We start from the raw sequence: 55,646 nt of genomic DNA on the forward strand, positions 1-55,646 counted from the left end.
GCTGACCGACCTCTACGCCTTCATCGCCACCGCCGTCGCCGGTGCGGTCGTACTGATCACCGGCTTCGCCCGGGCCGACGCGATCGCCTCGCTGATCGTCGTCGCCCTGATGCTCAAGGCCGGCATCGCGCTGGTCCGGGACTCCGGGCGGATCTTCCTGGAGGCCGCCCCGGCGGGGATCGACCCGGACGCGGTGGCCGACCGGATGGTCACCGAGCCGCTGGTCGAGGAGATCCACGACCTGCACATCTGGGAGATCACCTCCGGTCAGCCCGCCCTGTCCGCGCACATCCTGGTCACCCCCGGCGGCGACTGCCACGCGGTGCGGCGCTCCCTGCAGCGCCGGCTCTCGGAGGAGTACGGCATCACCCACTCCACCCTCCAGGTCGACCACGTCGGCGAGGACGAGGCGGGCGCGCTGCTGCAGATCACCACCCCGGCCGACTCCACCGTCGAGCACTGCGCCGACGCCCACGGCCCGGTCCACCGCGCCGGACCGCACGAGCACTGACAACACCCGCCCGTCACCGCGGTGCGGCATGATGCTGAGTCGTGACCGCACCGCGACTGATGCTGCTCGACTCCGCCAGCCTGTACTTCCGGGCCTACTTCGGCGTACCGGACACCCTGCGATCGCCGCAGGGTGAGCCGGTCAACGCCGTCCGTGGGCTGCTGGACTTCATCGCCAGGCTGGTCCACGACCACCGGCCCGACCAGTTGGTGGCCTGCATGGACGCCGACTGGCGCCCCCAGTGGCGGGTGGACCTCATCCCCTCCTACAAGACCCACCGGGTCGCCGAGGCGGCCGAGGACGGCGAGGAGGAGGTGCCCGACACGCTGGCCCCGCAGGTCCCGGTGATCGAGCAGGTGCTGGACGCGCTCGGCATCGCCCGGGTCGGCTCCCCCGACTACGAGGCGGACGACGTGATCGGCACCCTCACCGCCCGCGCCGCCGGGCCGGTGCAGATCGTCACCGGCGACCGCGACCTCTTCCAGCTGGTGGACGACGCCCGCGGGATCACGGTGCTCTACCCGGTCAAGGGCATGGGCAACCTCCAGGTCACCGACGACGCGCTGCTGCTGGAGAAGTACGGCGTGCGCGGCGCCCAGTACGCCGACATGGCCGCCCTGCGCGGCGACCCGTCGGACGGCCTGCCCGGCGTCAAGGGCATCGGCGAGAAGACCGCCGCCCAGCTGATCAACGAGTACGGCGACCTCGCGGCCATCCGCACCGCCGCCCTCGACCTCGGCTCCAGGCTCACCCCGGCCCGCCGCCGCAACATCGTCGAGGGCGCCGGCTACCTCGACGTCGCCCCCAAGGTCGTCCGCGTCGCCGACGACGCCCCCCTGCCGGCCTTCGACCCGGCCCTCCCCCGCGAGCCGCTCTACCCGATGACCCTGGAGGAGCTCTCCGCCCGCTGGGGCCTCGGCACCTCCCTGGACCGCGTCCTGGAGGCCCTCGCCACCCGCTGAGCCCGAATCCTCCCAGGGCCCGCACGTTCGCGTCGAACGTGCGGGCCCTCGGCGTTCCCGGGGCCTGCCGTCCCCAAGTGCCCTTGACGGCAGATCACTTTGCGATGCAAAGTTCATGGCACAGCAAAGCGATTGTGCGCGACAAGGGGTGGATCATGACGACAGAGCACCGGGCCGGGCCGGCCGAACTCCTCGCCGAGACGGAAGGGCTCCGGGCCCGGACCCGAACACGGCTGCGCGGCTCGGGGGTGCCACTGCTCGGGTTCGGCCTGCTCGCCCTGGCCGCCGCGCCGATCTCCGGCCAGGCCTACAACTTCGGCGCCAACGGGCGGTCCGTCACGTCCTATCCGCTCTTCGCGTACTCCGAGCTCATCGGCCTCTGCGTCCCGCACGCACCGGACGCCCCGTGCCTCGCCGGCGAGTTCGACGGAGCCGTCCTCCGCTTCCTGGCCTGGGGCGTCTGGTACGCGCTGCTCCCGCTCGCCTGGCTGGTGCTGTCCCGCTGGTACCGGCGGCGCGGCGAGGCCCGCGGGATCGTCCCGCGCCGTGTCGGCTGGCTCGGCACCGCGGTCGGCCTCGGCATCCTGGCCACCACCGTGCTGCTCGCCCTGCTGTTCGTGAACCGCGTGCCGTTCGCCCTGTCCCTGCTCGCGAACACCTACGCCTCGCCCTGGTACGTGGCCGGCATCGGCCTGATCGTCCTCGGGCTCGCCGAGCGCAGCCCCCTGGCGGCCTCCGCCGGACTCCTCCACACGGCACTGCTCACCGCCTACCTCGCGGCACCGTGGGAGAGCGGCTGGCTGCCGTGGCTCGACCGGGGCGACGGCGGCTGGGCCGACGGCCCGCAGCCGAAGGCCCTGCTCCTGGCGGCGGTCCTGCTCGCCGCCGGGCTGGCGCAGTGGACGGCGGCCCGCCGCACACCGGGGGCATCCCGTACGGTCACCTCATGAGCGTTGCCGACGAAGCCGGGGAGCAGCACCCGACCCTGGCCCTGGACGACACCGTCCACCAGCGGGTCCGGCTGGGCATCCTGACCATCGCCCGCGAGGCCGACCGGGTCGAGTTCGGCTTCCTCAAAGAGCAGTTGGGCGCCACCGACGGCAACCTGTCCCGCCACCTCAAGGTCCTGGAGGAGTCCGGCCTCGTCGCCGTCGCCAAGGGCTACGTCGGACGCCGCCCCCGCACCTGGGTCTCCCTCACCGCCCGCGGCGCCGAAGCCCTGGACCGCGAACTGCGCGCCCTGCGCGCCCTCGTCCGCCGCCTCGACGCCGCCGGGCCCGGACACCCCCGGGCGTAGGAAGTCGACCGGGCCGACTTCCTACGCCGCCGGGCCGGCGGCCTCGCTCGGGTCGAGCGAGGCCGCCAAGGCCCCACCAGCCAGGGCCCGCCACTCAGGCGGCAGCGCCGTACTCGCGCGTCAGCCTCCGGACCTCGGCATCCTTGAAGGCCTGCACCTCCTCCACGATCCCGCTCTTCGGCAGCTTGGCCAACGGAACGCAAAGGTCCATCCGCTGGATGCAGACGCCCACCATGTACTCCCCCTGCTCGGTGAGGTACAGGCGGATGCCGTAGTAGCCCTCCTCACAGTCCGTGTCGTTGTTGAACCGGCACGACGCGCAGGTGTCGGGGAGCCGCACGGGCAGCAGCCGCTTGACGTAGACCGCCCGGCTGCCGAGCGCCCGATAGAGGGTGCGCTCGTCGGAGGTGCCGGCGGTGAACGTCCGGAGCACCGGTTCCGCGCCGACCCGGGCCAGCACTTCGGAGATCGCCGCCACCGACTCCGGCCCGTGCTGGATGCTGGTGAGCATCCGCACGTCCGCGAACTGGCCGTACGACTCGACCAGGTTGACGACCCGGTCCACGTGCGCCATTCCGGGAACGACGATGTTCACGGACACCTTGACGCCGTCGGCAACGGCGGCCCGGACGGTCTGCTCCGCAGCGCGGATCTTCGTCCCGGCCAGACCCGCTGACCTGAACCGCTCGGACTGGACGGCCCCGAGTTCCTCGGCGGTCGTGCCGAACACCGAGACGTTGATCCGGTTGAGTCCGGCCGCCGAGGCCGACAGCGGGCCGAGCAATGCACCCTGATCACGGCGGAGGTCGCCCACCTTTCCGGTGACGTCCGCCTCAGCACACGGGATCGGACTCGGGCGGCCCTGTGGGTGGGAACCTCGCTCGACAAGCAGGGCGAGCACGAACAGGCCATCGGCATCGCCGAGTCGGCGATCCGGTGTTCGAGAACCTGGGTGAGGTGGAGGACTGGGCGACAGGGAACCAGAAGCTCGCGCTCGCGTACCGCGGTGTGGGGAATCTCGGCGAGGCAGTGCGGTTGATCGAGGTGGCGAGGACGAACACCAACGGTTCGGCGCCCATGCAGGACGTGCGGCTGACCACCGCGCACGGGCACATCCCGCTGACCGATCGCGCGACGGCCGGGGAAGGGTTCGCTCTGCTGGACAGGGCCGAGGTGATGGCGGACAAGTACGGTATGACCCACCAACGAAGGAGCATCCGAGGCATCCGATCTGAATTCCAGCGAGCACGGTGCCTTCAGTGAGTGGGAGAAGAACGTGGCGGACGCGCAGCAGCGCGAGATCACCGACTGGCAGTGGGCGGACGCCACGCTGATCTGGGAATACCACCGGATGGGGCACGAGCGGCGGCCGTGCGATGTGGCGATCGGCCTGGGCTGCCATGACCTTGGCGTGGCAGCCGAGACGGCGATGCTGTATCTGGACGGCCTGGTTCAGAAGGTCGTGTTCACCGGTGGGCCGAACCCGTCCCGGCCGGAGCTCTTCCCCCGCGGTGAGGCCGTGCACTTCACCGAGCACGCCATCGCCCTCGGGGTTCCCGAGCAGGCGATCCACCAGGAGCCCCGTGCCCGCAACACCGGCCAGAACATCCAGTTCTCCCGTGAGGTCCTGGAGGCCGCCGGCGTCGAGGCACGGTCGGTGCTGCTCGTGAGCATGCCCTACATGGAGCGCCGGGCATACGCGACATGCCGCAAGGTGTGGCCGGAGGCTGAGGCGGTATGCACCTCGACCCCGATGAACCTGAACGACTACGTGAAAAGCATCGGCGACGGCCAACTCGTGATCGACAGCCTCGTGGGCGACCTCCAGCGGGTGATCGAGTACCCGAGGCATGGGTTCGCCGTCGCCCACGATGTTCCGGAGACGGTCCTTGATGCGTACCAGCGGCTTCTGGCCGACGGATTCGACAGCAAGATCCTCAGCTGACGCGGCACCGCCCTCCGGGCTGGTGTGCGACGCAGCGTCCGCCGGGTGGAACACGTCCTTCGCGGACGTTACGGGGTCAGTCCCTTCTGGACTCGGTTGGCGGCGGACCCAACGGGGCTCCTGACGCTCTTCAGGAAAACCGACCGGATGGCGGAGATCGCCGAAGCATCCACCCTGCTACTGCTCCGTGTCCTCGGCTGGTCGGGCACGGCGTTCATGACCGAACGGATCGAGCTGCGGCAGTTCGCCGTACCGACCACCGGAGTGTGGGCCGGTGCCCGGCAGGTCAGCGCACTGCACAGCCTGATGGTTCATGGACCCGACGTCGTGAAGAGAGTCCTCGAAGCTCGGGCGTCAACCAACCAGCCGTTTCTGCGCAGGAAGTCGGCGGGGTGACTTCCTGCGCAACACCATGAAGGCGAAGCGGCGAGGCGAAGCCGAAGCCGGCGGGAGGGTGGGGGTGGGGAAGCACCACGGGGCAGGCCTGGTGCTTCCCCACCCCTTCATCCTCATCACTGGGAAGCGAAAGGGCCCGCGCGCTCGGGTGAGCGGGCGGGCCCCTTCGGGTGTCCGGCTAGCCCACGGAGGAGTAGGCGATGATGCCGCGGCGGAGGCCGTCGACGGCCTTGCGGGCGGTCCGGCGGAGTTCGACGTCCTCGCTGGCGGCGTCCTGGATCTGGCCCAGGACGTCGATCAGCTGCTTGGTCCAGCGGACGAAGTCGCCGGCCGGCATGTCGGCGTCGCGCAGGACCTGGTCGAGGTTGTGGCCGAGCGCCCAGCGGTAGGCGACCCAGGCGAAGCCGAGATCGGGCTCGCGCTGGCCGACGCCCTCCGCGGTGTTGATCCGGTGCTGCTCCTCCAGGGCGTCCAGGTGGCCCCAGATCCGGACCATCTTGCCGAGCGCCTCCTTGGCCGCGCCCTCCGGCACCCGGGGGGCGCCGGCGTCGTCGGACTGGCGGGCCTCGTACACCAGCGCCGAGGCGCAGGCGGCGAGTTCGGCGGCGGCCAGGCCGCTCCAGACGCCCTCGCGGATGCATTCGGAGGCGAGCAGGTCGAGCTCGCCGTACAGCCGGCCGAGCCGCTTGCCGTCGTCGGTGACGGTGTCGCCGTGCAGGTAGCCGAGGTCGGTGAGCAGTCCGCAGACCCGGTCGAAGGTGCGGGCGATGGTGTGGGTGCGCGAGCGCATCCGGCGTTCCAGCAGTTCGGTGTCGCGGTGCAGCCGGTGGTAGCGCTCGGCCCAGCGGGCGTGGTCCTCGCGGTCGGAGCAGCCGTGGCAGGGGTGCTGGCGCAGTTCGGTGCGCAGCCGGGTGATCTCCGGGTCGTCGGCGGCAGCCGCGCGGCCGCGCCGGAACCGCTCGGGCTCCAGGTGACCGGCCTTGGTGCGCAGGGCCGAGGCGAGGTCGCGCCGGGACTGCGGGCTGCGCGGGTTGAAGGACTTGGGGATGCGCAGCCGTTCGATCGCGACGACCGGGTGCGGGAAGTCGATCATGGCGAGCCGCTTGACCTGCCGCTCGGCGGTGAGCACCACCGGGCGGGGGCCGTCCTGGTAGTCGGGGTGGCGCGGGCCGCCCCGGCCGGAGCGGTTGACCGGCGGCAGGCCCGGGTCGAGGACCAGGGCGAGGCCGGCGAACTTGCCGGTGGGCACGTGGATGACGTCGCCCGGCTTGAGCTGCTCGATGGACTCGACGGCGGCCGCGCGGCGCTGGCTGCTGCCCTCGCGGGCCATCTCGTTCTCGCGGTCCTTGAGCCGGCGGCGCAGCTCCATGTACGCGTCGAAGTCGCCGAGGTGGCAGGTCATCGACTCGCGGTAGCCCTCCAGCCCCTCCTCGTTGCGCTGCACCTGGCGGGCGATGCCGACCACCGAGCGGTCCGCCTGGAACTGGGCGAAGGAGGTTTCCAGCAGCTCGCGCGAGCGGTGCCGGCCGAACTGGGAGACCAGGTTGACGGCCATGTTGTAGGAGGGCCGGAACGAGGACTTCAGCGGGTAGGTGCGGGTGCCGGCCAGGCCGGCCAGCGCCTCGGGGTCGAGGCCGCGCTGCCAGAGGACCACGGCGTGGCCCTCGATGTCGATGCCGCGCCGCCCGGCCCGGCCGGTGAGCTGGGTGTACTCGCCGGGGGTGATGTCGGCGTGGGTCTCGCCGTTCCACTTGACGAGCTTCTCCATGACCACCGAGCGGGCGGGCATGTTGATGCCGAGCGCCAGGGTCTCGGTCGCGAAGACGGCCTTGACCAGGCCCTTCACGAAGAGCTCCTCGACGACCTCCTTGAACCGGGGCAGCATCCCGGCGTGGTGGGCGGCGATGCCGCGCTCCAGCCCGTCCAGCCACTCGAAGTAGCCGAGGACGTGCAGGTCCTCGTCGGGGATGTCGGCGCAGCGCTCCTCGACGATCGCCCGGACCCGGGCGCGGTCCGCGTCCTTGTTGAGCCGCAGGCCGGAGCTGAGGCACTGCTGGACGGCGGCCTCGCAGCCGGCCCGGCTGAAGATGAAGGTGATCGCGGGCAGCAGGCCCTCGGCGTCGAGCCGGTCGATGACGTCCACGCGGCTCGGCGTCCAGACCCGGCCGGGCCGGCCGTTGGGCATCGAGCGGCCCCGGCCGCGGCCGAAGCGGTCGCGCGGGTTGCGGTCGAGCTCGGAGCGGGCGAGCCGGACCAGCTCGGGGTTGACGGCCTTGCCGGGGTTCTTCAGGTTGTGCTTGGGGCGGCCGTCGCGGTCGGGGTCGGCGAACAGGTCGTACATCCGGTTGCCGGCCATCACGTGCTGCCACAGCGGCACGGGGCGGGTCTCGGAGACGATCACCTTGGTGCCGCCGCGCACGGTGTCCAGCCAGTCGCCGAACTCCTCGGCGTTGGAGACGGTCGCGGAGAGCGAGACGAGGGTGACCGACTCGGGGAGGTGGATGATGACCTCCTCCCAGACGGCGCCGCGGAGGCGGTCGGCGAGGTAGTGCACCTCGTCCATCACGACGTAGCCGAGGCCGTCGAGGGTGCTGGAGCCCGCGTAGAGCATGTTGCGCAGCACCTCGGTGGTCATCACCACCACGGGTGCGTCGCCGTTGACGGTGTTGTCGCCGGTGAGCAGGCCGACCTTGGCGGCGCCGTAGCGCTTGACCAGGTCCCCGTACTTCTGGTTGGAGAGCGCCTTGATCGGCGTGGTGTAGAAGCACTTGCGGCCCGCGGCCAGGGCCAGGTGCACGGCGAACTCGCCGACGATGGTCTTCCCGGAGCCGGTGGGGGCGGCGACCAGGACGCCGGATCCGGCCTCCAGCGTCTCGCAGGCCTCCAGCTGGAAGTCGTCCAGCGGGAAGTCGTAGAGCTGCTGGAAGCCGTACAGGGCGGTGGCCTGCTCCTTGGCCCGGCGACGGCTGGCCGCGTACGCCTCGGCGGGGCTGAGCTCCTGGTCGTCCTGGGGCTCTGGATCGGGGGTGTTCATCGCCGTCCGGGTGTGGTTGGTGTGATCTCGCATCTCAGCGAGAGGTTACCCGGGAGGAGTGACATCGATAGCACCGTTTTTCCGTGACCTGGACGACCGGGACCACCGGGACCACCGACGGCCGGCCCCGGCCCCATCCCCGGCCCCGGCCCCGGGACTCAGCCCTTCAGCAGCTCCACCAGCCCGTCCGCCAGCCGCTCGTACTCCTCCGGCCGGTTGTACAGCTGCGCGCTGACCCGCAGCACCCCGCCGCCGGCCCACGGGCGGACGGCGATCCGGGTGCCGAGCCGGTGCCACACCTCGGCCATCAGCGCCTTCACCTGCGGCTCGGTCTCGCCGAACCCGTCCGGCAGCCGGACGGTGCTCATCCAGACCCCGGGGGTCGCGGGCAGCGGCGCCAGGCCGGCCCGCTCGGCCAGCACCCGGCGGCCGTACGCGGCGAGGGCCGTGTTGTGGGCGGCGACCTCCGCGTGGCCGAGGTCGCGCAGCAGTTCGAAGCCGGCCGGGGCGGCCAGCCAGGGGGTGTAGTCGCAGGTGCCGCGCCACTCCACGTTGCCCGGGAAGCCCTTGTCGTGCTCCCAGGACAGTGCCAGCGGGCGCACCCGGCCGGTCCACTCGGGGCGGACGGCGAGCACGCCGGTGGCGCGCGGGGCGAAGGCCCACTTGTGCAGGTTGCCGAACCAGAAGTCGGCGTTCGGATCGATCGGGGCGGGCAGCATGCCGGGGGCGTGGGCACCGTCGACCACGGTGGTCACGCCGCGGGCGCGCAGGTCGGCGAGCAGGGCCGGGCCGGCCACCAGGCGGGCGGTGGGCGAGGTCAGCTGGTCGAGGATCGCGACGGTGGTGCGTCCGTCCACGGCGGCGAGCACCGCCTCCCGGACGGCCTGCTCGTCCGGGGCGTCCAGCGGCACCTCGACGACCACCACGTCGGCGCCGGTCTCGGTGGCCTTGCGGACCGCGGCCCGGGTCACCGCGCCGTAGCCGTGGTCGGTGACCAGGATCCGGTCGCCGGGGGCGAACGGGATGCTGTCCAGGGCGATCGCGACCGCCTCGGTGACGTTGGCGACCAGGGCGAGCCGGTCCGGGTCGGTGTCCAGCTCGGCGGCGAGAAGGGCGCGGGCGGCGGCGATCCGGGCGGGGAGGTCGGCGAAGAAGCCGTCCGGGTCCCGCTCGTGCTCGGTGCGCAGCCGCTCCTGCGCCCGCTGCACCGGGACGGGAACGGCGCCGAACGAGCCGTGGTTCAGGTGCGCGGTCCGCGGGGACACGCTGAACAGCCGGTCGGCGGCGGGCAGGGGGGCCGGGGGTTCGGCGGTCCGCAGGTCCTCGGTCACGGTTTCCTCCGCTGGCCGGCGCACCGGTGGTCGGCGCGCCGGTGGCTCGACGTCTCGGCGGGCCGGTCGACACCGGCACGCTCACTGATGTGTGACATTTCACATGACAGACTACTGGTCGGGGCCCACACCTCGCGACCACCATCGGGCCGTGACCAACACCGACGCCTTCCTTGCCCTCAGCGCCCGTACCGGCCGGTTCGCCTTCGGCGCGCCGCGTGCGTACACCCTCGCCGAGGACGGTACCCGGCTGCTGCTGCTCCGCTCCACCGGTCCGGAGGATCCGGTCGACCGCCTCCACCTGCTCGACACCGCGACCGGCGAGGAGCGCCTGGTCGCCGACCCGGCCGCGCTGCTGCCCGGCCGCACCGGCCGCCGCGACGACCTGCCCGTCGTCGAGCGCCGGCTGCGCGAGCGCACCCGGCTGGTCGCCGCCGGCATCGGCACGTACGCCGCCACCGCCGACCTCGCCACCGCCGTCTTCACCCTGGACGGCCGGCTGTTCCGCACCGACACCACCGCCGGCACCAGCGACGAACTCCCCGTCGCCGGGCCCGCGTTCGACCCCCGGCCGGACGCCACCGGGCAGCGCGTCGCCTACGTCGCCGAGGACGCCCTGTACGTCACCCCGGCCCTCGAACCGTTCTCCCCCGCCGACGGCGCCCGCTGGGGCGTCGCCGAGTTCGCCGCCGCCGAGGAGCTCGGCCGCGCCCGCGGCCACTGGTGGCGCCCGGACGGCGGCGCGCTGCTGGCCGCCCGGGTGGACGAATCCGCCGTCCCCCGGCGCTACTTCGCCGACCCGGCGCACCCCGGCGAGGCACCCGAGGACTTCGCCTACCCGCAGGCCGGCGGCCCCAACGCGGACGTCCAGCTCTGGGTGCTCGGCCTCGACGGCACCCGGGTCCGACTGCGGTGGGACGCCGCGGAGTTCCCGTACGTCTGCGCCGCCTCCTGGGCCTCCACCGAGGAGGTGCTGCTCACCGTCGCCGACCGCCTCCAGCAGAACGTGCTGCTGCTGAGCGCCGACCCGGCCACCGGCACGAGCACCGAACTCTCCCGCACCACCGACGAGTTCTGGGTGGACGACCTGCCCGGCACCCCCGCCCGGCTGGCCGACGGCCGGCTGCTCACCGTCCACGACACCCCGCAGGCCCGCGGCCTCGCGCTGGAAGGCAAGCCCCTGGACACCACCGGCCTGCAGATCCGCCGGGTCGTCGGCCGGCTGAACGGCCGACTGCTCTGCGAGACCGGCGAGGGCGACCCCTTCGACCAGTACGTCCACCTGGTCGACCCGGACGGCGGCGCCCCCGAGCCGCTCGCCTCCGGCCCCGGCACCCACACGGCCCTCGCCACCGCCGACACCCTGCTGCTCACCTCGGCCGGCCCGGAGGGCGTGCGGCGCGTCGTCAGCCGCGACGGCCGCGAGCTGCCGCTCACCGACCACAGCGCCGCGCTGCCCCACCGGGTGGAGCCGCGACTCGCCCGGGTCACCGGGCGCGCCCTGCCCAGCGCCGTGGTCTACCCGCGCGACCACGTCCCGGGCCGGCGGCTGCCCGTCCTGCTGGACGTCTACGGCGGGCCCGGCTACCAGGCGGTGGCCAACGAGCCGCGCCGCTGGCAGCTCAAGCAGTGGTGGGCCGACCAGGGCTTCGCGGTGGTCACCGTCGACAACGGCGGCACCCCGTTCGTCTCCCCCGCGTTCACCCGCACCATCTTCCGCCGCTTCTCCCAGGTGGCGCTGGACGACCAGGTCGACGCCCTGCACGCGCTCGCCGAACAGCACCCGGACCTCGACCTCGGCCGGGTGGGCGTGCGCGGCTGGTCCTACGGCGGCTACTTCGCGGCGCTCGCCGTCCTGCGCCGCCCGGACGTCTTCCACGCCGCCTGCGCGGGCGCCCCGCCCACCGACTTCCGGCTCTACGACACCGCGTACACCGAGCGCTACCTCGGCCTGCCGCAGGACAACCCCGAGGGCTACGCCGACGACTGCCTGATCACCGACGCGCCCGGCCTGGCCAGGCCGCTGCTGCTGATCCACGGGCTGGCCGACGACAACGTCCACCCCTCGCACACCCTGCTGCTCTCCCAGGCGCTCACCAGGGCCGGCCGGCCGCACAGCGTGCTGCCGCTGCCCGGGGCCACCCACATGACCCCGGGCGGCCTGATGGAGCAGCTGGCCGAGGCCGAACTCGCCTTCCTGCGGGCGTCCCTGGGGTAGTCCTTTGCACCGCCCGGGCCGGGCTGCGACGCTCCGCACGATCGCCGCCCGGGCCGGGCGGGCCAGTACGACGGGGAGAACGCGGATGAGGATCGACCGACCCGGCCCGGTCGGGCGGCGGCAGTGGACGCCACTGACCGCGGGCAACGCCGGACTCGCCTCCGGGCTGGAGCTCGCCCTGCACGCCACCGGGCGGAGCACCCTCGCGCTGGTCCACGGCGCACTGGTGGTGGTCAGCGTGGCCCTGGAATACACCACCGGCTGACGGTCCGGCAGGCCAAGGGCGTCGTACCTCCTGGTGCGGCGCCCTTCCGCTTGCTCCACACCTCTTCCACGTGACCCGTCACATGTGAAATATTACCTGCGCTTCACCGACTGATGACCTGAAGGACCCCCATCCCCCCGAAAGGACCGGTCAGTTGCGCAGACTGTCCGCCGCCCTCGCCGCCGCGCTCACCACCGGCGCGATAGCGGCCACCCTGCTGGGCACCCCCGCCCAGGCCGCACCCCCGACCCCCGCCACCCTCGCCGCGGCCCAGGCCGACGCCGAACAGGGCGCCGAGGCCCCGCCCGCCCCGCTGGCCCCGCAGGAGCGCGAGCGCCAGGCGCTGCGCGGCAAGGCCCTGGAGCAGCTCAACAAGGGCTCCGTCGCCAAGAGCGCCGGCAAGCGGGCCCCGGCGAAGGTGAAGATCGGCAACGACTACGTCCAGCTCGCGCACCAGCGCACGGACAAGGTCTTCGTGATCCTCGCCCAGTTCGGCGACGAGGTGGACACCACCACCCAGTGGAACGGCCAGCCCCGCTACGGCGGCACCCCCGGCCCGGCCCACAACCTGATCCCCAAGCCGGGCAAGGACGACAACCACACCCTGTGGTCGCAGGACTTCAACCGCGACTACTACCAGAAGCTGTTCTTCGACGACTCGCCCGGCGCCGTGTCGATGCGCAACTACTACCGCACCCAGTCCTCCGGCCGGTACGACGTCGAGGGCACCGTCAGCGACTGGGTCACCCTCCCGTACAACGAGGCCCGCTACGGCAGCAACAAGGGCCCGCAGGGCTCCGGCGCCTGGACCCAGGGGCAGGAGTTCGTCCGGGACGCCGTCAAGGCCTGGTACGACGGCGAGATCGCCAAGGGCCGCTCCGCCACCGACATCAAGTCGCAGCTCGCCCAGTACGACGTCTACGACCGCTACGACCACGACAAGGACGGCGAGTTCGCCCAGCCGGACGGCTACCTGGACAACGTCGTCGTGGTGCACGCGGGCGTGGACGAGACCTGGGGCGGCGGCGCCCAGGGCGCCGACGCACTGTGGGCGCACCGCAGTTGGACCTTCCCGGACGCGACCGGGCAGACCGGCCCGGAGGGCAACAAGATCGGCGGCGCCCCCGTCGGCGACACCGGCCTGTACGTCTACGACTACGTCCAGGGGGGCGAGAACAGCGGCGTCGGCCTGTTCGCCCACGAGTACGGCCACAACCTCGGCCTGCCCGACCTCTACCCCACCAACGGCGGTGACAACAGCGTCAACTTCTGGTCGCTGATGTCCTCCGGCTCGTACCTGGGCAAGGGCCCGAACACCACCGGCGGCTACCCCGGCGACCTCGACGCCTGGAGCAAGCTGCAGTTCGGCTGGCTCGACTACGACGAGGCACAGGCCGCCACCCGCTCCACCCACGCCCTCGGCGTGAGCAGCTACAACACCGACCAGGCCCAGGCCGTCCTGGTCCACCTGCCGGACGGCACCACCCGCACCGACCTCGCCGACCCGTACGAGGGCGCCAGGCAGTGGTGGAGCGACACCGGCGACAACCAGGACAACTCCCTGACCCGGGACGTCGACCTGCGCACCGCCGCCGGTCCGGCCGCCCTGGACGCGGCGGTCTGGTACGACACCGAGCAGGACTACGACTTCCTGACCGTCGAGGCCTCCACCGACGAGGGCAAGCACTGGACCGCCCTCGGCGGCACCGTGGACGGCGCCCCGATCGGCAACACCAGCGCCAACACCCCCGGCCTGAGCGGCGCGTCCGGCGCCTACAAGCAGCTGCACATCCCGCTGGACGGCTACCTCGGCCGGCAGGTCCGGCTGCGCTTCCACGTCACCTCGGACAGCAACACCCACGGCCGGGGCGTCCTGGTGGACGCCGTCAAGGCCACCGCCGGCGGCGCCGAGCTGTTCACCGACGGCGCCGAGAACGGCGCGAACGGCTGGACCGCCAACGGCTTCACCGCCATCGACGGCCGCACCGCCGTCAAGCAGCACCCGCGCGCGTACCTCGCCGAGAACCGCCGCTACACCGGCTACGGGGCGTTCCTGAAGACCGGCCCGTACAACTTCGGCTACAGCGGCGTCGCGGGCAAGGCCAACGTGGTGGACAACTACCCGTACCAGGAGGGCGTCCTGATCTGGCTGTGGGACACCTCGTACGGTGACAACAACACCAAGGACCACCCCGGCGGCGGGCTGATCCTGCCGATCGACGCCCGCCCGGCGCCGATCCGCTTCGCCGACGGGACGCTGGTCAACGGGCGGGCGCAGACCTACGACGCGACCTTCTCGCTCAAGCCGACCACGCCGTTCACCCTGCACAAGGGCGGCGTCGCGGTGCGCATCCCGTCGAAGCCGGCCGTCCCGGTCTTCAACGACCGCACCGGGGTCTACGGCGATCCGGCCACGCCGCAGCTGACGGTGAAGGTGCCGGACACCAACACGAAGATCGAGGTCGTCCGGGAGTCCCAGGGCGGGAAGATCACCACCGTCCGGGTGGGCCCGGCCTCCTGAGCCGGGAAGCCCCGTGGAAGCGGCCCCGGATCCCCCCGACGACAAGGGATCCGGGGCCTGCTCGTACCCGCCGCGGCGGGGCCCGCTCGTGCCCCGCTCGTGCCCGCCACGAGGCCCGCTCGTACCCGCCGCGGCTCAGCGCCCGAGGCTGCGGGCGGTGCGCGCGGCGGTGGCCACCCCGAGGGCGGTGATCGCGGCGATCCCCAGGGTCATGTACCGGGCCGAGTCGACCGGGGTGTCCCCGCCCAGGTTGACCAGGGTGCCGGCCAGCGCCGAGGTCACCGAGAAGGCGATCAGCTGGGTGGTGTTGATCGCCGCGGCCGCCTTGCCGCCCTCCGCCGGGTCGCCGCTGCTGCGCATCGCGGCCACGCTCAGGTGCGGGAAGGCCAGGCCTATCCCGGTGCCGGCGCCGAACAGCGCCACCGCCCACAGCAGCACCCGGGGCCCGGAGGCGTGCCCGGTCTGCGTCAGCCCGTAGACCAGCAGCCCGCCGACCAGCACCAGCGGTGCGACGCGGATCGCCAGGGCCCGGCCGCGGGCCGTCCCGATCCCGACGCTGAACAGCTGGGCGGTGGTCCAGCCGGCCGAGGTCGTGGCCCCGAGGAACCCGGCCACCAGCGGGGAGAGGCCGCCCAGCTGCTGGCCGAACAGCGGGATGAAGTTCTCCGTCACCACGCCCGCGCAGAGCACCGCGACGGTCAGGTAGAGCCACTTCAGCGGGTTGCCGGCCCGGTAGGTCTGCTGCGGCAGCACCGTGGCCGCCCCGCGCCGCTCGGCCGCCACGAAGCCCACCAGCAGCGCCAGTCCGGCGAGCAGGCACAGGGCCGTCGGCCAGCCGCTCGGCACCGTCGAGCTGATGCTGAAGGCGGCGGCCGCCAGGGTGAGCAGCAGCAGCGAGGGCAGCGGCACCGGGCCGCTGCCGTGCCCCGCGCCGGGGCGCCCGGGCAGCACCCGGCGGGCCAGGACCGCCAGCACCAGCGCGGCGGCCACCAGCAGGACGTACGCCCCGCGCCAGGCGCCGAGCTGGGCGAAGAGCCCTCCCAGCGACGGTCCGACCAGGGTTCCGACGCCCCACATCGCGGAGACCAGCCCGGCCGCGCGGGTCCACAGCCGCTCCGGCAGGGCGCTGCGGATCACGGCGTAGCCGAGCCCGGCCACCAGCCCGCCGCCGAGGCCCTGCACCACCCGGCCGAGGATCAGCACCGCCATCGACGGGCTGAGCGCGTTGACCACCGCGCCGGCGCCGAAGACCAGGAAGCCCAGCACGTAGGCCCGGGCGGCGCCGAGGCGGTCCAGCAGTCGGCTGACCAGCATCGAGGCGATGACGGCGGCCATCAGGAAGCCGGTGGCCACCCACGCGTAGTACCGCTCGCCGCCGATGTCGGCGACGATCGAGGGCATCAGGGCGGCGGTGAAGTAGAGGTTCATCGCGTACAGCGCGACGCCGCCGGCCAGGATCGAGGCGGAGGCGGCGTAGCGGCGGGAGAAGAGTTCGCGCCACCCGCCGGGGGCTCCCGCGGACGGCGACTCCGACGGGTAACTATCCAGCTCGGCGGTGGTGGTGTCGTTGTCGACGGCAGCTGATTCGGTCACGTCCGGTACGCTAGGACTTCAAGAGAACTTGAAGTCAAGGAGCGCCATGACCACCGCGCCGGTCGATCTGCTGAGCGTCGGCGAGGTGGCCCGGCGGGCCGGGATCGCGACCTCGGCGGTGCGCTTCTACGAGGACCAGGGGCTGATCTCCTCCGAGCGCACGACGGGCAACCAGCGGCGCTACCGGCGGCACGTGCTGCGCCGGATCTCGCTCATCCTGGTCGCCAAGCGGCTCGGCATCCCGCTCTCCGAGGTCGCCGAGGTGTTCACCGGCCTGCCCGAGGACCGGATGCCCGGCAAGCACGACTGGGAGCGGATCTCCCGGCGCTGGGCCGAGCAGCTGCGCGCCCGCCGGGCCGAGCTGGAGCGGCTGGAGGACGAACTGACCGGCTGCATCGGCTGCGGCTGCGTGTCGCTGCGCCGCTGCCGGGTGCTCAACCCGGGGGACGAGCTGGCCGCCGAGGGGCCCGGCCCGCGGCGACTGCTGCCGGAGGAGGGCCTGCTGCCCGCCGAGGAGTGAGCGGGCAGCAGGAGCGGGCGCGGGAAAGTGGGCGGGGAAAGGGTGGAACCCGGCCGGACGCGGCCCTCGCAGGGTTCCCCGCCGCGTCCGACCGGGGGCTTGTGCGGCCTCAGGCCTCCGGGAAGTGGCAGGCGGCCTGCCGCTCGCCGGGCCCGGCGATCCTCAGCAGCGGCCGCTCGGTCCGGCAGATGTCCTGGGCCTTGGGGCAGCGCGGGTGGAAGGTGCAGCCGGGCGGCGGGTCGGCCGGGCTCGGCGGGTCGCCGAGCAGCACGATCCGCTCCCGGTTGCGCTCCGCCTCCGGGTCGGGCAGCGGGACGGCGGACAGCAGCGCCCTGGTGTACGGGTGCGCGGGAGCGCCGTACACCTCGGCCTTGTCGCCGATCTCCACGATCCGGCCCAGGTACATCACCGCGACCCGGTCGCAGACCCGCTTGACCACCGAGAGGTCGTGCGCGATGAACACGTACGCCAGCCCCAGCTCCTTCTGGAGCCGCTCCATCAGATTGACCACCTGGGCCTGGATGGAGACGTCCAGCGCGGAGACCGGCTCGTCGGCGATCACCAGCCGCGGCGAGGTGGCCAGCGAGCGGGCGATGCCGATGCGCTGGGCCTGGCCGCCGGAGAACTCGTGCGGGTAGCGGTCCAGGTGCTCGGGGATCAGCCCGACCAGCTCCATCAGCTCGCCGGCCCGCTTGCGCGCGTCCGCCGCGCTCCCGCCCTGGACCAGCAGCGGCTCGGAGATGATCCGGGCCACCGTCTGGCGGGGGTTGAGCGAGGAGTACGGGTCCTGGAAGACCATCTGGAGGTCGCGCCGGTGCGGGCGCAGCCGGGCCTGGGAGAGCCCGCCGATCTCGGTGCCGTCGAAGGTGACGGTGCCCGAGGTCGGGTCGAGCAGCCGGACGATCATCCGCCCGGTGGTGGACTTGCCGCAGCCGGACTCGCCGACCAGGCCGAGCGTCTCGCCCGCGCCGACGTCGAAGCTCACCCCGTCCACCGCCCGGATCGGCGCCCCGGGCCGGCCGGTGCGGCCGCGCCGGCCGGGGAAGGTCTTCACCAGGTCCCGGACGGACAGCAGCGGCGCGGTCGCGCCCTTGGTCGACGGTGTGGTCATCACAGCACCCCTTCCGGCACCAGCGGCAGGTGGCAGGCGGCCTGGTGGCCGGGGGCGAGCCGGTCGAGCACGGGGCGCTCGGCCAGGCAGCGGGTGTGCTCCTCGGCGGACGCCGCGGTGGTGCGGGCGCAGCGCGGGGCGAAGGAGCAGCCGGGGGCGGGGGCGATCAGCGACGGCGGGCTGCCGGGGATGGCCCGCAGCGGGGCGTCGTCGGCGTCGTCCAGGCGCGGCAGCGAGTCCAGCAGGCCGCGCGTGTACGGGTGCGCGGGCTGCGCGAACAGCCGGTCCACCGGGGCCTGTTCGGCGGCCCGGCCGCCGTACATGACCAGCACCTCGTGGGCGACCCGGGCGACCACGCCGAGGTCGTGGGTGATCATCACGACGCCGAGGCCGCGCTCCTGCTGGATCCGGGCGATCAGGTCGAGGATCTGCGCCTGGACGGTGACGTCGAGGGCCGTGGTGGGCTCGTCGGCGATCAGCAGCTCGGGCTCGCAGGCGAGCGCCATGGCGATCATGACGCGCTGGCGCATGCCGCCGGAGAACTGGTGCGGGTACTCGTCGACCCGGCGGGCCGGCTCCGGGATGCCGACCTCGGCCAGCATCTCCACCGCCTTGGCCCGCCCGGCCTTGCGGTTGGCCTTGAAGTGCACCCGGTAGTGCTCGGCGATCTGCTCCCCGACGGTGTAGAAGGGGTGCAGGCTGGACAGCGGGTCCTGGAAGATCATCGCGATCCGGCGGCCCCGGACGGTGCCCAGCTCCCGCTCCCCGAGCCCGTTCAGCTCCTGCCCGTTCAGCCGGATCGAGCCGGTGACGGCGGCGCCGCGGTGCAGGCCCATGACGGCGAGCGAGGTGACGGACTTTCCGCTGCCCGACTCGCCGACCAGCCCGAGGGTGCGCCCGGCCTCGACGGCGAAGGAGATCCCGTCCACCGCGCGGACGGTGCCGCGCGGGGTGTCGAAGGCGACCTTGAGGTCCTCGACCTCCAACAGCCTGGTCATCAGTACCTCACTCTCGGGTCGACGAACGCGTAGAGCAGGTCGACCAGCAGGTTCGCCGCGACGATGAAGAAGGCCGCGAGCAGGGTGACCCCGAGGATGACGGGCTGGTCGGAACGGGCCAGGCCGTCGTAGAACAGCCGGCCGACGCCGGGCAGGCCGAAGATCGACTCGGTGATGACCGCGCCGGCCAGCAGGCCGCCGAGGTCCATGCCGAAGATGGTCAGGATCGGCGTCATCCCGGCGCGCAGCCCGTGCTTGACGGTCACCGTCCGCGGCGGCAGGCCCTTGGCCCGGGCGGTGCGGATGTACGGCTCGGCCATCGCCTCGATCATCGAGTTGCGACTCTGCCGGGCGTACATGGCCGCGTACAGCAGGGCCAGCGCGATCCACGGCAGCAGCAGGTTGGAGCCCCACTCGAAGGGGTTCTCGGTGAACTTGTGGTACGAGGGGTAGGGCAGCAGCCCGACCGTCCTGACGACGCCCCAGATCAGCATGATCGAGGTGAAGTAGACCGGCAGCGAGGCGGCGCCGACGGACAGCACCATCAGCGTCTTGTCGACCGGTCGGCCCTTGCGCAGCGCCGAGGTGACGCCCGCGCCGAGGCCGAGGAGCAGCCAGAGCACGGCCGCGCCGAGGGCCAGCGAGACGGAGACCGGCAGCCGGTCGGTGAGCAGGTCCCAGACCGGCAGCCCGTACTCGTAGGAGTAGCCGAGGCAGGGGAAGCCGCAGTGCACCGCGCTGGGGCCGGAGCCGTAGTCGCGGCCGGCGAAGATGCCGCCGAGGTAGGCCAGGAACTGCTCCCAGACCGGCTTGTCCAGGCCCATCGCCGCCTTGACGTCGGCGAGCCGCTCGGGGCTGCAGGTCTTGCCGCAGGCGGCCGCGGCCGGGTCGTTGGGCAGCAGGTAGAAGATGGTGAAGGTGATGGCGCAGATGGCGAGCAGGATGCCCGCCACACCGAGCAGGCGGCGGCCGAGGTAGAGGATCACGACCGGCCTCCCCGGGGGTCGAGGATGTCCCGCAGCGCGTCCCCGAGCAGGGTGAAGGCGAGCACGGCGACGAACAGGAAGGCGGTCGGGATCAGGAAGTAGGTCGGGTCGGTCTCGTAGTGCACGATGCTCTCGGCGATCATCTGGCCCCAGGACGCGGTCGGCGGGCGGACGCCCACGCCGAGGTAGCTGAGCGCGGCCTCGGTGGCGATCATGCCGGGGATGAGCAGGGTGGTGTAGGCGATGATCGGGCCGGAGACGTTCGGCAGGATCTCGCGGGTGAGGATCCGCCAGGAGCGCGCCCCGCCGACCTTGGCGGCCTCGACGTACTCGCGGTGCTTGAGCGAGAGGGTCTGGCCGCGCACCACCCGGGCGATGCCGGGCCAGGTGAACAGCCCGATCACCAGGGTGATCAGCAGGATCCGGTTGACGTCCTTGGCCACCGACATCATCGCGATCATGAAGATCAGCGAGGGGAAGGACATCGTGAGGTCCATCAGCCGGGACAGCAGGGTGTCGACGCGGCCGCCGAAGTAGCCCGCCGCGATGCCGGCCAGGGTGCCGGTGATCACGACGACGGCGGTCGCGGTGAAGGCGATCAGCAGGGAGACCTGCCCGCCGTGCAGCACCCGGGCGAACAGGTCGCGGCCGCTGCCCGGCTCGACGCCCAGCCAGTGCCGGGCGCTGATGCCGCCGAAGTCGCCCCTGGGCACGCCGCCCAGGTACGGGTCGATGGCGCGCTTGTCGAACTCCTCGGGGGTCCAGCCGCCGAGCGCGCTGAGCGGCCCGGCCAGCGCGGTGACCAGGACCAGCACGCCGACGGTGATCAGCCCGAACCGGGCCGGGCCCTTGGCCCACAGCTGGTCCCAGACCAGCCGCCAGGGCCCGCGCCCGGCACTCTTCTTGGCGCCCCCCGCCGCGGCGTCGGCCACGGCGGAGGGCTCAGTGGTGGTACTCATCGCTGCCGGCCCCTCACTTGCCCTTGGCGGGGTCCTTGAGGCCGATGGCACCCAGGTCGAGCATCCCGGCGAAGCCCGAGTTGCCGAACGCGCCGGCCACGTTGGTGCCGACCAGCAGGGGGCGGCGCTGCCAGATCAGCGGGACGGCCGGGGCCTTCGTCGCCAGGTCCTGGTCCAGCTGCTGCCAGGCCTTGTTGGCCTCGTTGACGTCCGTCATGGCCGCGATCTGGTCCATCCGGTCCATCGTGGCCTGGTCCTTGAACTGGCTCAGGTTGCCCTGGTTGCCCTTCTCCTTGATGGTGCGGCCGTCGAACTGGAACGGCAGGAAGGTCGCACCGGAGGGGTAGTCCGGACACCAGCCGCTGATGGTCAGGTCAGGGGCGTTCTTGGTGTCGCCGACGGTGTCCTGGTAGGCGGACGGGTCGGTGGTGTTGATGGTGACCTGGACGCCGGCCTTGGCCAGCGACTGCTGGATCGCCTCGGCCCGGCTCTTGTCACCGAGCGAGACGGTGAGCGAGACCTTGAGGTCGGTCTTGCCGGCCTCCTGGAGCAGCTTCTTGGCCTTCTCCTGGTCGCCGGCCGCCGGGATCTTCAGCGGGTCGGACTTGACGCCGGCGGTCAGCGAGGGCGGCAGGTAGGAGGTCGCCACGTCGGCCATCGCCGGGCCGCCGAAGGCCGTGACCTGCGCCTCGCGGTCGACCGCCCACATCATCGCCTCGCGCACCTTCGGGTCGTCGAAGGGGGCCTTGGCGGTGTTCAGGTACAACATGTCGGTGCAGCCGGTGACCTCGGCGGCCATCCGGGCCTTGACGTCCGGCTTGGGCAGCACCTTGGCGACGGTCTCGTGCGCCATCCAGGGCATGTTGATCGCGTTGGCGTCGGCGCCGTCGCTGGCGATGATCCGGTCGTCGGCCTGGCCGCCCTTGATGCCCTCGGTGACCACGACCTTGTCCGGGTAGGCCTTGCGGACGGTGTCGGTGGCCGGGTCCCAGTTGGTGTTGCGGACCAGCACCAGCTGCTTGCCGCGGTCGTAGGTCTCGATCTTGTACGGGCCGGAGGAGAACGGCCGGGCGTCGTACTGGGTGCCCTTCTCCTGGGACTGCGGCACCGGGGAGAAGGTCGGCAGCGAGACGGTGGAGGAGAACTCGGCGACCGGGCGCTTCAGGTGGAAGACGATCGTCCTGTCGTCCGGGGTCTCGATGCTCGCCAGGTGCTCGCCGTTCAGCGGGCCCTTGTAGTTCTCGCCGCCGGCCAGGTACTGGATCGCGTAGTCGGGGCCACCGGTGAGGTCCGGGGAGTAGGACCGCTCGACGTTGTACTTGATGTCGGCGGACTTGATCGGCGTGCCGTCCTCGTACTTGAGGCCGTCCTTGAGGGTGAAGGTCCACACCTTGCCGCCCTCGGAGGACTTGCCCAGGTCGGTGGCGAGGTCCGGGACGATCTCGCTGCCGGTGGCACCGGGCTCGGACTTGAAGGTGGTCAGGGTCCGGTAGAGCAGCCGGGTGCCGAAGTCCATGTGCGGCACCACCCAGTTGCGGGCCGGGTCGAGGTGCGCGAAGTCCTGGTTGGTCAGGACGGTGAGGGTCCCGCCCTTGACGGGGGTGCCGCCGATGATCGAGCCGGACGCGGCGCCCGGGCCCTTGCTGTCGGAGGGGGCGGCGTCGCTGCCGCTGTCACTCTTGTCGTTGGAGCAGGCCCCGAGGCCGAGGGTGAGGGTCGCCGCGAGGGCCGCCGCGAGGGCGGCGTGGGTGCGCCTGGTCATGTGCAACTCCGCTGTGGGGGGCCCGATCCGCCGGATCTGGCCGCTGCGCTGTGTGACCCGTAACATAGTAATGTGAAATTGCACTGCACAAGAGGTGACGGCTCCCGTTACCGAGCTGTGTCCGTGCCAGGCATCTCCCCAGCCCCACCAAGGAGTTCACCGGTGACCCTTCCCCCGACCGGCCTCAACACCGGGAGCCACGACCTCCCGGTCTCCCCCGCCCTCGCCTCGTTCATGGGCACCCGGTGGGCCGCCACCCCCATTCCCGCCGACCTGCGCGTCCCCGGCCACGACCGCTTCCCCGGCCGCCGCGCCCGGCTCTCCGCCGCCTTCCCCGGCGAGCGGCTGATCGTCCCGGCCGGCCGGCTCAAGGTCCGCTGCAACGACCTCGACTACCGCTTCCGCCCGCACAGCGCGTACGTCTGGCTCACCGGCCTCACCGGGGAGGACCAGGCCGACCACGTCCTCGTCCTCGAACCGGCCGGCCCCGAGGGCCACGAGCCGGTGCTCTACCTGCGCCCGCGCTCCCCGCGCGACGGCGGCGAGTTCTACCGCGACCGCCGCTACGGCGAGTTCTGGGTCGGCGCCCGGCCCGACCTCGCCGAGGCGGCACAGCTCACCGGGGTGCGCACCGAACACCTCGACGACCTCGGCAAACTGCTCACCGGCCCCCAGCCGCCCACCCGGGTACTGGCCGGCACCGACCCGCTGGTCGACGAGGCCACCGGGCGCCCGAACGGCGCCCACCGGGACAGCGAACTGGCCGCCGTCCTCTCCGAATTGCGCCTGGTCAAGGACGAATGGGAGATCGGACAGCTGCAACTGGCCGTCGACCACACCACCACCGGCTTCGAGGACGTCGTCCGCGCCCTGCCCACCGCACTGCGCCACCACCGCGGCGAGCGCTGGATCGAGGGCGTCTTCGACCTGCGCGCCCGCGCCGAGGGCAACGGCACCTCCTACACCACCATCGCCGCCTCCGGCGCCCACGCCTGCGTGCTGCACTGGATCCGCAACGACGGCGCCCTCGACCCGAACACCCTGCTCCTCCTGGACGCCGGCGTCGAGACCGACACCCTCTACGCCGCCGACATCACCCGCACCCTCCCGCTCAGCGGCACCTTCACCCCGGTCCAGCGCCAGGCCTACGACCTCGTCCTCGCCGCCCAGAGCGCCGGCATCGCCACACTGCGCCCGGGGGCCCGGTTCCGCGACTTCCACCGCGCCGCCATGCGGGTCATCGCCGAAGGCCTCGCCGACTGGGGCGTCCTGCCCGTCTCCGCCGAGGAGGCCCTCGCCGAGGACAACGGCCTCTACCGCCGCTACACCCTCTGCGGCAGCGGCCACATGCTCGGCCTCGACTACCACGACTGCGCCAAGTCCCGCGCCGACCGCTACCTCGACGGCACCCTGGAGGAGGGCATGGTCCTCACCGTCGAGCCCGGCCTCTACCTCCAGCCCGACGACGAGACCCTCCCCGCCGAACTCCGCGGCCTCGGCATCCGCATCGAGGACGACCTGGTCATCACCGCCGACGGCGCCCACCTGATGTCCGGCGCCCTCCCCCGCACCGCCACCGACGTCGAATCCTGGATGGCGGACCTGTTGTCCTGAGGAGGCAGCGGACGATCAAGCCACCTTGATCGTCCGCTCCCCCTGCCGGACGGCGACTTCGACCTCCCCGCCGATCCCGCGCTACCCCCGCGCCGACCGCCACAGGTCGGTGACGATCGCCTCCGCCGGGCCCGTGCGGGCCAGGTGGTGGGCGGTGCCGGCCCAGAGGTGCATGGCGGCCGTGTCGCCGCGGCGGGCGGCGGCGGCGCGCAGGGGGGTGGTGAGGCGGTTGACCTCGGGGTAGGCGGCCGGGGCGTACGGGCCGTGGCGGTCGATGAAGGCGTTGCGCAGGCCGCGGGCCGGGCGGCCGGTGAAGGCGCGGGTGACGACCGTCTCCGGCAGCTCGACGAGCGCGGCCCGGTGGGCGGCCGCGGCCCCGGACTCGTCCGACCGCAGCAGGGCCGTGCCCAGCTGCACCGCCACCGCTCCCGCCCGCAGGGCCGCCGCGACGGCCGGGCCGTCGCCGAGCCCGCCCGCGGCGATCAGCGGCAGCGCCGTCACCTCCCGCACGGCGGGCAGCAGGTGGAGCAGCGGCAGCTCCCCCGGCTCGTCCGTCACCCGGTGGGTGCCGCGGTGGCCGCCCGCCTCCGGGCCCTGCACGCACAGCGCGTCCATCCCGACCGCCTGCGCCGCCCGCGCCTCCTCCGGCGTGGTGACGGTGCCGATCTGGGTCGTCCCGGCCGCCCGCAGTGCCGCCGCCTCCTCGGCCGTCGGCAGCCCGAAGGTGTACGAGACCACCGGCACCGGGTCCGCGAGCAGCGCGGCCAGCTTGGCCTCCCAGTCGTCCCGGTCCGGCCCGTCCTCCTCCGGCAGCGTCACGCCCCACCGCTCGGCCTCGGGCCGCAGCCGCTCCCGGTAGGCGGCGACGGCCGCCCGGTCCCCGGGCGTGCCCGGCACGAAGAGGTTCACCCCGTACGGCCGGCCGGTCGACGCCCGCACCGCGGCGATCTGCTCGGACATCCCGGCGGCGGTCCTCATCCCGGCGGCCAGGAAGCCCAGCCCGCCGGCCCGGTTCACCGCCGCGACCAGTGCGGGCGTCGAGGGCCCGCCCGCCATCGGGGCGGCGATCACGGGGACGGCGAGCTCGTCGAGCCGGACGGTCATCGGGCGCTCCTCACACTGCTGCGGGTACGGAACACCCCCACCCTACGCTCGGCGGATCAGCCCCCGCCGCCGTGCCTCGCGCACCGCCGCCGTGCGCGAGTCCACCCCCAACTTGGTGTAGATGTGCACCAGATGGGACTTCACCGTGGCCTGGCTCAGGTGCAGCCGCTGGCTGACCTGCTGGTTGGTCAGCCCGTCCGCGACCAGCCCCAGCACCTCGGTCTCCCGGGCGCTGAGCGCCGCCGCCGGCGTCCGCATCCGCTCCAGCAGCCGGTCCGCGACGCTGGGCGCCAGCGCGCTGCGCCCGGCCGCGGCGGCCCGTACGGCCTGGGCGAGCTCCTCCGGCGGGGCGTCCTTCAGCAGGTAGCCGGTGGCGCCCGCCTCCAGGGCCGGCAGGGTGTCCGCGTCGGTGTCGTACGTGGTGACGACCAGGACCCGCGGCGCGCCCGCCCGGGCGGTGATCGCCGCGGTGGCCTGCGCCCCGTTCATCGCCGAGCCCGGCCCGAACTGGAGGTCCATCAGCACCACGTCCACGCCCGGCTCCGCCGCCAGCTCGACGGCCCGCTCGGCGGTGGCCGCCTCCGCCACGATGGCGAAGTCCGGCTCGCACTCCAGCACCGCCCGCAGCCCGGCCCGCACCACCGGGTGGTCGTCCGCGATGAGCAGCCTGATCACGGGCCGGCCTCCGGGGTGACCGGCAGCTGCACCGCCACCGTGGTGCCCTGCCCGGGCGCCGACTCCACCGTGAAGCGGCCGCCGAGCGCCCGCGCCCGGGCCCGCATCGAGGGCAGCCCGAACCCGCCGTCCCCGTCGGGGCGGCCGGCCGCCACCACCGCCGGGTCGAACCCGGCGCCGTCGTCGTACACGTCCAGTGCCACTTCGCCCTCCATGTAGCTGAGCGTCACGTCGGCCCGCGAGGCGCCCGCGTGCCGGACGGTGTTGCCGAGCGCCGACTGCGCGATCCGCAGCAGCGCGACCTCCTGCGCGGCCGGCAGCCGGACCGGGTCGCCGAAGACGTGCAGGTGGACGGGCAGCGTGCCGTGCGCCGTCGTCGTCGCGCACAGCCGCTCCAGCGCGACCGGCAGCGGGTCGCCGTCCAGCGCGGGCGGGGTGAGCGCCCGGACGAACCTGCGGGCCTCGTCCAGGTTGTCCTGGGCGGCCTGCCGCGCCTGTTCGACGTACCCGGCGGCGGCCTCGGTGCGCTCCGGCAGGGCCCGCTGGGCCGCCCGCAGCAGCAGCTGGATGGAGCTGAGGCTCTGCGCGAGGGTGTCGTGGATCTCCCGGGCGAGCCGCTCCCGCTCGGCCAGCACCCCGGCCGCGTGGTGCGCGGCGGCGGCGTCGGCGCGGGCGGCGGTCAGTTCGTCGATCAGCCGGCGGCGCTCCTCGCTCTCCCGGTACAGCGCCTGGTAGCCGAGCACGGTGGCGGTGGCGACGGCCGCGCCGAGCGCGGGCCCGATCGAGGCGGCGAAGCTGAAGCTGTGCTGGTGCCAGGACCAGGCGGCGATCGACGCGGCGGCGGTCAGCCCGACGGCGACGAGCCCACCGCGCCGCCCCAGCAGGTGCAGTTCCAGGAAGTACAGCGGGAACGCCAGCCAGACCCCGTCCTGGGTGGCGATCAGCACGCCCGCCCAGGTGGCGCCGAGCAGCACCAGCCAGAGCGCGGCCGCCCGGCGCGAGCGGCGCACGGCGGCCAGCTGCGGGCCGACGGTGTAGACGGCGGCCATCGCGGTGGCCGCGGCGGCGACGGCGGCGGGGTCGCCGCCCCGGTCGACGAAGACGGCCCGGGCGACGGCGAGCGCGAGCAGGCCCGCAACGAGCAGGTGCAGGCAGACCTGGAGGACGCGGGCGACGGGGGTGGTTCTGGATCGTTCGGTCGCCATCCGTCCAGCCTAAGTTCCGCGCTGGCGTCCGGCATCAATCAAAAGGTTGAACTCGGTCTCTTCCCTTTGATGCCCAGGATGCAATCCCCGGCGCGATGCCCCGGGGCCCCTCCGTCCGGGACGGTGGAAGAGTCGAAAACACCTGTGCAGAGGAAGGTTCACCGTGTTCGTCGCCTGGAGGGACCTGAGGTTCGCCAAGGGGCGGTTCGCCTTGATGGGGACCGTCATCGTGCTGATCACCGTACTGGTCGGCCTGCTGTCCGGGCTGACCGCCGGGCTCGGTCGGCAGAACATCTCCGCGATCACCGGCCTGCCCGCCGACCACCTGGTCTTCGGCAAGCCGGCCGACGGGCAGACGCTCTCCTTCACCGATTCCCAGGTCACCCCCGACCAGTGGCAGGGCTGGGCCCGCGAGCCCGGCGTCACCTCCGCCCAGCCGCTCGGCATCACCACCACCAAGGCCGCCGCCGGGCAGCGCACCGCCGCGCTCTCCGCCTTCGGCGTCCCGGAGGACTCCGGGCTCGCCCCGCAGGGCACCCGGATCGCCCCCGGCCAGGCCGTGCTGTCCAGGACCGCCGCCGAGAACCTGGGCGGCCTCGCCCCCGGCGCCGAGTTCACCCTCGGCGGCCACCCGCTGCGGGTCGCCGCCGTCCAGGGCGACGCCGCGTACAGCCACACCCCGGTGATCTGGACCTCCCTCGGCGACTGGCAGCAGGCCGCCCCCGGCGGCACCGGCCACGCCACCGTCATCGCCCTCACCACGGCGAAGGGCGCCGACCTGGCCGCCGCCGACGCCCGCCACGGCACCGAGACCCGCACCCGCGACGACGCCCTCACCGCGATCGGCTCCTACACCTCGGAGAACGGCTCCCTCCAGCTGATGCGCGGCTTCCTGTTCGCCATCTCCGCCCTGGTGATCGGCGCGTTCTTCACGGTCTGGACGATCCAGCGCAGCGGCGACATCGCCGTCCTCAAGGCCCTCGGCGCCTCCACCCGCTACCTGCTGCGCGACGCCCTCGGCCAGGCCGTCCTGCTGCTGGTGCTCGGCACCCTGCTGGGCACCGCGGTCGCGGCCGGCTTCGGCGCGCTGATCGGCTCCGCCGTCCCCTTCGTCCTGGACGCCCCGACCGTCCTGCTGCCCGCCGCCGTCATGATCGCCCTCGGCGCGATCGGCGCGGCCCTGTCCATCCGCCGGATCACCTCCGTCGACCCGCTGACCGCCCTGGGGAGCGCCCGATGAGCTTGACCCTCGACCGCATCACCCTGACCTACCCGGACGGCGACGGCCGGCTCACGGCCCTGGACGAGGTCTCGCTGACCGTCCCCAAGGGCTCGCTCACCGCCGTCGTCGGCCCCTCCGGCTCCGGCAAGTCCAGCCTGCTGGCGGTCGCCGCCACCCTGATCACCCCGGACACCGGGCAGGTCGTCATCGACGGCACCGACACCACGGGCCTCGACCGGGCGGAACTCACCGCACTGCGCCGCACCAGGATCGGGATCGTCTTCCAGCAGCCCAATCTGCTGCCCTCGCTCACCGCGGTGGAGCAGCTGCAGGTGATGGCCCACCTGGACGGCCGCGCCCCGCGCACCGCCCTGCCCCGGGCCCTGGAACTCCTGGACGCCGTCGGCCTGCGCGACCAGGCCGCCCGCCGCCCGCACCAGCTCTCCGGCGGCCAGCGCCAGCGGGTCAACATCGCCCGCGCGCTGATGAACGACCCCACCGTCCTGCTGGTGGACGAACCGACCAGCGCCCTCGACCACGAGCGCGGCGCCGCCGTCCTGGACCTGATCACCGACCTCACCCACCGCCGGGCCACCGCCACCGTCCTGGTCACCCACGACCGCACCCACCTGACGGCCGTCGACCAGGTCGCCGAGGTCCACGACGGCCGGCTGACCCTGCCCGCGGCGGCGCTCTGACCTACTTGTTGGCCGTCAGCACGTCGTCCACCGAGAGCGTCACCGACGCTCCGATCGACTCCGGCAGGGTGAAGGACTGGCCGGGGCGGTGGACGGCGTGCACCCGGTACTCGCCGTCGTCGGGTTCGGTCAGCACCATCACGCGCTGGTTCATCCGGTCCACGATCACGTAGACCGGCACCCCCGCCGATGCGTAGGCGGCAGGCTTCTTCTTCAGGTCGTCGCCGTAATCGGAGGAGGTCACCTCCAGCACGAGCCGGAAGACCGCCGGGTCGTAGCAGTTGTACTCGATCAGGTGATCGTCGCTGTACGCGCCGAGGATCGACAGGTCGGGGATCGCGAAATTCCTCCTGGCTGCCGATGTCGAGAGCATCATCGTAGAACTCGGACGCCTCCCGGCGCCCGATCCTCGATCCTCACCCGGACGAGTGGTTCAGCTCCGGCGGGCCCCGAGTCGCAGGGCCGAGGCCTCCGGCTCGGCGGGCTTCTCGCCGCCGGCCCACAGCGAGCGGACGTGGCTGAGGTGGCGGGTCATGCAGGCCTCGGCGCCGGCGGAGTCCCCGGCGAGCATCAGGTCCAGCAGCTCCAGGTGCTCCTCGGCCGAGGAGACCAGCTCGCCGCGCTCGTCGAGCCGGTTGAGGCCGTACAGCCGCGAGCGCTTGCGCAGGTCGCCGACGACCTCGACCAAGCGGGAGTTGCCGGCCAGCCCCAGCACGTCCAGGTGGAACTGGCGGTCGGCCTCCAGGTAGCCGATCAGGTCGTGCTTGCGGGCCGCCGCGACGATCGCCTCGGCCTGCGGGCGCAGCCGTTCCAGCTGCTCCTTGGTGGCGGTGCGCGCCACCCGGCCGACGGTCGGGACCTCGATCAGGGCGCGGATCTCGGTGAAGTCGTCGAGGTCGCGGTCGGTCAGCTCGGTGACGCGGAAGCCCTTGTTGCGGACGGCCTCGACGAGGCCCTCGCGGGCGAGGTCGAGCATGGCCTCGCGGACCGGGGTCGCGGAGACCCCGAAGTCGGCGGCGAGCGCGGGTGCGGAGTAGACCACGCCGGGGCGCAGTTCGCCGGAGATCAGGGCCGCCCGGAGTGCGTGGGCGACCTGGTCGCGAAGCCGCTCCTGTACGGAGATCAGGGTGCGGGATTTGAGGTCGGCCATGGTGTTCCTCCGGGTGGGTGCAGAACACCAGCGTACAATGTCACGTTACGTTGCGTACGCGACAGCCGGTGATTCGAACACCCGTCACCGGCCCGCCGGGCCGGCCCTCCGTGACGCCGAATGCCATGGTGGCAGCGGCCGTCGGCCGTGACAACGGCCGACGGCGCACGATCTTCAGGTCCGCACGGAGGGCTACGCCCGACGGAACCGGCCCACCAGGGTGCTCAGACTGGCCGCGCCGTCGCCGGCCGCCACGCCCCGCCGGACCGCCTCCGCGAGGACGGCCGGCAGGGCGCCGTCCACCCCGGAGGCCTCCGCGGTGTCCCGGACGTGCTCGATGCTCGCGAGTGCCATCGTCAGCCGGTCGACGTCCCCGCGGTGGTCCCCGGCGGTGATCCGCGGCGCGTAGAACTCGATCATCCGCGGCACCAGCGAGGCGGTGGGCAGGGCGTACGGCCGAAACTCCTCGGCCGAGATGCCGTTGGCCTCGGCGATCGCCGTGGCGTGCAGGTAGCCGACCATCGAGGACCAGAACAGGTCCATCTGGATCTGGTAGTACAGCTGCGCCAGCCCGGGGTCGTCGCCCCGGTAGTCGGCCCCGGTGAGCACCTCCAGGGCGGCCCGGTGCCGCTGGAACAGCTCGACCGGGCCGCTGTAGAAGGTGGACGACTCGGGGCTGCCGATGCCCGACGGCGGCACCTGCACCCCGCCGGTCAGGTGGCCGGCGCCGCGTTCGGCCAGCCAGCGGGCGGCCTCGCGGGCCCGCCCGGGAGTGTCCGAGCCGAGGTTCACGACCGTCCTCCCCCGCAGCGCCGGCTCGACCGACTCCAGCACCTCGAACACCGCGTCGTAGTCGGTGAGGCTGAGCACCACCAGGTCGTTCGCCGCCACCGCCGCCTCGGCGTCGGATGCGGCCCGCGCACCCCGGGCGACGAGCGCGTCGGCCCGCCCGGTGGTGCGGTTCCACACCGTGACGGCGTACCCGGCGTCCAGGAACGCCCCGGCCATGGCCTGCCCCATCGGGCCGAGCCCGATCACCGTCACGGATCGCCGCGCCTGCTGCTCCACGGACATGCGTTTCCCCTCCTCTGGAACGAACGCTCTATCCAGAGCGCCGGGCCGACGCTAGCACAGGACTGGAACGAACGCTCTACCCAGAATCTCGGCTAGGATCGCGGCGTGAACACGCCCGAGAGAGCCGACGCGAGTACGAGCGCGAGGACGAGCGCGAGGACGAGCACGAAGGCCGAAGCGAAGCCCGGCACCCGCGAGCGGATCGTCCGGGCCACCTCCCGACTGCTGCAGCGCCAGGGGTACGAGGGCACCGGGATCAAGCAGATCTCCCGCGAGGCCGAGGCCACCCTCGGCTCCGTCTACCACTTCTTCCCGGGCGGCAAGCAGGAGTTGGCCGCCGAGGCGATCCGGCACGGGGACGAGGAGTTCGCCGTCCTCCTGCGCGCCGGGCTCGGCTCCTCGCCGGACCTGGGCGAGGCGATGACCTCCTGCACCCGGATGCTCGCCACGGAACTGCGCGAGTCCGACTGGCAGGACGGCTGCCCGATCACCAGCACGGCCCTGGAGACGGTCGGCCGCGTGCCGGTGATCGAGGAGGCGGTGACCGAGGCCTTCGCCAACTGGCGGGCCGTCGTGGCGGAACGGCTGCTCGCCGCCGGCATCGGCGAGCAGGACGCCCGCGAGCTGGCCGGCACCGTGATCAGCACCCTGGAGGGCGCCGAGCTCGCCGCCCAGGTCGCCCGCAGCGAGCAGCCGCTGCTGGTCACCGGCAAGCACCTGGCCCGCCTGCTCACCGCCTACGCCGACGACCGGGCCTGACCCGCGACACCGGACCGCCGGCCCGAAAGGCGAGCCGAGAGACGGGCCCGAGAAGCCCGGGAGGCGGCCGGAAAACGTGAGGAGCCGGCGCAGCGGGGGATCCCTTCCCGCTGCGCCGACTCCGGTTCACAACTCCCAACCACGGCCAGGAGTAACGCACTTGTCGATCGAAGCCGCGCTGTACGACGGCCGCCCGAACAACGGCCGCCGCACCAGCCCGAACCTGCTGCACCTGTCCACCGACCACGGCGCCGGTCTCGCCGACGCCCTGGCCGCGCACGCCCGTCCGTCCGACCACCGGCTCGGCCGGATCGACCCGTACGGCGACACGCTGTTCAACGAGCAGGACGCCGGCGCCGCCTTCGAGGAGGCCACCGCGCTGCTCGCCCGCTGCACCACCGGGGAGCAGCGGGCGGCCGTCCGCGACCTGCGCAACCTGCTCGCCAACTGCGCCGCCACCCCGGGCAGTTGGCTCATGTTCCTCGGCGACTGAACCGCTGGGGCATATCTGACAATTCGAGGCGCACCCGGCGGGAATTGTCAGACACGCCCCTTGGACGCGGCCCGGTACACCTCCGCCGCGACGGCCAGGTCCTGCCAGGCCATCCCGACGCTCTTGAAGAACCGCGGCCGCCCGTCCGGCACCAGCGCGTCGCCGCGCACCAGCTCGGAGAGGTTCCACAGCTGCCGCCCGGTCACGCCCGCCATCAGCAGGTCCCCGGCCTCCCGGCCCGCGACCGTGCGCGCCTCCACGTACAGCTCGGCCCGCTGGACCAGCAGTTCGTCGACCTCCCGCGCGTCCGGCTCGTGCGAGCCCACCGCGGCCACCGCCGCGTGCGCGGGCACCAGCGCGCCGTCGAACAGCGGCGTGCGCGCGGTGGTGCAGCAGACCACCAGGTCCGCCTCGCGGACCGCCCGCGGACCGTCGACCTCGGCCGTCAGCCCGAGCTCCCGCCCGTACGCCGCCAGCGCCTGCGCCCGGTCGGCGTTGCGCGCCACCACGGTGAGCCGGCGCAGCGGCCGGACGGCGAGCAGGGCGTCCAGGTGCCCGTACGCCTGCGGCCCGGAGCCGAACAGCACCAGGTGCTCGGCCTCCGGCACCGCCAGCCGCCGCAGCGCGGCCGCGGTGACGGCGGGCGTGCGCAGCGCGGTGAGCGCGGCGCCGTCCAGCAGGGCGAGCGGCTGCAGGGTGGGCCCGTCCAGCAGCAGGTAGCTGCCGGTGATCCGGGGCAGCCCCCGCTCCGGGTTGGCCGGCGCGACACCGGCGATCTTCACGCCCGCGTACGGCCCGGCGGCGGCCGGCATCATCAGCAGTTCCCCGGCGGGCACCGGTACGGCGGATCGGGCGGGTGCCGCCTCCGGGTCGAACCCGTCCAGCAGCACCCGCTCGATCGCCCCCACCGCACCGGCGGGCCCGACTCCGCCGGTGCCCGCCACGGCGTACTGGAGCGGCACAACCGCCGTACCGGGCAGTGCGGTCGGGCTCGGGTCGCTCGGAACCACAGCGGTCCGGTTCTCGGCGGCCCGGCTCTCGGATGTCCGGCTCACAGCAGGAACCCCGCTCCCAGCTCGTCGTCCGGCTCCAGGACGAAGCCGTGCTCGCCGGTCCGGAAGGCCGCCCCGCCGACCTCGGTGACCACGCCCTCGCCCTGCGGGTCGCCGCCCGGTAGGAAGCGGCCGGAGAAGACCGTCCCGATGATCGACTCGTGCCGCAGCGGCTCGCCGGGGGCCAGCCGCCCCTCGGCGGCGAGCACCGCCAGCCGGGCGGAGGTGCCGGAGCCGCAGGGCGAGCGGTCGATCTGGCCGTCGGCGAAGACGGTGACGTTCCGCTGGTTCAGCACCCCGTCCACCGAGGGGAGTTCGTCGTACAGCACCACTCCGTACACACCCGAGAGCCGGGCGTCCGTCGGGTGCGCGACCGCCTCGGCGCCGGCCAGCGCGGCCCTGATCTCCCGCCCCACGGCGGTGAGTTCGGGCAGCCGCTCCGGTTCCACGGCGAGCCCGAGGGCGGCCGCGGACACCGAGGCGTAGCAGGCGCCGGAGTGCGCCACGGCGACCTCCACGGTGCCGAGCGAGGTCTCCACCGGCAGCTTCAGCGCGGTCACCCGGCTGGGCACGTTGCGGAAGGTCACCCCGGTGGTGTGTCCGCCGGCCCGGTGCACCAGGGCGGTGACCCGGCCGGACGGCACGTCGATCCGCACCCGTGCCACGCCGTCCGCGGGGGCGGGCACCAGGCCGGAGTCCACGGCCCAGGCGCCGAGCGCGATGGTGCCGTGCCCGCAGGCGGTGGAGTAGCCGTCCTTGTGCCAGAACAGCACGCCCAGGTGCGCCTCGTCGTCGTCCGGCGGCACCAGGAAGCCGCCGTACATCCCGGCGTGGCCGCGCGGCTCCTGGACGAGCAGCTGCCGGACGTCGTCCAGCGCGCTGGGCCGGGGCGCGGTCGCGCTGCCGCCCGCGCCGAGCGCGATGGCCCGGCGTTCGGCGACGGTGTCGCCGGGGATCGGCGGCACGCCGTCCAGCACGATCCGGAACGGCTCGCCGGCCGTGTGGTAGTCGACGGTGCGGACGAACATCAGGCGCCACCTCCCGGCAGCACGCTGACGGTCCGGCTGACGGTGTAGAAGTCCAGGGCCGCCTGGCCCTGCTCGCGCTCGCCGTGGCTGGCGCCCTTGGCTCCGCCGAAGGGCAGGTGGAAGTCGACGCCGCTGGACGGGGCGTTGACCCGGATCATGCCGGCGTCCAGCCGGTCGGCGGCGGCCAGCGCCACGTCCAGGCTGCGGGTGTGCACCGAGGTGGAGAGGCTGTGCGGGGTGTCATTGGCGAGCGCGATGGCCTCGTCCAGGTCGGCCGCGGCGTGCAGCACGGCGATCGGGCCGAAGAACTCCTCGCGGGCCAGCGGGTGTTCGGCCGGCACCTCGGCGAGCAGGGTCGGCTCGACGTACCAGCCGGCCCGCTCGGGCACCCGGCCGCCGGTGAGCACGCTCGCCCCGGCCTCGACGGCCGAGGAGACGGCGCCGGTCAGCCGCTCCCGGGCGGCGGCGTTGATCACCGGCCCGCAGACCGCGTCGTCGACCGCCGCCAGCGCCTTGACCAGCGCCTCGCGCAGCGGCTCGTGGGCGGCGCCGACCGCGATCACCCGGCTGGTGGCGGTGCACTTCTGCCCCGCGTACCCGGCGACGGCCGCGGCGATGTGCCCGGCGGCCTGCGCGATGTCGGCGTCCGGCAGCACCAGCGCGGCGTTCAGCCCGCCGAGTTCGGCCTGCACCGGCACCCCGCGCTCGGTCGCGGCCCGCACCACGGCCCGGCCGACGCCGGTCGAGCCGGTGAAGGAGATCACGTCCGCGGTCTCCACCAGCGCCGCGCCCTCCTCCGCCCCGCCGGGCAGCACCGTGAACACGTCCTCGGGCAGCCCGGCCAGCTCGGCCAGCCGCAGCGCGCAGGCCGTCGCCTCGGGCGCCGGCTTCAGCACCACCGCGTTGCCGACGGCGAGGGCCGGCGCGGCCTTCCAGGTCGGGATCGCCAGCGGGAAGTTCCACGGCGCGATCAGCCCGGCGACCCCGTAGGGGCGGCGCCGGGTGAGCAGCAGCCCGGGGCCGGCGGCGGTCTCGTGCACCGCCCCGGAGGGCGCGTACGGCGCCTGCGCGTAGTAGCGCCAGATCGCCGCCGTGCGGGCGACCTCGCCGAGCGCCTCGGCCAGCGGCTTGCCGACCTCGCGCACGATCAGCGCGGCCAGCTCGTGGGCGTGCGCCTCCACGGCGTCCGCGATCCGGCCGAGCGCCGCCGACCGGGCGCCCGCTCCGGCGGCGAGCCAGTCGCCCTGCGCCGCCCGGGCCCGCCCGACGGCGGCCCGCACGGCCTCGGCGCCGGGCTCCTCGACGGCGACCACGAGGTCGGCGGGGTCGGCGGGGTTGTACGAGGTGATGGTCACAGCCAGCAGCCCTTCGAGGGAGGTACGGGGAACGAAGGAGGGAGGAGGGGTCAGAGCAGGAAGCCCGCCGGGAACGGGTCGCTCGGGTCGAGGAAGTACTGGGCGGTGCCGGTGACCCAGGCCCGCCCGGTGACGGTGGGCACCACCGCGGGCCGCCCGGCCACCTCGGTCTCCTCGACCAGCCGCCCGGTGAAGGTGGTCCCGATGAAGGAGTCGTTGCGGAAGTCCCGCCCGAGGGGCAGTTCGCCGCGCGCGTGCAGCTGGGCCATCCGCGCCGAGGTGCCGGTGCCGCAGGGCGAGCGGTCGAACCAGCCGGGGTGGATGGCCATCGCGTGCCGGGAGTGCTCGGCGGTGGAGCCGGGGGCGAGCAGCTGGACGTGGTGGCAGCTGTGGATGGACGGGTTCTCCGGGTGCACCGGCCGGTCCGGGCTCGCGTTGATCGCGTCCATCATCGCCAGGCCGGCGTCCAGGATCTCCTGCTTGCGCTCACGCTCGAAGGGCAGCCCGAACTCGGCGAGCGGCAGGATGGCGTAGAAGTTGCCGCCGTACGCGAGGTCGTAGGTCACCGTGCCGTAGCCGGGCACCTCGATCTTGCGGTCCAGGGCGACCGAGTAGGAGGGCACGTTGCGGATGGTCACCGCCTTGGCGGCGCCGTCCTCGACGTGCACCTCGGCGACCACGAGTCCGGCCGGGGTGTCCAGCCGTACGGTGGTGACCGGCTCGACCACGGGGACCATCCCGGTCTCGACCAGCACGGTGGCGACCCCGATGGTGCCGTGCCCGCACATCGGCAGCAGTCCGGAGACCTCGATGTAGAGCACGCCGAAGTCGGCGTCCGGCCGGGTCGGCGGCTGGAGGATCGCGCCGCTCATCGCGGCGTGGCCGCGCGGCTCGTACATCAGCAGGGTGCGGAAGTGGTCCAGGTGCTCCTGGAAGTGCACCCGGCGCTCGGCCATGGTGGCGCCGGGGATGACGCCGAAGCCGCCGGTGATCACCCGGGTCGGCATGCCCTCGGTGTGCGAGTCGACGGCGTGGAACACGTGACGGCTGCGCATGGGTCACAACTCCCGTACAGGTTCGGATGGTGGGGGGTGGGCCGGGCCGACTGCCGCCGCAGCCGGCCCGGAGGCCCGGGTTCGCGCCGGTGTCAGACCAGGCCGTCGGCCAGCGCCTTCTCGGTGGCCGCGCGGACGGCCGTCTCGATCTCCGGGACGAGCGGCTGGCGCGGGGCGCGCACCGGGCCGCCGGGGCGCCCGGCGATGTCCATGGAGAGCTTGATGGCCTGGACGAACTCGGTCTTGGAGTCCCAGCGCAGCAGCGAGTGCAGCGACTTGTAGAGCGGCAGCGCGCTCTCCAGGTCCTTGGAGACGGCGGCGTCGTAGAGCGCCACCGAGGCGGCCGGCAGGGCGTTCGGGTAGCCGGCGATCCAGCCGACCGCTCCGGCGAGCGCCAGCTCCAGCAGCACGTCGTCGGCGCCGATCAGCAGGTCCAGCCCGGGGGCCAGCTCGGCGATCTCGTACGCCCGGCGGACGTCGCCGCTGAACTCCTTGACCGCGACGATCGAGCCCTCGGCGTGCAGCTGGGCGAGCAGCGGGGGGACCAGGTCGACCTTGGTGTCGATCGGGTTGTTGTACGCCACGATCGGCAGGCCGGCCTTGGCGACCTCGGCGTAGTGGGCGCGCACCGAGGCGTGGTCGGCCCGGAAGGCGTTCGGCGGCAGCAGCAGGACGGAGCCGGCGCCGGCCTCGGCGGCCTGCTCGGCCCAGCGGCGGGACTCGGCGCTGCCGTAGGCGGCGACGCCGGGCATGACCCGGGAGCCGTCGCCGGCCGCCTCGACGGCGACCTCGACGACCTTGGCGCGCTCCTCGGCGGTGAGCGTCTGGTACTCGCCCAGCGAGCCGTTGGGGACGACGCCCTCGCAGCCGGAGTCGATCAGCCAGCGGACGTGCTCGGCGTAGGCGTCGTAGTCGACGGAGTGGTCCGGGCGCAGCGGGAGCGTGGTGGCGACCATGATGCCGCGCCAGGGACGGTTGGTGTCGTGCTGGGTGATGGACACATGAGCTCCTTGATGAGGTGTGACATTTTACAAGAGCGGACGGGCCGGAGACAAGGTCCCCGGCCCGCCGTTCGACGGCGGGCCCGTTACGACTCCGGGGTGGGCCCCGCCGCCAGCTGGGAGAGCGGCACCGGGCAGCCCAGCGGGCGGCGGTCGGGCCCGGGCTCACCCGAACCGGCCAGGCAGGCCACGGCCGGACCGCACATCCGGCCCTGGCACCAGCCCATCCCGGCCCGGGTGAGCAGCTTGACGGTGCGCGGATCGCCCGCGCCCAGTTCCTCGACGGCCTCCCGGATCGCCTCGACCGGCACCTCCTCGCACCGGCAGACGTCGGTGTCCGGACGCAGCCAGCCGGTCCAGCCGGGGCCCGGCCGGTGGGCGGCGGCCATCAGGTCGGCGAAGGCCCGCAGCCGCGAGCGGCGGCGCATCAGCGCGGCCGCGGGTCGCTCCCCGGCCACCGCGTACGCGGCCAGCTCGCCCTCGGCGAGCGCGAGGTCCGCGCCGCCGACGCCATTGGTCTCCCCCGCGGACCAGAGGCCGGGCACGCTGGTGCGCAGCCGGGCGTCGACCTCCAGCGCGACCGCGCCGTCCGGCCCGGTCACGGTCCGCGCACCCAGCTCGGTGGCCAGGTCGATCTGCGGCAGCAGGCCGTGGCCGACGGCGAGCGCGTCGCAGTCGATCCGCCGCCCGGTGCCGGGCACCGGCCGCCAGTCGGCGTCCAGCCGGGCCACCGTGACGCCGGTGACCCGGTCCGTCCCGTGCGCCTCGACCACCGCGCTGCGCGGGCGCAGCCGCACGCCGTGGCGCAGCAGCGCCCCGCCGTGCCCGGCGCCCTCGACCAGCTTGCCGGGCACGCCCGCCAGCACGCCGGGGTGCCGCGCGTACCCGAGGTAGGCGGTCGCCTCGACCACGGCGGGCACCTCGGCCCCGGCGGTGACCAGCGAGGAGGCGGCCGCGAGCAGCAGCGGGCCGCTGCCGGCCACCACGATCCGCTTCCCGGGCAGCACCAGCCCGGCCTTGAGCATGGCCTGGGCGCCGCCCGCGGTGACGACCCCGGGCAGGGTCCAGCCGGGGAACGGCAGCTGCCGCTCGTACGCGCCGGTGGCGAGCAGCACCGATCGGGACCGGACGGTGGCCCGGTCGGTGCTCTCCGGCCCGCGGGTGACGTGCACCGCGAAGCCGTCCCCGGTGCGCTCCAGGGCCCAGACCTGGTGCCCGGCCAGGAAGGCGGCCCGCCCGGCGCGCTCGTGCGCGTCGAGCCGGTCGGCCCGGCCGGTGTAGGCGGACCAGTGGTGGTGCAGCCGGTCCGGCCGCGCCGCGCCCAGGCCGGGCGCCGGGTGGCGGTAGTACTGCCCGCCGGTGCTCCGCCCGCCGTCCAGCAGGGCGCAGCGCAGCCCGAGGTCGGCGGCGGTGACGGCGGCGGCCAGCCCGGCCGGGCCGGCGCCGACCACCACGAGGTCGTACGGCTGGCTGTCGTGGGCGTCAGACGGCGAGGTCGGCACGGCCGTGGCCCTCCTGGGTGGTGACGGTGGTGCCGGGCTCCGCGGGGAGCAGGCAGGTGCGCTGGTTGGGGCGGCCGTCCACGGTGGCCAGGCAGTCGAAGCAGGCGCCGATCCCGCAGAACGCCCCGCGCGGTTCGCCGCCGACCCGGGTGGTGCGCCAGGCGAGCACGCCGTCGGCCCAGAGCGCGGCGGCGATCGACTGCCCGGGCAGCGCGGGGACGGGCCGCCCGTCGAACTCGATGTGGTGGGCGGGCCCGGGCTCGGCCTGGACCAGCCCGGCGGGGGTGCGGCGGCGCATCGGCGGCTTCTCCAATCCTGGACGGAATCTCATGTGTGGCGATGGCGGGCCGGCGCTCACCCGGCCGGGAAGCGGTCCGCCCGGAACGGTGCGAGGTCCAGCTCCGGCCGCTTGCCGGTGAGCTGCTCGCTGATCAGCAGCCCGGTCGCCGGGGCCAGCCCGATGCCGGCCCCCTCGTGCCCGCAGGCGTGGTAGAGCCCGGGCACCCGGGGGTCGGCGCCGATGGCCGGCAGGTGGTCCGGCAGGTACGGGCGGAAGCCCCGGTAGGTGCGCATCACGGTGACGTCGGCGAGCACCGGGAACAGCGCGGCGGCCTGGGCGGCGAGCCGGCTCAGCACCTCCTGGGAGAGCGTGCGGTCGAAGCCGACCCGCTCCCGGCTGGCACCGATCAGCACCGGCCCGCCCGGGGTGCCCTCGATCACGGCGGAGGTCTCCAGCCCGGCCGATCCGCTGGCCACGTTGGCCACGTAGTCGGCGGCGTAGACCTTGTGCCGCACGACCCGCGGCAGCGGCTCGGTGACCAGCACGAAGCCGCGCCGGGGCAGCACCGGCAGGTGCACTCCGGCCAGCGCGGCGATCTCGCCGCCCCAGGTGCCGGCCGCGTTCACCACGGCGGCGGCGGCCAGGCTCCGCCGGTCGGTCCGCACGCCGCGCACGGCGCCGTCCGGGCCGCGGTCGACGGCGGTGACGCTCTCCCCGGTGATCAGCTCGGCGCCCATCCGGCGGGCCTCGCGCAGCAGGTGGGCGGCGGCCAGGGCGGGCTGGACCTGGGCGTCCTGCGGGTAGTGGAAGCCGCCGGCCAGGCCCTCGGCCAGGTGCGGCTCCAGCTCGCGCAGCCGCTCGCCGGGCACCTCCTCGGCCTCGACCCCGACGGTCCGCTGCCCGGCGGCGAAGGCCCGCAGCGCGTCCTGCCCGGCGGCGGTGGAGGCGACCACCACGCCGCCCTTGGGCTCGTACTCGATCGCGGGGCCGAGCCGCTCGGCGAGTTCGCGCCAGAGCCGGGTGCTGAGCAGGGCGAGGTCGAGTTCGGGGCCGGGCTCCTTGTCGGAGACCAGCAGGTTGCCCTCGCCCGCACCGGTGGTGCCACCGGCCACCGGGCCGCGGTCCACGACGGCGACGGCGAGCCCGGCGCGGGCGGCGTAGTAGGCGCAGGCGGCGCCGACCACACCGGCGCCGACCACGACGACGTCCAGGGGAGGTCTCTCGGTCTTCAGCACGGCAGTAATATGTCACATGCCATGCGACCTGCCAAGACCGCCCCACCGAAACCCGGGACCACCCCCACCAGCGGAAAGGCCGGAACGGCGGGAAGCCCCGGCCCACCGCTCGGCAGAACGGCGGACCGGGGCTCCCTCAAGCCCTACCGGCTCAGGTGATGTCGTCCATCTCCTCGCGACGGGACGCCGGCACCGACACACCGGCCGCCGGGGTCGCCGAGGCCTGGACGGACTCCGCACCGGCCACCGGCTGCACCGAGAGGTCCACGTGCGAGGCCTCCTCGTCGTCCAGCCCGGCGTCCGGGTTGCGACGCGCCTTGCGCTTGTCGTTGAAGAGCGCGATCCCCACCGCGATGAAGTACAGCGCCCAGATCGGCATCGACAGCAGCAGCATGCTGAACGGGTCGGCGCCCGGAGTGGCGAACGCGGCGAACACGGTGATCGCCATGACCATCCCGCGCCACCAGCTGAGCAGCCGCTTACCGGTCACGATGCCCACCAGGTTGAGCATCACCAGCAGCAGCGGAAACTCGAAGGCGAGGCCGAAGACCAGCACCATCCGGGTGGCGATGTCGAAGTAGTCCTCGGGCGGCAGGATCGGCGTGGTGTCGCTCGGAGTGAACGAGATCAGCATCTCGACCATGGTCGGCATGACCATGATCGCGGCCGCCACACCCGCCAGGAACAGCGGGGCGCCGCACGCCATGAAGATGACCGCGTACTTCTTCTCGTTCCTGTGCAGGCCGGGCGCCACGAAGGCCCACACCTGGTACAGCCAGACCGGGACGGCCGCCACCACGCCCGCGGTCAGCGCGACCTTCAGCATCCAGTTGAAACCGGCGGTGAGGCCGATGTTGGACACCTGGGCGCAGCGCCCGTGGTACTGGTCCGCGTCGACCTTGGTGTTGCACTGCGGCAGCGGCTGGAGCAGGAAGTGCTCGATCTGCTTGTGGTAGATCGCCGCGACGATCGCGAACAGCACGATCGCCAGGACCGACTTGACCACGCGGTTGCGCAGTTCCCGCAGGTGGTCGGCGAGGGCCATCCGCCCCTCAGGATCCTTTGACGCCTTCGGCGCCTTGGAGAGCTTGCTCAACCCCGGTCCTCAACTCGTGCGTCGGGGCCCGCCGGTCGACGGGCCTCCGTGGTCGCGCGCCTCCCGCACGTCGTGCGCGCGGCGCGCGTCGGCTGCCTCACGTGCGCCGCGCTCAGTGCGGGCGGTCGCCGTCGGGCGCGGAGGCCCCGGCGGCGGGCTCGTTCACCGGACGGGCCGTGGCCGAAGCACCCGGAGCGGACTGGATGGTCCGGCCCGCGGCACCGTCGACCGGGGCCGCTGCCCGAGCGGGCGGGGCCGGCTGCTCGGACCGGCCGTCCGAACGCATCGCCTGGGCCTCGCTCTTCAGGATCCGCATCGACTTGCCCAGCGAGCGCGCCAGGTCGGGCAGCCGCTTGGCTCCGAACAGCAGGATGGCGAGAACCACGATCACCACGATCGCGGTCGGCGAGATGCGCATGCGCGACCACCTTCAGTCATGGCGGCCCGACGGGCCGTCCGCTACGGATGGTAACCGCTGCGGATGATGCCACGACGACGGCCGCCCGAACAGGACAGCGGCCCCCGGTACGCGGTTCAGGAGCCAACTGAGAGCGTAACCCGCCCCCACCCGCGCGCAGCAGCCCCCGTACCACCCGGAGCCGCGCCGTGCTAAGCGGCCGGGACCCGCTCCGCCGCCGGGGCGTTCGCCGCCGGCATCGCGTCCGCCAGGTCCTCGGCCGCCGCGGCCAGCGCCCGCGAGGCCCGGTCCACGCCCTTGGCCAGCGCCCGCACGTCCAGCCAGAGCCGGATCGCGAGGACCCCGAGGACCAGCAGGCCCGCGGTGGCGAGCAGGACGGCGGCGACGAGCATCCAGGACATGCGCCCACCCTATACGGGGGTCACCCCTCCGCCGGGACGAGCCGCATGGTGCGCACCCCGGCCCCGGTGAGCGCCTCGACGATCTTCTCCCCGGCCGGCTTGCGCACCGCCGCACCGCACCGCGGGCAGCCGAAGCTGTAGTGCGCCTGGGCCGGGGTGCGACCGAGGGTCAGGCGGAAGTCCTCGGCCGGGAGCTCCACCTTCTCCCGGCACTCGGAGCAGTACACCTTGAATCTGGTCCCGGGTTCCACCGCTCAGGCCCGCCCCTCCCCGTAGGCGGCCAGCGCCTCCCGCGCGGCCGAGCGCGCCTGCTCGGCCAGGTCGGGCGGCGAGACGATCCGGCCGTCCCGGCCCAGCCGCAGCGCCAGCGGGCGCAGCTGGGAGGGGTCGGCGCTGCGCAGGGTGATCCGCAGCCCGCCGTCGGGCAGTTCCTCGGCCCGGTCGTGGGTGTAGTACTCGGCCACCCAGCGCCCCCCGGAGGAGACCTCGACGACCACCTCGGGGTCGTCCGCCGCCGGGTTGACCAGCCCGCCGCTCAGGTCGCGCGGCTCGCGCCGGGGCGGGTCGGCCGGGACGTCCAGGACGCGGATCTCGGCGACCCGGTCGAGCCGGAACATCCGGTGGTCCTCGGAGGTGCGGCACCAGGCCTCGAGGTAGGTGTGGCCCTCGGTGAGCAGCCGGATCGGGTCCACCTCGCGCTCGGTCATCCCGCCGCGCCCGTGCGAGTAGTAGCGCAGCCAGAGCCGGCGGCCCTCGCTGAGCGCGCGGTCGATGTCGGCGAACACGTGGCTCTCCGCCTCGAAGGTCACGCCGACCCGGGCGCTGCCCTCGGCACTCTCCCCGGCCGCGTTCTCGATCTTGGCGACGGCCCGGGTGAGCGCCTCCCGGTCCCCGGCCCGCAGGCCCGGCAGCCCGGCCACCGCGCGGGCGGCCACCAGCAGCGCGGTCGCCTCGTCGGCGGCCAGCCGCAGCGGCTGGGCCACGTCGTCGACGTTGTGCCACCAGATCCGCTCGCCGTCGGTGTCGATGTCGAGCAGGTCGCCGCCGCGGAAGCTGGTGCCGCACATCGGCAGCACGTTGAGGTCCGCGATCAGCTCGCGCTCGCTGATCCCGAACGCCCGGGCCACCTCGGCGACCTCGGCCCCGGGCCGCTCGCGCAGGTAGGTGACCAGCGACAGCATCCGTCGCGTCTGGTCGATGGCATTACTCACGGACGCTCTCCCTCGATATCCGCGACCGCCCGCAGCCGGTCGACCACATCCGCCCGCAGCTCCTCCGGCCCGAGCACCAGCACGTCCGGCCCGAACTCGGCCAGGTCCGCGCCCAGCCCGTTGCCGTACGGGATCTCCAGCTCGTCCCAGGCCTCGTCCACCCGGGTGCTGCCCAGCGCCTTGGTGCGCAGCGGGAAGCCGGCACCCCGGCGGACCCGGACGGTCGCGGTGGCGGTGGCCCCCTCCCCCGCGAACTTCGCCACGGTGGCCCGGACGTCCACGTGCTCGGGCACGGTGCCGAGGAACGCCCCGGACCTCGCCTTCACCTTGCCGGTGATCCGGCTGAGCCGGAACACCCGGGCGTCGCCGCGGTCGCGGTCGTACCCGGCCAGGTACCAGTGCCCGCGCCAGCACTCCAGCGCCCACGGCTCGACGCTGCGCTGCTCGGCGGCGGCGGCGCCGGCCTTGCGGTACTCGAAGGCGACCGGACGGCGGTCCCGGGCGGCGGTGAGCAGCGGCTCGAACGCGGCCTCCCGGGCGGGGATGCGCGGCTCCAGGGCGGTGCGGCCCTCGGCCTCGGCGAACGGCACCCCGGCCGCCCGCAGCTTCTGCAGGGCGCCGCTGGCCGCACCGGACATCTTGGCCTGCTGCCAGACCCGGGCGGCCAGGGTCAGCGCGGCCGCCTCCTCGGCGTCGAGGGCGATCTCGGGCAGCCGGTTGCGGTCGGCGCGGGCCAGGTAGCCGAGCTCGCCGTCCAGGGTGCTCTCGTCGACGTCGATCACCAGGCCGAGCTCGCGCAGGTCGTCCTTGTCCCGCTCGAACATCCGGTTGAAGGCGTCCTCGCTGCCGTTCTGCCAGGCCTCGCGGTACGCCTCGATGGACTCCCGCAGCTCCTTCTTGGAGAGCGGACGTCGGGTGTTCATCAGGCACAGGGCGAGATTCATCAGCCGCTCTGCCTTCGCGATCGCCATCGCTGACCCTTCCGGTGTGCCGCGCCGAGCGCGGGGTGCGCCAACCGGGCGATCACCACCCGGCGGGACCGACCGTACCGGTAGCGGTACGCACCGCAAAAGCGGCATCCCCGAACACCCCCGGACATGCCCGTGGGCCGGGCCCCCGGAGGGGTCCGGCCCACGGGCACGGCAGGCTCAGACGGCCAGCAGGTCGACCACGAAGATCAGGGTCGAGCCGGCCGGGATGAGCGGCGTCGGCGACTGGTTGCCGTACGCCAGGCGCGCCGGGATGGTCAGCTCGCGGCGGCCGCCGACCTTCATGCCGACGACGCCCTGGTCCCAGCCCTTGATGACGCGGCCGCCGCCCAGCGGGAAGCGGAACTCGTTGGGGCTCCGGTTCCAGCTCGCGTCGAACTCCTCGCCGGTCTCGAAGGTCACACCGACGTAGCGGACGCTGACGTTCTGGCCCCGCTTGGCCTCCTCGCCCTCACCGACGACGATGTCGCGGATCTGCAGCTCCGTCGGGGCGTCGCCGATCGGGAAGTCGATCTCGGGCTTCTCGTTGAGGTTGACGCTCACAGTCCCTCTTCTCACATTCGCTCTGCTGTCACGACCAAGCGGCGGGCGCCCGCACCCGGTCCGTTCTTCCCGGACCACGGTACGGGCGCCCGCCGCCCGTCCGGGCCCGGCCACGCGGCCGGACCCGGAGGTCACACGTACACCATTGTCACCCGAAAGTGGATCAGCCCTGACCCGCGTCGAGGATGTCCACCACGAAGACCAGCGTCGCGCCGGGCGGGATGTCGCCCTGGCCCTTGTCGCCGTAGCCCAGCGAGGCGGGGATCACCAGCTCGACCCGGCTGCCGACGGTCTGGCCCTCCAGGCCCTGGTCCCAGCCCTGGATGACCTGGCCGCCGCCGACCGGGAAGGTGAACGCCTGGCCCTTGCTGAGCGAGGAGTCGAACACCTTGCCGCTGGAGAACAGCGCGCCGGTGTACTGGACGACGACCTTCTCGCCCTTCTCCACCTTCGGCCCGGTGCCCTTGATCAGGACGTGCGACTTCAGCTCGGTCGGGTCCTTCGCGCCGGCCACCGGGGTGATCTCGGCCGGCTTCTTGCCGTTGTCCTTGACCTGCGGGAAGTCCGCCGGCGGCGGGGTGACGGTTCCGCTCACCACGGCGTCGGGCGCGTTGGCGTTGCGGACGTCGATCACGAAGATCAGGTCGTCCTTGGGGCCGATCGACATGTCGGCCTTGCCCTGGGCGCCGAACGCGGCGGCCGGCGGGGCCACCACCAGCAGCCGGCTGCCGGCCTTCTTGCCGATCACGGCCTGGTCCAGGGCCGGGATCAGCGCGTCGGTGCCGGCCTGGAAGATCTGCGGCTTCCCGTCGGCGTCGTACGAGCTCGGGATGTCCTTGCCGGTGTTCCAGTCCTTGGCGGTGTAGTCCACCGAGGCCCAGGAGTTCTTCTCCACCTTGGCGCCGGTGCCCTCGGTGAGCACCTTGACGACGAAGGAGCCGTCGGAGGCCTCGCCCGGCACCTGGATCTCGGCCTTCTTGCCGAAGTCCCCGGCGACCGTCGGCAGCACCTTGGCGCTGTCCTTGATCGGCGGCACCGGGTCGGCGGTCGGCGTGGGCGGCGCGCTCTTGGCCGCGTCCGGCTTGGCCGCGGCGCTGTCCTTGGAGCCGTCCTTGTTCACCACGTAGAGCGTGATGCCGCTGCCGACCAGCAGCAGGGCCAGCACCGTACCGAGGATCACGCCCAGCTTGCCGACACCGGGCGGGTTCTCGTCGTACCCGGCCTCCGAGCTGTCGGTCTTGCGCACGTTGGAGGCGAAGATCTGCGGGGCGTCGTCGTCCGTCTTCGTTCCGCCCGCGGGGCGCGGCGCCTCGCCGGGCTGCGCCCAGCCGGCCTGCTGCGCCAGGATCGCCGGGGGGACGACGATCGACTCGCGGTCCCCGCCGACCGGGCCGCCGGGACGGGAGGCGGCCGGGTCACCCGCAGAGCTGTCGTTCGCCGCGGTACCGGCCCCGCCCGGGCTCGGCGTCTTCTCAGTCATGACTCCCCATCCATCTCGCCACGAGGTCTTCCAGGTCTGCGTCCGGCGTGGGCACGCCGGCCTGCTGCCGCACCGCCCGCCCGGACCTCGGCACCGGGCGGCGCCTGCCACAGTGCGTGGGCAGTATGACAGCTCAGGATGAGGGCGGACGCTTCGCTGTACGAGCGTCCGCCCAAGCGTACGGAATCCCCGGGGTGAGTTCCTAGACCGCTTCGAGAATGTCGATCACGAAGACCAGCGTCGAGTTCGCCGGCACCGAGCCCTGCGCCTTGTCCTGGTAGCCGAGCGCCGGCGGGACCACCAGCAGGACCCGGCTGCCGACGTTCTGCCCGACCAGGCCCTTGTCCCAGCCCTCGATCACGCTGCCGGTGCCGATCTGCACCGCCTGCGCGCCGCCGTGCGTCCAGGAGGAGTCGAACTGCTGGCCGTTGGCCCACAGCACCCCGGTGTACTGCACCACCAGGGTCTGCCCGCTCTTGACCTGCTTGCCCTCGCCCTTGATCAGCACCGCCTGCTGGAGGTCGGCGGGCGCGGCCTGCCCTTCCGGGATCGTGATCGTCACCGGCGCCTTGCCGTTGTCCTTGACCTGCGGCAGCGTGGCGGGCGGCTCGGTCATCGTCCCGGTGAGCGTGGAGTCCGGCGGCAGGCTCTCCATGATGTCCAGCACGAACACCACGGTGTCGCCCTTGCTGACGCCCAGCTGGCTGGAGCCCTGCTCGCCGAAGGCCGCCTCCGGCGGGGCCACCACCAGCAGCCGGGAGCCCACCTTCTTGCCGATCACGCTCTGGTCCAGCGCCGGCACCAGCTGCCCGCTGCCGGCCTGGTAGAGCTGCGGCTTGCCGTTGGCGTCGTACGAGCTCGGCAGGTCCTTGCCGGTGGTCCAGTCCTTGGCGGTGTAGTTGACCGTCACCCAGTCGCCCTTGTTGACGGTCGCCCGCTCACCCTCGATGACCGTGTTCACCACGAACTGGCCGCTGGGCTGCTGGCCCTCGGGAATGGTGATGGTGGCCTTGCTGCCGAATCCGCCACCCGAAAGAGTGGGCATCGGCGACGCCTCGCCGACCGGCGCGGGCACCGTCGGGGCGGCGCTCGCCGTGGACGGCGTCGCCGGGCCGGCCGCCTTGGGGGAACTGCTACAGGCGACCGCGAGCAGCAACGGCAGGGTGAGAAGCAAACCGGCGGTGCGGCGCACGGTGGTCCTAACTGTCGGTCGAAGTCGGCTCTCCTGACTCGACGGACAGCGTATGCCCGGCACGCGTCCGGCCCCGGTAGACACCACCGGGGCCGGCCACCGCCTTGATCACAAAGCCTCGATCACACCGCCTCCGCTACATCCCCGCGATCAGCTTCTCCACCCGCTCGTCCACCGAGCGGAACGGGTCCTTGCACAGCACCGTGCGCTGCGCCTGGTCGTTCAGCTTCAGGTGCACCCAGTCCACCGTGAAGTCCCGGCGCTGCTCCTGCGCCCGGCGGATGAAGTCCCCGCGCAGCCGCGCCCGGGTGGTCTGCGGCGGGATCGACTTGGCCTCGAAGGTCTTGAGGTCGGTGGTCACCCGCTGCGCCTGGCCCTTGCCCTGGAGCAGGTAGAACAGGCCGCGGCGGCGGTGGATGTCGTGGTACGCGAGGTCGATCTGGGCCACCCGCGGGTTGGACATGCTCATCCCGTGCTTCTCGCGGTAGCGCTCGATGAGCTTGTACTTCATGATCCAGTCGATCTCCTGGGCCACCCCGTCCAGCCGCTCGGTGCGGACGGCCTCCAGGGTACGGCCCCACAGGTCGAGCACCCGGCCGACGGTGCCGGTGTTGATGCCCTTGCGGTCCGCGAACTCCAGGGCCTTCGTGTAGTACTCCTCCTGGATGTCCAGCGCGCTGGCCTCCCGGCCGTTGGCGAGCCGCACCTGGTGGGTGCCGGTGAGGTCGTGGCTGACCTCGCGGATCGCCCGGATCGGGTTCTCCAGGGTGAGGTCGCGCATCACCACGCCGGCCTCGATCAGCCGCAGCACCAGGTCGGTGGAGCCGACCTTGAGCAGCGTCGTGGTCTCGGACATGTTGGAGTCGCCGACGATCACGTGCAGCCGGCGGTAGCGCTCGGCGTCCGCGTGCGGCTCGTCCCGGGTGTTGATGATCGGGCGCGAGCGGGTGGTGGCGGAGCTGACGCCCTCCCAGATGTGCTCGGCCCGCTGGCTGACGCAGTACACCGCGCCGCGCGGGGTCTGGAGCACCTTGCCCGCGCCGCAGATCAGCTGCCGGGTGACCAGGAACGGGATCAGCACGTCGGCGAGCCGGGAGAACTCGCCGTGCCGGGCCACACAGTAGTTCTCGTGGCAGCCGTAGGAGTTCCCGGCCGAGTCGGTGTTGTTCTTGAAGAGGTAGACGTCCCCCGCGATGCCCTCCTCGTGCAGCCGCCGCTCGGCGTCCACCAGGAGGCCTTCGAGGATCCGCTCGCCGGCCTTGTCGTGCGTCACCAGCTCGACGACGTCGTCGCACTCGGGGGTGGCGTACTCGGGGTGGGAGCCGACGTCGAGGTAGAGGCGGGCGCCGTTGCGCAGGAAGACGTTGCTGCTTCGGCCCCAGGAGACGACCCGGCGGAACAGGTACCGCGCGACCTCGTCCGGTGACAGCCGCCGCTGCCCGCGGAACGTGCAGGTCACGCCGTACTCGTTCTCCAGCCCGAAAATCCGGCGGTCCATGAGCACTCCATTCTCTGTCGGAGCTGTCCGAAACCGCCTCCACGACGGCTGGGCCGCCGCAGGGGCACCGGAGTCCCGCACGACGGCGGCGGGGCCGCCGTACGGAACTCCACAGGTACTGCTACACCGGCGTGCCGCCCGCCGGGTTGTCGTCGTCGTCCGCCTCGGCGGACTGGTCCCCGTCGAGCAGCCGGCCCAGCTGGTTGCCCAGGATCCGCTTGAACTTGCGCTGCTGGAACCGCTGGCGGTCGAGGACCGCGACCTCCAGCTGTTCCGGCGTGAGGCTGCGCGGGCTGCCGCCGTTGGGGTCGCGGGCGAGCGAGTCCACCGCGACCTTCACCGCCTCGGTGAGGCTCAGGCCGGCCCGGTGGCGCTGGCCCAGGTAGTTGCCGATCGAGTCGGCGTTGCCGCCGACCACCACGTAGTTCTTCTCGTCCACGACCGAGCCGTCCGGCGTGAGCCGGTAGATCTGGTCGTTGTCGGAGGTGCGGCCGACCTCGGCCACGATCAGCTCGACCTCGTACGGCTTCTCGCCGACCGAGGAGAAGATGGTGCCCAGGGTCTGGGCGTACACGTTGGCCAGGCCCCGGGCCGTGACGTCGGCCCGGTCGTAGGAGTAGCCGCGCAGATCGGCGTAGCGGACGCCGCCGATGCGCAGGTTCTCGAACTCGTTGTAGCGGCCGACCGCCGCGAAGGCGATCTTGTCGTAGATCTCGGAGACCTTGTGGAGCGCCCTGGAGGTGTTCTCCGCGACGAAGACGATGCCGTCGGCGTAGGTGAGCACGACCACGCTGCGGCCGCGCGCGATGCCCTTGCGGGCGTACTCCGCGCGGTCCGCCATGGCCTGCTGGGGTGAGACGTAGAACGGTGTCGACACCGGCGGTCGTCCCTTTCCTGTGAGGTGGTGGCTAGATCAGCGGGGCCTGCGGGCCGTTGGGCCGGGCCAGGCGCTCGTCGGTGATGGCGACGGCGACCTCCGTGACCTCCGCCTCGGTGAGTCGGCGGAAGCCGTCCTCGGTGATCAGCGAGACGATCGGGAAGATCTTGCGGGCGAGGTCCGGGCCGCCGGTGGCGGAGTCGTCGTCGGCCGCGTCGTACAGCGCCTGGACGACCATGGTGACGGCCTGGTCGGCCGTCAGCCCCTCGCTGTAGAGCTTCTTCATCGAGCCGCGCGCGAAGACCGAGCCCGAGCCGGTGGCGGTGAAGCCGCGCTCCTCGGACCGCCCGCCGGTGACGTCGTAGTTGAAGATCCGGCCGCGGCCGAGGTCCAGGTCGTAGCCGGCGAACAGCGGCACCACCGCGAGGCCCTGCATCGCCATGCCCAGGTTGCCCCGGATCATGGTGGTGAGCCGGTTGGCCTTGCCCTCCAGGGAGAGCGTGGTGCCCTCGATCTTCTCGTAGTGCTCCAGCTCCAGTTGGAACAGCCGGACCATCTCGATCGCGAGGCCCGCGGTGCCGGCCACGCCGACCGCGCTGAACTCGTCGGCCGGGAACACCTTCTCCATGTCGCGCTGGGCGATCACGTTGCCCATCGTGGCCCGGCGGTCACCCGCGATGACCACGCCGCCGTCGAAGGTCGCGGCCACGATCGTGGTCCCGTGCGGGGCCTCGACCACGGCGCCCTCGGGGAGCCCGCGGCGACCGGGGACCAGCTCCGGCTTGTGCTCGGCGAGGAAGTCGATGAACGAGGACGACCCCGGGGTCAGGAAGGCAGCCGGTAGACGCCCGGTGCCACGAGTGTTGGCTTCCACACGATTCCTTCCAGGTAGCTTGAAGCGCGCGCTGCCCGCACCCTACCCGCCCGACGATCACTGTCCACGGGTGGAGGGGCCGGTGCCGGACGGCCGGGCGGTGCTCGCCGCCCGGCCGCCCCGGACGGTCGCGACCGTGAATTCGGAATGCCCGGGTGCGGGCTATTGCCCGCCCTTCTGGACGAATCCGCGCACGAAATCCTCGGCATTCGACTCGAGGACCTCGTCGATTTCGTCCAGCACCGCGTCGACGTCGTCGCTCAGCTTTTCCTGGCGCTCCTTGAGGTCGTCGGAATTCTGGCTTTCCGCGGCCTGCTCCTCGACCTCCTCGGAGGAACGGTTTGCCCGCTGCTGGCCGCCGCCGGTGTCCTTGCTCGCCATTTCCCTCACCCCGCTCGATTCGTCTGGCACGGTTCGGTCGTTGCTTGCTGCACCGACCCTATACACAAGGTGCGACTGCCGCTCCCGGTTTGCCGGTGGCGCTTCCTGTCCAACACCCGCTGCCACCCCGGATGATTCCCATTCGGCGGACGTTCACCCATGGTGATCGAAAAGTTACCCGCCGGCCAGCACCCGGAGCAGGTCCTCGGCCGTGCGGCAGCGGTCCAGCAGCTCCTTGACGTGGTTGCGGGTGCCGCGCAGCGGCTCCAGGGTGGGGACGCGCTGCAACGAGTCCCGGCCGGGCAGGTCGAAGATCACCGAGTCCCAGGAGGCCGCCGCGACGTGGTCCGCGTACTGCTCCAGACAGCGACCGCGGAAGTACGCCCTGGTGTCCTCCGGCGGCTTGGAGACGGCCCGCTCGACCTCGTCCTCGGTGACCAGCCGCTCGAACCGCCCGCGGGCCACCAGACGGTTGTAGAGGCCCTTCTCGGGCCGCACGTCGCTGTACTGGAGGTCGACCAGGTGCAGCCGCGGGTTGTCCCACTCCAGGGTGTCCCGGCTGCGGTAGCCCTCCAGGATCTCCCGCTTGGCGATCCAGTCCAGCTGCCGGGACAGCGACATCGGGTCGCGCTCCAGCCGGCCCAGGACGTCCTCCCAGCGCGCCAGCACGTCCACCGTCTGCTCGTCCGCGTCGGCGCCGAAGCGGTCCTCCACGTACTTGCGGGCCAGCTCGAAGTACTCCAGCTGGAGCTGGACGGCGGTGAGCCGGCGCCCGTTGCGCAGGGTGATCAGGTGCTTGAGCGTCGGGTCGTGGGAGACCCGGTGCAGGGTGCGCACCGGCTGGTCCACCGCGAGGTCGGCGGCGATGAAGGAGTCCTCGATCATCGACAGGACCAGCGAGGTGGTGCCCAGCTTGAGGTAGGTGGAGATCTCGGAGAGGTTGGCGTCCCCGATGATCACGTGCAGTCGGCGGTACTTCTCGGCGTCGGCGTGCGGCTCGTCCCGGGTGTTGATGATCGGGCGCTTGAGCGTCGTCTCCAGGCCCACCTCGACCTCGAAGTAGTCCGCCCGCTGGCTGATCTGGAAACCGTGCGCGGAGCCGTCCTGGCCGATGCCGACCCGGCCGGCGCCGGTGACCACCTGGCGGGAGACGAAGAACGGGGTGAGGTGGCGGACGATGTCGGCGAACGGTGTCGCCCGCTTCATCAGGTAGTTCTCGTGGGTGCCGTAGGAGGCGCCCTTGTTGTCGGTGTTGTTCTTGTAGAGGTGGATGGTCTGCCCGTTGGGCAGTTCCAGCGCGCGTTGTGCCGCGGCCGCCATGATCCGCTCGCCGGCCTTGTCCCAGAGCACGGCGTCACGCGGGTTGGTCACCTCGGGCGAGCTGTACTCGGGGTGCGCGTGGTCCACGTAGAACCGGGCCCCGTTGGTGAGGATGACGTTGGCGAGGCCGATGTCCTCGTCGGTCAGCTGGCTGGCGTCCGCGACCTCGCGGGCCAGGTCGAACCCCCGTGCGTCGCGCAGCGGGTTCTCCTCCTCGAAGTCCCAGCGGGCCCGCCGTGCCCGGTGCATCGCCGCCGCGTACGCGTTGACGATCTGGGACGAGGTGAGCATGGCGTTGGCGTTGGGGTGCCCGGGCACGGAGATCCCGTACTCGGTCTCGATGCCCATCACGCGCCGTACGGTCATGCGGCCCTCCTTGCCCGGTGCGCCGCCCCCGACGGGCGGAGCACGCTGACGTACCGCCGAACAACACCGACGCCGGGCCTCTGCCCGCGGACGGTGGGTCGAGCCTAGAACCCGGCGCCGAGCGGCGGGCCCGGAGACGCGCCGTCCGGCTGCGGGGCCGCGAGGCGCCACAGCCGGACGGTGTGCGTACAGCTCCGGGGACCGCTGCCGGCCCGGACAACCGCGTGCTTACAGGTACTGCCCCGTGTTGGCGACAGTGTCGATCGAGCGGCCGGACTCGGCGCCCTGCTTGCCGGTGACCAGCGTGCGGATGAAGACGATCCGCTCGCCCTTCTTGCCGGAGATGCGGGCCCAGTCGTCCGGGTTGGTGGTGTTCGGGAGGTCCTCGTTCTCCTTGAACTCGTCCACGCAGGCGGCGAGCAGGTGGGAGACGCGCAGACCGCGCTGACCGTGGTCGAGGAAGTCCTTGATGGCCATCTTCTTCGCGCGGTCGACGATGTTCTGGATCATCGCGCCGGAGTTGAAGTCCTTGAAGTACAGGACCTCCTTGTCACCGTTGGCGTAGGTGACCTCCAGGAAGCGGTTCTCCTCGGTCTCGGAGTACATCCGCTCCACCACCGACTGGATCATCGCGGCCACCGTGGCCCCGACGGAGCTGTCGTGCTCCTTGAGGTCGTCCGGGTGGAACGGCAGCGAGTCCTTGAGGTACTTGGAGAAGATGTCCTTCGCGGCCTCGGCGTCCGGGCGCTCGATCTTGATCTTGACGTCCAGGCGGCCGGGCCGCAGGATCGCCGGGTCGATCATGTCCTCGCGGTTGGAGGCGCCGATGACGATGACGTTCTCCAGGCCCTCCACGCCGTCGATCTCGGCGAGCAGCTGCGGGACGATGGTGTTCTCCACGTCCGAGCTGACGCCGGAGCCGCGGGTGCGGAACAGCGACTCCATCTCGTCGAAGAAGACGATGACGGGCGTGCCCTCGCCCGCCTTCTCCCGGGCCCGCTGGAAGACCAGGCGGATCTGCCGCTCGGTCTCGCCCACGTACTTGTTGAGCAGCTCGGGGCCCTTGATGTTGAGGAAGTAGCTCTTCCCCTGGGGGCGGCCGGTGACCTCGGCGACCTTCTTGGCCAGCGAGTTGGCGACCGCCTTGGCGATCAGCGTCTTGCCGCAGCCGGGCGGGCCGTAGAGCAGCACACCCTTGGGCGGGCGCAGCTCGTACTCCTTGAAGAGGTCGGCGTGCAGGTAGGGCAGCTCGACCGCGTCGCGGATCAGCTCGATCTGGTTGCTCAGACCGCCGATCTGGCGGTAGTCGATGTCCGGGACCTCTTCGAGGACCAGCTCCTCGACCTCGGACTTCGGGACGACCTCGAAGACGTAGCCGGAGCGGGGCTCCAGCAGCAGGGCGTCCCCGGACCGGATGGTCAGCCCACGCAGCGGTTCGGCGAGGCGCACCACCCGCTCCTCGTCGGTGTGCCCCAGCACCAGGGCGCGCTCGCCGTCCTCCAGGAGCTCCTTGAGGGTGACGATCTCGCCGATGTTCTCGAAGGCCATCGCGTCCACGATGTTGAGGGCCTCGTTGAGCATCACTTCCTGGCCGCGCCGCACCTCGTCGAGGGCGACGCTCGGGCTGACGTTCACGCGGAGCTTGCGCCCGCCGGTGAAGATGTCCGCGGTGCCGTCCTCGTTCGCGTCGAGGAAGGTGCCGAAGCCGGCCGGGGGCTGTGCCAGCCGGTCCACTTCCTCCTTGAGGGCCACGATCTGGTCGCGGGCCTCTCGCAGGGTGGAGGCGAGCCGTTCGTTCTGGGCGGTCACGCCCGCCAGGTTGGTCTGGAGCTCGACGATCCGCTCTTCGAGGATCCTCGAATTGCGCGGCGAGTCGGCGAGCTTGCGGCGCAACACGGCGATTTCCTGCTCAAGGTACGAGACCTGAGCGGCCTCGTCGGAACCACGAGCGGGCCTGCCGGTGCTGCGGTTGTAGTCGTCATCGTGGGCTGCCACGGTCCTCACCTCCTCCGGGGAGCTGGACGCTTCCAGACCCTACCTGGGACCAGGGGTCCGTAAACCCCTAGATCAAGAAAGATGGAACGGGCGT

The 55,646-nt window shown here is 72.9% G+C and carries 54 protein-coding genes and 1 pseudogene (1 of these 55 only partly in view); 16 read left to right on the forward strand and 39 right to left on the reverse strand.

Translation table 11 applies throughout. The annotated features are described in order from the left end of the window. From ACZ6EM_RS01740 to ACZ6EM_RS01755, 4 genes are all read left to right on the forward strand, one after another. Nucleotides 1–511, forward strand: the 3' end of a protein-coding gene (locus ACZ6EM_RS01740; RefSeq protein ID WP_465771364.1) for a cation diffusion facilitator family transporter. The gene continues 560 nt to the left of window position 1, outside the view; 511 of the gene's 1,071 nt are visible here — the last part of the coding sequence; its start codon lies beyond the left edge, outside the window; the stop codon is at nucleotides 509–511. A 59-nt stretch (nucleotides 512–570) separates the two neighbouring features. Continuing rightward, entirely contained in the window at nucleotides 571–1,473 is a 903-nt protein-coding gene (locus ACZ6EM_RS01745) for a 5'-3' exonuclease (protein ID WP_465771392.1), read from the forward strand. A gap of 155 nt (nucleotides 1,474–1,628) precedes the next feature. After that, nucleotides 1,629–2,423, forward strand: coding sequence for a hypothetical protein (locus tag ACZ6EM_RS01750; RefSeq protein WP_452177287.1), 795 nt, complete (start codon nucleotides 1,629–1,631; stop codon nucleotides 2,421–2,423). After that, on the forward strand, nucleotides 2,420–2,770 hold the full coding sequence (locus ACZ6EM_RS01755; RefSeq protein ID WP_401053050.1) for a winged helix-turn-helix domain-containing protein: 351 nt from the start codon (nucleotides 2,420–2,422) through the stop codon (nucleotides 2,768–2,770). Before ACZ6EM_RS01750 ends, ACZ6EM_RS01755 begins: the two co-directional genes overlap by 4 nt. A gap of 94 nt (nucleotides 2,771–2,864) precedes the next feature. Here the strand turns inward: ACZ6EM_RS01755 and ACZ6EM_RS01760 are convergent, their stop codons facing one another. Then, the gene (locus tag ACZ6EM_RS01760) at nucleotides 2,865–3,554 is read right to left on the reverse strand and encodes a hypothetical protein (protein ID WP_465771365.1); all 690 of its coding nucleotides are present in this window, start codon (nucleotides 3,552–3,554) and stop codon (nucleotides 2,865–2,867) included. 152 nt (nucleotides 3,555–3,706) lie between these two features. Here ACZ6EM_RS01760 and ACZ6EM_RS01765 point away from each other — a divergent pair, with 152 nt between their 5' ends. From ACZ6EM_RS01765 to ACZ6EM_RS01775, 3 genes are all read left to right on the forward strand, one after another. After that, the gene (locus ACZ6EM_RS01765; RefSeq protein ID WP_401053054.1) at nucleotides 3,707–4,033 is read left to right on the forward strand and encodes a hypothetical protein; all 327 of its coding nucleotides are present in this window, start codon (nucleotides 3,707–3,709) and stop codon (nucleotides 4,031–4,033) included. Between the two features lie 13 nt (nucleotides 4,034–4,046). Continuing rightward, complete coding sequence (locus ACZ6EM_RS01770) at nucleotides 4,047–4,715, forward strand: YdcF family protein (RefSeq protein ID WP_465771366.1); 669 nt, start codon at nucleotides 4,047–4,049, stop codon at nucleotides 4,713–4,715. Between the two features lie 147 nt (nucleotides 4,716–4,862). Further along, nucleotides 4,863–5,111, forward strand: coding sequence for a hypothetical protein (locus ACZ6EM_RS01775; RefSeq protein ID WP_401053056.1), 249 nt, complete (start codon nucleotides 4,863–4,865; stop codon nucleotides 5,109–5,111). A 178-nt stretch (nucleotides 5,112–5,289) separates the two neighbouring features. Here the strand turns inward: ACZ6EM_RS01775 and ACZ6EM_RS01780 are convergent, their stop codons facing one another. Together ACZ6EM_RS01780 and ACZ6EM_RS01785 are read right to left on the reverse strand one after the other, a co-directional pair. Further along, nucleotides 5,290–8,145, reverse strand: a complete 2,856-nt coding sequence (locus ACZ6EM_RS01780) for a DEAD/DEAH box helicase (RefSeq protein ID WP_465771393.1) — start codon at nucleotides 8,143–8,145, stop codon at nucleotides 5,290–5,292. Nucleotides 8,146–8,303: 158 nt separating this feature from the next. Then, nucleotides 8,304–9,476: an aminotransferase class V-fold PLP-dependent enzyme gene (locus ACZ6EM_RS01785; RefSeq protein WP_465771367.1), complete on the reverse strand. Its 1,173-nt coding sequence runs from the start codon at nucleotides 9,474–9,476 to the stop codon at nucleotides 8,304–8,306. Between the two features lie 151 nt (nucleotides 9,477–9,627). Between ACZ6EM_RS01785 and ACZ6EM_RS01790 the strand changes: the two genes are divergently transcribed. The 3 genes from ACZ6EM_RS01790 (at nucleotide 9,628) to ACZ6EM_RS01800 (ending at nucleotide 14,480) form a co-directional block, all read left to right on the forward strand. Continuing rightward, on the forward strand, nucleotides 9,628–11,694 hold the full coding sequence (locus ACZ6EM_RS01790; RefSeq protein WP_465771368.1) for a S9 family peptidase: 2,067 nt from the start codon (nucleotides 9,628–9,630) through the stop codon (nucleotides 11,692–11,694). Between the two features lie 85 nt (nucleotides 11,695–11,779). Beyond that, on the forward strand, nucleotides 11,780–11,959 hold the full coding sequence (locus ACZ6EM_RS01795; protein WP_465771369.1) for a hypothetical protein: 180 nt from the start codon (nucleotides 11,780–11,782) through the stop codon (nucleotides 11,957–11,959). Nucleotides 11,960–12,113: 154 nt separating this feature from the next. Next, nucleotides 12,114–14,480 carry an immune inhibitor A domain-containing protein gene (locus ACZ6EM_RS01800; protein ID WP_465771370.1) on the forward strand — a complete coding sequence of 789 codons (2,367 nt, stop codon included), beginning with the start codon at nucleotides 12,114–12,116 and terminating at the stop codon, nucleotides 14,478–14,480. 135 nt (nucleotides 14,481–14,615) lie between these two features. Here the strand turns inward: ACZ6EM_RS01800 and ACZ6EM_RS01805 are convergent, their stop codons facing one another. Then, nucleotides 14,616–16,073: an MFS transporter gene (locus tag ACZ6EM_RS01805; RefSeq protein WP_465771371.1), complete on the reverse strand. Its 1,458-nt coding sequence runs from the start codon at nucleotides 16,071–16,073 to the stop codon at nucleotides 14,616–14,618. 46 nt (nucleotides 16,074–16,119) lie between these two features. Here ACZ6EM_RS01805 and soxR point away from each other — a divergent pair, with 46 nt between their 5' ends. Then, nucleotides 16,120–16,593 carry a redox-sensitive transcriptional activator SoxR gene (soxR, locus tag ACZ6EM_RS01810; RefSeq protein ID WP_387693053.1) on the forward strand — a complete coding sequence of 158 codons (474 nt, stop codon included), beginning with the start codon at nucleotides 16,120–16,122 and terminating at the stop codon, nucleotides 16,591–16,593. A gap of 109 nt (nucleotides 16,594–16,702) precedes the next feature. Here the strand turns inward: soxR and ACZ6EM_RS01815 are convergent, their stop codons facing one another. Genes ACZ6EM_RS01815 through ACZ6EM_RS01835 form a run of 5 tightly spaced genes read right to left on the reverse strand, consistent with a single transcriptional unit; the run spans nucleotide 16,703 to nucleotide 22,409 of the window. Continuing rightward, nucleotides 16,703–17,704 (reverse strand): ABC transporter ATP-binding protein, encoded by a 1,002-nt coding sequence (locus ACZ6EM_RS01815; protein WP_359901083.1) that lies wholly within the window; start codon nucleotides 17,702–17,704, stop codon nucleotides 16,703–16,705. Next, on the reverse strand, nucleotides 17,704–18,702 hold the full coding sequence (locus ACZ6EM_RS01820) for an ABC transporter ATP-binding protein (RefSeq protein ID WP_380544636.1): 999 nt from the start codon (nucleotides 18,700–18,702) through the stop codon (nucleotides 17,704–17,706). Before ACZ6EM_RS01820 ends, ACZ6EM_RS01815 begins: the two co-directional genes overlap by 1 nt. Then, entirely contained in the window at nucleotides 18,702–19,688 is a 987-nt protein-coding gene (locus ACZ6EM_RS01825; protein WP_401043885.1) for an ABC transporter permease, read from the reverse strand. The genes ACZ6EM_RS01820 and ACZ6EM_RS01825 overlap by 1 nt, the downstream gene beginning before the upstream one ends. Then, entirely contained in the window at nucleotides 19,685–20,647 is a 963-nt protein-coding gene (locus tag ACZ6EM_RS01830) for an ABC transporter permease (RefSeq protein ID WP_401043883.1), read from the reverse strand. The genes ACZ6EM_RS01825 and ACZ6EM_RS01830 overlap by 4 nt, the downstream gene beginning before the upstream one ends. A gap of 13 nt (nucleotides 20,648–20,660) precedes the next feature. Beyond that, a complete protein-coding gene (locus tag ACZ6EM_RS01835) occupies nucleotides 20,661–22,409 on the reverse strand; it encodes an ABC transporter substrate-binding protein (RefSeq protein ID WP_465771372.1) in 1,749 nt (582 codons plus the stop codon). Between the two features lie 162 nt (nucleotides 22,410–22,571). Between ACZ6EM_RS01835 and ACZ6EM_RS01840 the strand changes: the two genes are divergently transcribed. Next, a complete protein-coding gene (locus ACZ6EM_RS01840) occupies nucleotides 22,572–24,023 on the forward strand; it encodes an aminopeptidase P family protein (RefSeq protein ID WP_465771373.1) in 1,452 nt (483 codons plus the stop codon). Nucleotides 24,024–24,104: 81 nt separating this feature from the next. On the opposite strand, the gene ACZ6EM_RS01845 is transcribed toward ACZ6EM_RS01840, so the two are convergent. Genes ACZ6EM_RS01845 through ACZ6EM_RS01855 form a run of 3 tightly spaced genes read right to left on the reverse strand, consistent with a single transcriptional unit; the run spans nucleotide 24,105 to nucleotide 27,007 of the window. Further along, a complete protein-coding gene (locus tag ACZ6EM_RS01845) occupies nucleotides 24,105–25,127 on the reverse strand; it encodes a nitronate monooxygenase (protein WP_465771374.1) in 1,023 nt (340 codons plus the stop codon). Between the two features lie 42 nt (nucleotides 25,128–25,169). Further along, nucleotides 25,170–25,802: a response regulator transcription factor gene (locus ACZ6EM_RS01850; RefSeq protein WP_359901106.1), complete on the reverse strand. Its 633-nt coding sequence runs from the start codon at nucleotides 25,800–25,802 to the stop codon at nucleotides 25,170–25,172. Continuing rightward, nucleotides 25,799–27,007 carry a sensor histidine kinase gene (locus tag ACZ6EM_RS01855; RefSeq protein ID WP_401043870.1) on the reverse strand — a complete coding sequence of 403 codons (1,209 nt, stop codon included), beginning with the start codon at nucleotides 27,005–27,007 and terminating at the stop codon, nucleotides 25,799–25,801. The genes ACZ6EM_RS01850 and ACZ6EM_RS01855 overlap by 4 nt, the downstream gene beginning before the upstream one ends. Nucleotides 27,008–27,170: 163 nt before the next feature. Here ACZ6EM_RS01855 and ACZ6EM_RS01860 point away from each other — a divergent pair, with 163 nt between their 5' ends. Next, the gene (locus ACZ6EM_RS01860; RefSeq protein ID WP_401043868.1) at nucleotides 27,171–28,247 is read left to right on the forward strand and encodes an ABC transporter permease; all 1,077 of its coding nucleotides are present in this window, start codon (nucleotides 27,171–27,173) and stop codon (nucleotides 28,245–28,247) included. Beyond that, nucleotides 28,244–28,927 carry an ABC transporter ATP-binding protein gene (locus ACZ6EM_RS01865; protein WP_401043865.1) on the forward strand — a complete coding sequence of 228 codons (684 nt, stop codon included), beginning with the start codon at nucleotides 28,244–28,246 and terminating at the stop codon, nucleotides 28,925–28,927. The genes ACZ6EM_RS01860 and ACZ6EM_RS01865 overlap by 4 nt, the downstream gene beginning before the upstream one ends. A gap of 1 nt (nucleotide 28,928) precedes the next feature. Here ACZ6EM_RS01865 and ACZ6EM_RS01870 read toward each other — a convergent pair whose 3' ends face one another. The 3 genes from ACZ6EM_RS01870 to ACZ6EM_RS01880 form a co-directional block, all read right to left on the reverse strand. Continuing rightward, on the reverse strand, nucleotides 28,929–29,303 hold the full coding sequence (locus ACZ6EM_RS01870) for a Uma2 family endonuclease (protein WP_465771375.1): 375 nt from the start codon (nucleotides 29,301–29,303) through the stop codon (nucleotides 28,929–28,931). A gap of 57 nt (nucleotides 29,304–29,360) precedes the next feature. Next, a complete protein-coding gene (locus tag ACZ6EM_RS01875; RefSeq protein ID WP_380352892.1) occupies nucleotides 29,361–30,077 on the reverse strand; it encodes a GntR family transcriptional regulator in 717 nt (238 codons plus the stop codon). A 192-nt stretch (nucleotides 30,078–30,269) separates the two neighbouring features. Next, nucleotides 30,270–31,151, reverse strand: coding sequence for an NAD(P)-dependent oxidoreductase (locus ACZ6EM_RS01880; RefSeq protein WP_401043858.1), 882 nt, complete (start codon nucleotides 31,149–31,151; stop codon nucleotides 30,270–30,272). Between the two features lie 201 nt (nucleotides 31,152–31,352). Between ACZ6EM_RS01880 and ACZ6EM_RS01885 the strand changes: the two genes are divergently transcribed. Together ACZ6EM_RS01885 and ACZ6EM_RS01890 are read left to right on the forward strand one after the other, a co-directional pair. Next, on the forward strand, nucleotides 31,353–31,910 hold the full coding sequence (locus ACZ6EM_RS01885) for a TetR/AcrR family transcriptional regulator (protein ID WP_359901262.1): 558 nt from the start codon (nucleotides 31,353–31,355) through the stop codon (nucleotides 31,908–31,910). Between the two features lie 160 nt (nucleotides 31,911–32,070). After that, nucleotides 32,071–32,403, forward strand: a complete 333-nt coding sequence (locus ACZ6EM_RS01890) for a hypothetical protein (RefSeq protein WP_359901125.1) — start codon at nucleotides 32,071–32,073, stop codon at nucleotides 32,401–32,403. Between the two features lie 47 nt (nucleotides 32,404–32,450). On the opposite strand, the gene ACZ6EM_RS01895 is transcribed toward ACZ6EM_RS01890, so the two are convergent. The 24 genes and pseudogenes from ACZ6EM_RS01895 to arc all read right to left on the reverse strand — a co-directional run bounded on the left by ACZ6EM_RS01895 (nucleotide 32,451) and on the right by arc (nucleotide 55,552). Then, nucleotides 32,451–33,458, reverse strand: coding sequence for an ornithine cyclodeaminase family protein (locus ACZ6EM_RS01895; protein WP_465771377.1), 1,008 nt, complete (start codon nucleotides 33,456–33,458; stop codon nucleotides 32,451–32,453). Then, nucleotides 33,455–34,483, reverse strand: a complete 1,029-nt coding sequence (locus tag ACZ6EM_RS01900; protein WP_380544669.1) for a proline racemase family protein — start codon at nucleotides 34,481–34,483, stop codon at nucleotides 33,455–33,457. The genes ACZ6EM_RS01895 and ACZ6EM_RS01900 overlap by 4 nt, the downstream gene beginning before the upstream one ends. Then, on the reverse strand, nucleotides 34,483–35,838 hold the full coding sequence (locus ACZ6EM_RS01905) for an aldehyde dehydrogenase family protein (RefSeq protein ID WP_465771378.1): 1,356 nt from the start codon (nucleotides 35,836–35,838) through the stop codon (nucleotides 34,483–34,485). Before ACZ6EM_RS01905 ends, ACZ6EM_RS01900 begins: the two co-directional genes overlap by 1 nt. A gap of 50 nt (nucleotides 35,839–35,888) precedes the next feature. Beyond that, nucleotides 35,889–36,893, reverse strand: a complete 1,005-nt coding sequence (locus ACZ6EM_RS01910; protein ID WP_380352898.1) for a proline racemase family protein — start codon at nucleotides 36,891–36,893, stop codon at nucleotides 35,889–35,891. A gap of 92 nt (nucleotides 36,894–36,985) precedes the next feature. Further along, on the reverse strand, nucleotides 36,986–37,849 hold the full coding sequence (locus ACZ6EM_RS01915) for a dihydrodipicolinate synthase family protein (RefSeq protein WP_401048808.1): 864 nt from the start codon (nucleotides 37,847–37,849) through the stop codon (nucleotides 36,986–36,988). Nucleotides 37,850–37,980: 131 nt separating this feature from the next. Beyond that, nucleotides 37,981–39,396 carry an FAD/NAD(P)-dependent oxidoreductase gene (locus ACZ6EM_RS01920; protein ID WP_452177273.1) on the reverse strand — a complete coding sequence of 472 codons (1,416 nt, stop codon included), beginning with the start codon at nucleotides 39,394–39,396 and terminating at the stop codon, nucleotides 37,981–37,983. After that, the gene (locus tag ACZ6EM_RS01925) at nucleotides 39,377–39,694 is read right to left on the reverse strand and encodes a (2Fe-2S)-binding protein (RefSeq protein ID WP_401048803.1); all 318 of its coding nucleotides are present in this window, start codon (nucleotides 39,692–39,694) and stop codon (nucleotides 39,377–39,379) included. Before ACZ6EM_RS01925 ends, ACZ6EM_RS01920 begins: the two co-directional genes overlap by 20 nt. A 56-nt stretch (nucleotides 39,695–39,750) precedes the next feature. Further along, nucleotides 39,751–40,911 (reverse strand): NAD(P)/FAD-dependent oxidoreductase, encoded by a 1,161-nt coding sequence (locus ACZ6EM_RS01930; RefSeq protein ID WP_359901148.1) that lies wholly within the window; start codon nucleotides 40,909–40,911, stop codon nucleotides 39,751–39,753. A gap of 151 nt (nucleotides 40,912–41,062) precedes the next feature. Then, nucleotides 41,063–41,956 carry a twin-arginine translocase subunit TatC gene (gene tatC / locus ACZ6EM_RS01935; RefSeq protein WP_401048810.1) on the reverse strand — a complete coding sequence of 298 codons (894 nt, stop codon included), beginning with the start codon at nucleotides 41,954–41,956 and terminating at the stop codon, nucleotides 41,063–41,065. Between the two features lie 163 nt (nucleotides 41,957–42,119). Continuing rightward, nucleotides 42,120–42,425 carry a Sec-independent protein translocase subunit TatA gene (gene tatA, locus ACZ6EM_RS01940; protein ID WP_380544678.1) on the reverse strand — a complete coding sequence of 102 codons (306 nt, stop codon included), beginning with the start codon at nucleotides 42,423–42,425 and terminating at the stop codon, nucleotides 42,120–42,122. A 191-nt stretch (nucleotides 42,426–42,616) separates the two neighbouring features. Next, entirely contained in the window at nucleotides 42,617–42,826 is a 210-nt protein-coding gene (locus ACZ6EM_RS01945) for a hypothetical protein (protein ID WP_452177272.1), read from the reverse strand. A 20-nt stretch (nucleotides 42,827–42,846) separates the two neighbouring features. Beyond that, entirely contained in the window at nucleotides 42,847–43,053 is a 207-nt protein-coding gene (locus ACZ6EM_RS01950; RefSeq protein WP_375876040.1) for a hypothetical protein, read from the reverse strand. A 27-nt stretch (nucleotides 43,054–43,080) separates the two neighbouring features. Next, on the reverse strand, nucleotides 43,081–44,007 hold the full coding sequence (locus ACZ6EM_RS01955) for a helix-turn-helix transcriptional regulator (RefSeq protein ID WP_452177304.1): 927 nt from the start codon (nucleotides 44,005–44,007) through the stop codon (nucleotides 43,081–43,083). Between the two features lie 26 nt (nucleotides 44,008–44,033). Further along, nucleotides 44,034–45,008: a helix-turn-helix transcriptional regulator gene (locus ACZ6EM_RS01960; RefSeq protein WP_452177271.1), complete on the reverse strand. Its 975-nt coding sequence runs from the start codon at nucleotides 45,006–45,008 to the stop codon at nucleotides 44,034–44,036. Nucleotides 45,009–45,185: 177 nt separating this feature from the next. Continuing rightward, nucleotides 45,186–45,569, reverse strand: coding sequence for an FKBP-type peptidyl-prolyl cis-trans isomerase (locus tag ACZ6EM_RS01965; protein WP_401047286.1), 384 nt, complete (start codon nucleotides 45,567–45,569; stop codon nucleotides 45,186–45,188). 163 nt (nucleotides 45,570–45,732) lie between these two features. Beyond that, nucleotides 45,733–47,049, reverse strand: a complete 1,317-nt coding sequence (locus tag ACZ6EM_RS01970; protein WP_401047283.1) for an FKBP-type peptidyl-prolyl cis-trans isomerase — start codon at nucleotides 47,047–47,049, stop codon at nucleotides 45,733–45,735. Nucleotides 47,050–47,251: 202 nt separating this feature from the next. Beyond that, nucleotides 47,252–48,241 (reverse strand): FKBP-type peptidyl-prolyl cis-trans isomerase, encoded by a 990-nt coding sequence (locus ACZ6EM_RS01975; RefSeq protein WP_452177270.1) that lies wholly within the window; start codon nucleotides 48,239–48,241, stop codon nucleotides 47,252–47,254. Between the two features lie 136 nt (nucleotides 48,242–48,377). Further along, the gene (gene pafA / locus ACZ6EM_RS01980) at nucleotides 48,378–49,739 is read right to left on the reverse strand and encodes a Pup--protein ligase (protein ID WP_387693002.1); all 1,362 of its coding nucleotides are present in this window, start codon (nucleotides 49,737–49,739) and stop codon (nucleotides 48,378–48,380) included. A 121-nt stretch (nucleotides 49,740–49,860) separates the two neighbouring features. Beyond that, nucleotides 49,861–50,616: a proteasome subunit alpha gene (gene prcA / locus ACZ6EM_RS01985; RefSeq protein WP_401047277.1), complete on the reverse strand. Its 756-nt coding sequence runs from the start codon at nucleotides 50,614–50,616 to the stop codon at nucleotides 49,861–49,863. Between the two features lie 31 nt (nucleotides 50,617–50,647). Beyond that, complete coding sequence (gene prcB / locus ACZ6EM_RS01990) at nucleotides 50,648–51,445, reverse strand: proteasome subunit beta (RefSeq protein WP_380352913.1); 798 nt, start codon at nucleotides 51,443–51,445, stop codon at nucleotides 50,648–50,650. Beyond that, nucleotides 51,442–51,519 (reverse strand): annotated as a pseudogene (locus tag ACZ6EM_RS01995) (endonuclease VII domain-containing protein); the annotation flags it as partial. The pseudogene ACZ6EM_RS01995 and the gene prcB, both read right to left, overlap by 4 nt. Nucleotides 51,520–51,652: 133 nt before the next feature. Next, nucleotides 51,653–51,871, reverse strand: a complete 219-nt coding sequence (locus tag ACZ6EM_RS02000) for a ubiquitin-like protein Pup (protein WP_188299085.1) — start codon at nucleotides 51,869–51,871, stop codon at nucleotides 51,653–51,655. A gap of 174 nt (nucleotides 51,872–52,045) precedes the next feature. Next, entirely contained in the window at nucleotides 52,046–53,557 is a 1,512-nt protein-coding gene (gene dop / locus ACZ6EM_RS02005; protein ID WP_452177269.1) for a depupylase/deamidase Dop, read from the reverse strand. A gap of 228 nt (nucleotides 53,558–53,785) precedes the next feature. After that, nucleotides 53,786–55,552 (reverse strand): proteasome ATPase, encoded by a 1,767-nt coding sequence (arc, locus tag ACZ6EM_RS02010; RefSeq protein WP_359901182.1) that lies wholly within the window; start codon nucleotides 55,550–55,552, stop codon nucleotides 53,786–53,788. Nucleotides 55,553–55,646 lie beyond the last annotated feature (94 nt).

This window comes from Kitasatospora sp. NPDC041917 (assembly GCF_055589745.1).

Excerpts from the sequence above, each read along its gene's own strand:
- ACZ6EM_RS01745 (WP_465771392.1), top strand. The coding sequence starts at position 571 with ATGCTGCTCGACTCCGCCAGCCTGTACTTCCGGGCCTACTTCGGCGTA.
- ACZ6EM_RS01750 (WP_452177287.1), top strand. The coding sequence starts at position 1,629 with ATGACGACAGAGCACCGGGCCGGGCCGGCCGAACTCCTCGCCGAGACG.
- ACZ6EM_RS01755 (WP_401053050.1), top strand. The coding sequence starts at position 2,420 with ATGAGCGTTGCCGACGAAGCCGGGGAGCAGCACCCGACCCTGGCCCTG.
- ACZ6EM_RS01775 (WP_401053056.1), top strand. The coding sequence starts at position 4,863 with ATGGCGGAGATCGCCGAAGCATCCACCCTGCTACTGCTCCGTGTCCTC.
- ACZ6EM_RS01780 (WP_465771393.1), bottom strand. The coding sequence starts at position 8,145 with ATGAACACCCCCGATCCAGAGCCCCAGGACGACCAGGAGCTCAGCCCC.
- ACZ6EM_RS01795 (WP_465771369.1), top strand. The coding sequence starts at position 11,780 with ATGAGGATCGACCGACCCGGCCCGGTCGGGCGGCGGCAGTGGACGCCA.
- soxR (WP_387693053.1), top strand. The coding sequence starts at position 16,120 with ATGACCACCGCGCCGGTCGATCTGCTGAGCGTCGGCGAGGTGGCCCGG.
- ACZ6EM_RS01815 (WP_359901083.1), bottom strand. The coding sequence starts at position 17,704 with ATGACCACACCGTCGACCAAGGGCGCGACCGCGCCGCTGCTGTCCGTC.
- ACZ6EM_RS01820 (WP_380544636.1), bottom strand. The coding sequence starts at position 18,702 with ATGACCAGGCTGTTGGAGGTCGAGGACCTCAAGGTCGCCTTCGACACC.
- ACZ6EM_RS01830 (WP_401043883.1), bottom strand. The coding sequence starts at position 20,647 with ATGAGTACCACCACTGAGCCCTCCGCCGTGGCCGACGCCGCGGCGGGG.
- ACZ6EM_RS01835 (WP_465771372.1), bottom strand. The coding sequence starts at position 22,409 with ATGACCAGGCGCACCCACGCCGCCCTCGCGGCGGCCCTCGCGGCGACC.
- ACZ6EM_RS01845 (WP_465771374.1), bottom strand. The coding sequence starts at position 25,127 with ATGACCGTCCGGCTCGACGAGCTCGCCGTCCCCGTGATCGCCGCCCCG.
- ACZ6EM_RS01855 (WP_401043870.1), bottom strand. The coding sequence starts at position 27,007 with ATGGCGACCGAACGATCCAGAACCACCCCCGTCGCCCGCGTCCTCCAG.
- ACZ6EM_RS01865 (WP_401043865.1), top strand. The coding sequence starts at position 28,244 with ATGAGCTTGACCCTCGACCGCATCACCCTGACCTACCCGGACGGCGAC.
- ACZ6EM_RS01870 (WP_465771375.1), bottom strand. The coding sequence starts at position 29,303 with ATGATGCTCTCGACATCGGCAGCCAGGAGGAATTTCGCGATCCCCGAC.
- ACZ6EM_RS01875 (WP_380352892.1), bottom strand. The coding sequence starts at position 30,077 with ATGGCCGACCTCAAATCCCGCACCCTGATCTCCGTACAGGAGCGGCTT.
- ACZ6EM_RS01880 (WP_401043858.1), bottom strand. The coding sequence starts at position 31,151 with ATGTCCGTGGAGCAGCAGGCGCGGCGATCCGTGACGGTGATCGGGCTC.
- ACZ6EM_RS01900 (WP_380544669.1), bottom strand. The coding sequence starts at position 34,483 with ATGTTCGTCCGCACCGTCGACTACCACACGGCCGGCGAGCCGTTCCGG.
- ACZ6EM_RS01910 (WP_380352898.1), bottom strand. The coding sequence starts at position 36,893 with ATGCGCAGCCGTCACGTGTTCCACGCCGTCGACTCGCACACCGAGGGC.
- ACZ6EM_RS01915 (WP_401048808.1), bottom strand. The coding sequence starts at position 37,849 with ATGGTCGCCACCACGCTCCCGCTGCGCCCGGACCACTCCGTCGACTAC.
- ACZ6EM_RS01925 (WP_401048803.1), bottom strand. The coding sequence starts at position 39,694 with ATGCGCCGCCGCACCCCCGCCGGGCTGGTCCAGGCCGAGCCCGGGCCC.
- tatC (WP_401048810.1), bottom strand. The coding sequence starts at position 41,956 with ATGGCCCTCGCCGACCACCTGCGGGAACTGCGCAACCGCGTGGTCAAG.
- tatA (WP_380544678.1), bottom strand. The coding sequence starts at position 42,425 with ATGCGCATCTCGCCGACCGCGATCGTGGTGATCGTGGTTCTCGCCATC.
- ACZ6EM_RS01945 (WP_452177272.1), bottom strand. The coding sequence starts at position 42,826 with ATGTCCTGGATGCTCGTCGCCGCCGTCCTGCTCGCCACCGCGGGCCTG.
- ACZ6EM_RS01955 (WP_452177304.1), bottom strand. The coding sequence starts at position 44,007 with ATGCTGTCGCTGGTCACCTACCTGCGCGAGCGGCCCGGGGCCGAGGTC.
- ACZ6EM_RS01960 (WP_452177271.1), bottom strand. The coding sequence starts at position 45,008 with ATGGCGATCGCGAAGGCAGAGCGGCTGATGAATCTCGCCCTGTGCCTG.
- ACZ6EM_RS01970 (WP_401047283.1), bottom strand. The coding sequence starts at position 47,049 with ATGACTGAGAAGACGCCGAGCCCGGGCGGGGCCGGTACCGCGGCGAAC.
- pafA (WP_387693002.1), bottom strand. The coding sequence starts at position 49,739 with ATGGACCGCCGGATTTTCGGGCTGGAGAACGAGTACGGCGTGACCTGC.
- ACZ6EM_RS02000 (WP_188299085.1), bottom strand. The coding sequence starts at position 51,871 with ATGGCGAGCAAGGACACCGGCGGCGGCCAGCAGCGGGCAAACCGTTCC.
- dop (WP_452177269.1), bottom strand. The coding sequence starts at position 53,557 with ATGACCGTACGGCGCGTGATGGGCATCGAGACCGAGTACGGGATCTCC.